Origin of the sequence: Microcoleus sp. A6-C6 (assembly GCF_036705955.1) — a bacterium.
Lineage (GTDB): Bacteria > Cyanobacteriota > Cyanobacteriia > Cyanobacteriales > Microcoleaceae > Microcoleus.
In genome coordinates, this window is sequence record NZ_JAUBVR010000023.1 from 1 (window position 1) to 57,671 (window position 57,671).

Sequence of the window (57,671 nt, forward strand, 5' to 3'; positions counted from 1 at the left end):
TAATTGCAGGAATTTACAATTATGACCTGTATTTATCATTACAACAGGCGAGCATTTGATATTTTCGCAGGAGGTCTAATGTCAAAGCTGTTTGGGTTTGTCCGGTACCGACTGCGATAAATACCAAGCCCATGTAAGAGCTAACTATATAGGATAGCGTGCGCTTGATGTCGATTTGGGCGATCGCAATTAAGGAAGCACCCACCGCCGTTGCAGCGCCTACAATAATAGTTGTCTTCAGCCCCACGGGCGACAAAGCGATGACCGGCTGCAATTTAATCAAAATCCAAGCGCCGGTTTCCACAACTACCGTGTTTCGCAAAATCGTTGCCGGCAAGGGGCCTTCCATCGCCTCATCCAGCCACAGGTGCAGGGGAAACTGAGCGCATTTGCCCATCGGGCCGGCAATCAAAGTTAAACTCAACAGCGTCGCCACTGTGGGGTCGATGTTTGCAGTCTTAGCCCAAACTGCCAACTCGTCAAAATTCCAAGTTCCCGCCAGCGGCAGAATTGCGACTACTCCCATCAACAGAAATAAGTCTCCCACGCGCTTAGTCAAGAAAGCATCGCGGGCTCCTGTCACCACCAAAGACTGATTGAACCACAGCCCGATTAGCAGGTAAGTTCCCAGAGTCAGGACTTCCAGAATCATGTAGCTGAAAAACAGAGAGTTGGACAAAACCAAGCCACACATCCCCGCTTCAAACAGCCCCATCAGGGAAAAGAACCTCGCCCAGCCCCAGTCCATTTCCATGTAACCGATTGAATAAATCTGCGCCAGAAGGTTTAGTCCGGTGATCAAAACTGTCGCCCCGACGGTGACAGCAGAGATGTCTAAAGGAATGGTTAAGTCTAAACCTGCTACGTTCAGCCAGGGAATGAACTGGTGTTGCGCCGGTTGGTTCCAGATTGCTGTGAGGGCGATGACGCCGTGGGCGAAAGCGAAGAAAGTTAAGATGGCGTTGACGTAACCGGAGGGTCTAGGCCCCGTGCGGCGAGTTATTGCTGGGAACCACAGTATCGAGAGAAATGCGCCGATGAGTGGATAGCAAGGTATAAACCAAACGGTCTGGAGTAGGATTTGAGCCATTGGCATTACCTGTAATTGTTACAAAAATTTAACAATCTGAGAATAATCTCGATCGTCAGAAGTAAAGATTTTTTGGGGTGACTGCGAGTTTCCTGTCCTTTTGAAACCGGGAGCTTCAAAATAGACTTATTAATTTTATATTAAGGATTGCCTGAAATTTTCATATTCGCTGATTCAGCATACTTATATACAGATAAACTCTACTTATATGATGCCAAGATTCAGACGGCGGTTGAAACCTGGTTTACACAAACGATGTTTGCCTCTGCATACCCAAGAGGACAACAGAGGTCTTCAACCCGCTTTCTAGTGGGTACAAGCCTGTACAGGCGCGGTTTATACCCCCCTGTCTGGTTCTAAGGATTAAAGCTGCTCAATGTCCCGTGCTGCTAAAGGCAGTGTGGCTTGTCGCTGTCCGATCGCCCTTGCTCTCACATTCAAAAGACCGATCGGTGTATGTAACAAATCTACCAGATCGAGTTTGCAGATCATAATTTTAGCCGCAGCAATCGGTAATTCCTTTAACAACCACCTAGCCAGCCGATACAAATATTCTCCTGTTGTGAATTCTCGCATCAAATCGACGCCGTGGAGTTCGTGCAAATATTGATTCGACTCGCCGTAGCGATACCATTGACTGTGCAACTGTTTCAGTGTACTGCGGTGGCGGTGTCGGGCGATCGCATTTTCGGCAAAATACATTTTATAGGATGTTTCCCGCAAAATCCGCCAGCACAAATCCGCATCGCCACCACTCGTAAGGTACGGGCGAAATAAACCGACTCGTGCTAAAATCTGCCTGCGTACAGCTAAGTTTGCCGTTTGACCGTAGGGACAAAAAGGGTGAGCGAGAGTATGTTTTTGAGATAAAGTATTGTCGCGGGCTGCGTGTTTTTCTAAGACAGTGTTACCGGGAAGGGCGAGGATTTCACCGCAGGTAATTCCTATTTCTAAGTCAGCGAATGGTTTAACTAAATTTTCCAACCATTGAGTTTCGGGGCGACAGTCTGCATCGGTAAAGGCGATGATTTCGCCTTTTGAGGCGCGAATCCCTTGATTGCGGGCGGCGTAGGAACTTTGAATCTTATTTTCGCTGAGATTGCGAATGGTGATTTGATTATTACTTCCCTTCTTACTTCCCCCCCTTAGCAAGGGGGGGACTGAGGGGGGGTTAGATGCTGCTGCTTGAAGGATGGTGGAAGTGCGATCGCGACTTTTGTTGTCTACTAAGAGATATTCTACACTGTGTGGCGGGTAAGTTTGCGATCGCAGACACTCGATTAACTCCGGCAAATCCATCTCGCCATTATAAACAGGTATCACCACCGAAACAATCGGTAAAAACTGCTCATTGTTCATTAATCCTCTCTACTGATTTTTGAGTCAATCAGAACTAAAGTCACTACTACGAAAAACCTCCGCAAATCGGACACGGCAATGCCGTCTCTCTACAGATGCTCGCGTACAATCCATGTATAAACCTATTTTTCAGAATTGGTATTACCTTGAATTTTTGTGGAACAGGCATCTTGCCTGTTTTTTGGAGTCTGAAGTTGTTGTGGAACAGGCATCTTGCCTGTTTTTTGAGTCTAAAACGGGCAAGATGCCCGTTCCACAACTGCATTGAGTTCTTGTGGAACGGGCATCTTATTTGTTTTTTAACATGGTAGAAAACATCAGCTACATATGCTGTCAAGTTTATTAATAATCCGGTTTTAACTGTTACCAGTCAACATCAGAATCATCAACACTAACACCCCGTTAGTTAAATAAAAGATACCAACCACCTGAGTTTCCAACCAGCCGCAGAGTTCTAGATGATGGTGAAGTGGAGCCATTCTTAACAGACGCTTGCCGATGCCATCAGGGCCTTTTGTAGCTTTGTAATAACCTACTTGAGCAATTACTGACACCGTTTCAATCAAGAAAATCCCACTGATTATTAATAATATCCAAAGGCTATTTGTTAATAAAGCTACCGCACCCAAAGCACCGCCCAAAGCCAAAGCACCTGTATCGCCCATAAACACTCGCGCTGGATTGCGGTTGTGAGTTAAGAAGCCGAGACAACTGCCGCTAATGCAGGCGCAAAAAATCATTAATTCTGGCGAAGTTGAGGCTACAGATGCGCCTAATCCCAAAAGTGCGATCGCCCCCAAGCCTCCCATCAACCCGTCAACACCGTCGGTAAGATTAGTAGCATTGCTTTCAGCAACTAACACAAAACCCGCCAGCGGCCAAAACATAAAACCCAAAGGTAATACCCAACCGAAAGGCAAAGCAATGTTCGTAGAAATACTTGGATTGTGTAAAATCAGCCACAAACAAAATATAGCTGCAAAACCTACTTGCAAAGCCAATTTCATCCGAGGTGAAATACCTTTATTCGACTTGCGGCGGAGGATTTGCCAGTCGTCAATCCAGCCGATGAAACCGTAAGCTAAAGTTAAAGCCGATACAGCAACAACATCTGAGTTAAATCTAGACCAGAGTAAAGCGACTGCGACTCCCGCAGGCACAAAAAAAACTCCGCCCATTGTTGGAGTTCCAGCTTTTTTCAAGTGGGCTTGGGGGCCGTCTTCGCGAATTATTTGTCCTGCTTTTAGTTCCTGGAGTAAAGGCACGACTATATAGCCCAAACCCGATGCAACTAAAGCACAAACAGCTATTGGCAGAAATAGCGATGCAGGCGAATTCAAAAATCTACCTGCTGATACATCTAAACCGATCGCTGCAATACAGAGCCCTAAACTCAGCAGGAGGAATAAATTCCTGCCCGTAAGCTTGAAAGGCATAGTAAAAGGGATTTTCTCATCCAAAAAGTTATCCATAACACTCCTCAACACACACACCATTGGAGAATAAGCAATTGATAATTGGGGAATAGGGTGCGATACAGGAGATGGCGAAATTTGTTAGTTTTTCTTCCCTGTTTCCGATTGATTCCTTGACCCGCAAAAAACTGGTACAAGCCCTAGACTTCATTAGTGGTCGATTTTCCCCAATTTTTAGACTCAATTTCGGTTTCCCGGATTTAATGTTGCAAGTGAATCTAAAATTTCAAATCGACTGACTATTTGACGAGTTATTCGTCCCCTGCACCTGCATCATCTTCTGCTTCTTCTTCTAAATCATCATAAGGACTGTCGTCAACTGCCATTAATTCAGAAATTTCTTCTTCGTGCAGATAGTCGGGTTCTTGGACATCCCTTGCTAAGAGGCGATTGTTAGATTCCAACCAGTCTAAAAGAGAAGATTGCTGCTTTAATGGAATTACATCCGCAGGCAAGTGACGAGGAATTTGGCGCAGAGATGGGTTATACATGATTCTCGGTTTCTAAAGACAAAGATGCGATCGAGTAGAACTAATGTTGTGCCGACTGACTGCTCCTTCGATAGAACACTTGCAAATCCGGCATTTAGCAGAGCTAAGGAATTATACCACAGACACTCTTTGGTTCCGGATCGGATAGGATGGCTTACTGATTCGGGCGATGCCCCAATCATGGGCCTAAGGATAACATTAAAATCCGATCTTGCCAATCCCTCTTTAGCCGTAAGTATTGTAATCTGAGACGATCGTCTTTTAAAGTATCACGGGACACCGGGCCAGCCAGCGGTTGAGCCAAAACAGTCTCCTGGCTGTGCGTCAAAGCCTGATAGCGAATACGCTCTACCTTCTTCTTCTTCAGCCAACTCTCAAACAATAAATCTCAGAATGGATACAACGGCGGCGGTTTTATACAACAAAGAGGGTTACGACACCGGAGGGAAAAAACTTCTAGGGCGTCATTCAGCCGGAGAAGGATTTCTCAAAAGCTTAGTCCAACACGGAACCGCTGACTCTCTCTACTGTTGCGCAGACAGCGAAGCAACTTTTAAGGAGTTTTGTTCGCGCATCCAACCTTGGCTGCAACAACCGCGGAAAGTCCGCTGGATTTCGACGGATCGACCAGATTTGCTATCTCAACCAGGTACAGTCTATCGACCCGATCCCGCCCTGGCAGATCTGGTTTGGGGGCGCAGATTTGTCGATCAGCGGGCTTACAGCGTTTGCGGTGTTACCCACACGATCGCAACTAAGTATGTCATGGAATCGATCGGCAATTTGATCACTGCACCAGTTCAGCCTTGGGACGCCCTAATCTGCACATCTAACGCCGTGAAAACAGCCGTAGAAGGAGTTATGACCGAGTGGTCTGAGTATTTAGCGCAGCGCAACGGCGGTAAACCGGAAATTTTGGTCAAATTGCCCGTTATTCCCCTAGGAGTGGATTGCAGCGCGTTTCCGCAGGGTGCAGAAGCAGTCGAGGTGGGCGATCGGCAACGGCAAGAACTCGGCATTTCTCCCGGCGATATAGTCGTGTTATTTGTCGGCCGATTGACGTTTTCTGCCAAAGCCCATCCGGTACCAATGTACATCGCCCTGGAACGCGCCGCCCAGCAGACAAAGGCGAAAATCCACTTAATTCAAGCCGGTTGGATCGAAGATCCGAGAGAAGAACCCGACTTTAAAAATAGCGCCCAAATATTTTGTCCGTCCGTAAATGCTATTTTTCTAGACGGCAGAAATCTAGAAATTAGAGTTAATATTTGGTCGGCTGCTGACATTTTTATTTCGCTTTCCGACAACATTCAAGAAACCTTCGGACTAACGCCAATTGAAGCAATGGCAAACGGACTACCAGCCATAGTTTCAGATTGGAATGGATACAAAGAATCAGTACGCCACGAAATCGACGGTTTCCGCATTCCCACACTCATCCCGCCGCCGGAAGCTTGTTTAGATTTAGCGCTAAATTATCACGACGGTAGCTTAAATTGGCCGACTTACATGGGTCACACTTCCCTCGCCACAGCCGTTGATATTGATGCCTGCACCCGCGCTTTGTGCCAATTAATTGACAACCCGGAATTGAGAAAGCGCATGGGGGAAAATGCGAGACAAAGGGCGAGGAAGATTTATGATTGGAAAGTCGTAATTGCAGCTTACGAACAGTTGTGGCGGGAATTAGCAGAAATTCGTGGTTCTGCACCAGAGTCAGCACCTGTAAAAGCCGGAAAACCGCCTTATCCGCTGGGCGACGATCCGTTTCGGGTGTTGGGTCATTATGCGACTAGAACTTTAACCAATGATATGATGCTGAGTCTGGGTGCGATCGCCACACCAGAACTTTTGAGAGAGTTGCAAACAATTTGGTTTACCAGTTTTGGTCAAGACAGAAGAATACCTGTTAAAATTCAGATAGAGATGCTGGATAAAATTAAGCAACAGGGTGCTGTCAGCGCGGCGGAACTTCTCAGGTGTTACGCCACAAATGAGCGAGAATCAGCATACCTATATCGGACGATGCTCTATCTTGTGAAATTTGGTATCTTAGTTATTGGTAATGGGTAATTCAGTTGACAGTTGACAGTTGACAGTTGACAGTAATTTAGAATGAGTAATCGAGCATTGTTCATACTAAATCCAATAATACTCGGCGGTTGAAACCGCGACTATACAAACGATGTCCGCCTCCGCGGACTGAAGATTAGAGTAAATTTAGGGTACGCGCTGGGCCCACAAAAGCCCAATCATAAACGTGGGCAAAAAAACGATTTATTTAGTCGCTGTGCATAAGTCATGGACTACTAACTAATGACTAATGACTAATGACTACTGACTACTGACTACTGACTACTGACTCTTAAAAAACTATGCTTAAAAAATCAGGACTATTAGAGATAATTGCTGGTAAGAATCGCGGTTTGCTAGCCACTGCAACCGACAAACAGGCGATCTTAAGTGCGATCGCCCAATTGGAAGATTACAACCCCACGTCTCGCCCCGTCGAAGCCGCAGAGCTTTTAGATGGCGATTGGCGGTTATTGTACACCAGCAGCCGCGCCCTGCTGAATATTGACAGTTTTCCGCTGTTAAAACTGGGTCAAATTTATCAATCCATCCGCGTCAAAGAATCAAAAATTTATAACATTGCCGAAGTTTACGGATTGCCTTATTTGGAAGGAATTGTCAGCGTAGCTGCGAGATTTGAGGCGACCTCAGAACGGCGAGTGCAGGTAAAATTTGAGCGATCGATTTTGGGTTTAACAAGGTTGATAGGCTATGAATCTCCGGCAAAATATATCGATGAGATTGAGTCAGGTAAAAAGTTTGCTGCTGTAGATTTCAAGCTGGATACTCGCGAACAGCAGGGATGGCTGGATATTACTTATTTGGATGGCGATTTGCGAATCGGGCGCGGGAATGAAGGAAGTGTTTTTGTGTTGACAAAAGAGTGATTTTGTGATGTTTGATTAAGTGCGATTTTTTACGAAAAAGTTGCAAGCAAACTAAGATTATCCAGGGAGGGATACAATCATGACATCAACAATCTGAGAAACAATGGGTAAAATTACTACAACGCTGACAATCGCGAATCATGCCGATCAAATTCGCTGTGAAGATGGTGCGATTATGGCTGAGCAAATACGTTCAATTACCATCAAAAATGTGCTAGTGGATACTGGGGCGACTACTTGATGCCTGCTGCAAGATGCGATGTCGATCGGATGCTGACGGCCACTTGCTGTGTCTCTCAACTCATGCCTCAAGCTTCGCTGCTGGTAGTCTTTGACTTGCAACCAGACTAAAAATAGCGGCTTTCCCCCCGCGATCGCCCCTCTAAAAGTAGAGGCTTTCCCCACAGGCGGCAAAGCTATCCCGAACAGAAATCGCCCCTCTCAAATTGGAAAGCTATATTAATTTGAGATTCAACTACAAACTCAAAACTAGGCTCTACGGGTTTTCATTGTTTAGCTAAAATCAGATAAGCTAGTATAAAACTATCCTCAATTTGTTGGTGAATTATGACTGTGACAACTGCAAAATTCATCCTTCCTGAAGCGGGCAAAATTCCACAATGGCAAGCCGCAACGTGGGAAGATTATGTAGTGGCTTGCGAAAATCCGTCTTTAGCAGAAGCCAGGATTTTTTTTCATGAAGGATATATTTGGATAAATATGGGTAATGAAGGGCCTCAACACGCCAGATTTAACGATCTATTTACTATCATATTTTTTGTGTGGTTTACCACCAAAATAGGACAAACTTTTGATTCTCTCAGCGGTTGTGTAATTGAGAAACCTCAAGTGGGTTCAGGTGCACCAGATAAAGTTTTATACATCGGCGGAGATTTCCCGCAGTGGCAAAAAGGAGAACCGCGCCGAATTAATCTCAATCAATGGCGAGTTCCCGATTTAGTGGGGGAGATTTCTGATACTACTTTGACGAGCGATTTGGATGAAAAAAAGCGCTTGTATGCTGCATTAGGAATTCCTGAGTATTGGGTAATAGATATTAAGGGTGTGAGAGTATTGGCATTTCGATTGATCGAGAATGGAAAGTATCAGGAATGTGATTTTTCGGTAGCACTTGAGGGATTACCAATTGCTTTGCTGTCCGAGACTTTGAAGCTTTTGGTTGAAGGAAATGGCACGGCGGCGATGTGGTTTGCTCAACAAATTGGGTATTTGTAGGTAGGTGGGGAAAGTGCGAATTTTAACTCTAACTTTGCTATGATTAGGAAGAAGCCATCTTTGCAGGGAATTAAAATATGGTATTACCCACAATTACTGAAGATACAATTTCCCTCGCAGCAGGAGACGAACTCATTCTGCGATTTAGAACTTGGCAAGATTACGAGGCATTGCTAGCTCGTCGAGGGGATAAGGCTGGATTGAGAATTCGCTACAGCAGCAAAACCCAAGAAATTAGAATTATGTCACCATTGCCCAAACATGGTAAGAATGCAGATATACTGGCAGATTTGGTCAAAGCTTTGCTGCGACATGAATGCAGAGATTGGCAATCTTTTACGCCAATTACGTTGAAGCGGATTAACCAACAGGGAATCGAACCAGATTACTGTTTTTATATCGACAATCGGGAGCAAATATTAGGAAAAGAGCGCATTGATTTAGAAACAGATCCACCCCCAGATTTAGGGATTGAAATTGATCTGATTTGCACGACAAAACCAGATGATTATCAAGCGATCGCACCTTTGGAACTATGGGTTTACCGTCAAAGTCAATTATCGATCTATCAATTCGAGTCGCAGCAGTACCGTGAGTCTCAAACGAGTCGGTGGTTTCCCGGTTACGATCTTAAAACCTTAATTCCTCAATATTGCGATCGCGCTTGGCAGATTGGTTCTAGTGTGGCGCTGCGAGAGTTTGAAGAGGTATTGCGATCGCTATAATCCGTAGGGAATTGCTCGTTCATGTTTACTCTTCAGTCCGCGAAGGCGGACTTTGTTTGTATAGTCGCGGTTTCAACCGCCGACTCCTATGCTTTTCATAATTTGCACAACTTTTCATAATTTGCACAACAAAACTTTACCAAAAAACCAACAACATCACACAAAAAAAATGCTCCGACTATCCCAAACCCAACTCAAAATTCTCGAAGAATGCCCCCGCAAATTCCAGCATAGCTACCTAGAACTACTGGCCACCACCGCCTCCCCAGAGCACAAAGAAAAACTCACATGGGGCAGCCACTTTCACCTATTGATGCAGCAGCGAGAACTCGGACTCCCCATTGAATTCATCACCCAACAAGACCCAGAATTAGGACGCTGTGTGGCAGCATTGATCAACACTGCCCCCGAACTTTTCACGAATTCCGAAAATAGCGATCGCATTTTCCGCCAAGCCGAACACCCGCGCATCCTAATTTTTCAAGACTACCTATTCACCGTGATCTACGACTTATTAATCGCCGAACCAAACACAGCCCAAATTCTCGACTGGAAAACCTATCCGCGCCCTCAAAAATCTAAATGGATAGCCGAAAGTTGGCAAACTCGCCTCTATTTATATGTTTTAGTAGAAACCAGCGACTATTCCCCCGAACAAGTTTCTATGACATACTGTTTCGTACAATTACAAGGAGAAGAACCGCCGCAAAAACTTACATTTTCTTACAACCAAACAGAACACGATCGCACAAAACAAGATTTAAGCCAAATATTGCAGCATCTAACCGACTGGCGACAGCCTTATTCCGAAGGCGGCGAATTCTTCCCCCAAGTACAAATTAGTTCCAATCTCTGCGATTCCTGTCAATTCGCCACTCGCTGTAACCGCACCCAAGACAGCAAAGCTTCCTCACTAAATATTTCCATAGAAACTCCCGTAAATTGGCTGCCAAATCTTGCTATAATCGATGAAATATCTATTTAACTAAAAATTTTACTATCCAAACTCTTTGGATCGTCGCTGGGTGGGGGCGGGTTTATAGATATTGTCGATTTGAATTAAAGATTGTTGGTGAACCCGCCCCTACAGGAATTTATGAAATAACCTATGACAGAATTACTTCAAAACTGGCAAAATCAACCCTTACCCCAACCCCCAGATTGGCTAATCCAAGCTGTCAGAAATCACGCGCCAGAACTTCCGGGAAACTATGCGGCTGCACTTCTCTGGTATAGAGGAATTCAAAACCCCGAAGAAATACCAGGTTTCTTAAATCCCAAACTTTACCAGCCAGCAAGTCCCTTTGAATTCGGACTAGAAATGAATTGGGCGATGACACGAATTCAGCAAGCAAGAAACAATAACGAAAAAATCGCAATTTGGGGAGACTTTGATGCTGATGGCATTACCTCAACCTCTGTTCTGTGGGATGGATTGGGAGAGTTTTTTGCTCAAAATGACCAATTAACTTATTACATTCCTAACCGATTAACTGAATCTCACGGACTTAATATTTCAGGAATAGATGCATTAGCAAAATCTGGAATTAGCTTAATTATTACTTGTGATACAGGCAGTACAAACATCGCCGAAATCGAATATGCCACTAGATTAAACATCGATACAATTATCACTGATCATCATACATTACCAGACGATCGCCCGCCAGCGACAGCAATCATCAATCCCCGCTACTTTGATCCCAACCACCAACTGTTTAACTTGTCGGGCGTTGCGGTAGCTTACAAATTAATCGAAGCACTATATCACACATTGCCGGATATTCCGCAGCGCCCGCTTACGGATTTATTGGAGTTAGTGGCGATCGGCTTAATTGCCGATTTAGTCCAACTTACAGGAGACTGTCGCTACTTAGCACAACTCGGCATCGAACAACTGCAAAAACAAATTGCAAATCCCACTCGTCCGGGAGTTGCTAAATTACTCGAACTATGCAAACGAGCGGGCGATCGCCCAACCGACATTTCCTTCGGCCTCGGCCCCCGAATCAACGCCGTCAGCCGCATCCAAGGCGACGCCAGCTTCTGCGTAGAACTCCTCACCAGCCGCGACAAAAAACGCTGCGAAGAACTAGCAAATTTAACCGAAATTGCCAACACCAGACGCAAATCTTTGCAAAAAGATGTGGCTAAAGATGCAGCCCAAAAATTAGCTAAACTCGACATCTCAACCACCAGCGTGATTGTCCTCAGTGACCCACAATGGCCCGTAGGAGTATTAGGATTAGTTGCGGGACAAATCGCCCAAGAATACGGCCGCCCGGTAATTTTATTCTGCACAGAAGGTAGCGAAGAAATCAAAGAAAGTCTTCCTGACACTCAGCTTATCGATTCTTTCAACCCCGATTCGCAAAAACTTTCCCAATCTAAAATTCCAAATCCCAAATCTAAAATCGCCCGCGGTTCTGCCCGTTCAGCAAATCAAATCGACCTTTATAAATTAGTCAAAGATCAAGCACATTTATTGGATAGATTCGGCGGTCATCCCTTCGCCGCCGGATTGAGTCTCCCTGTTGAAAATATTCCTTTATTTACCGATGCTGTAAATCAGCAACTGCGACAACAATACAGCATAGATAGTTTAACAGCCGCCCCTGTTCAAGCCGACTTAAAAATTACTGTCGCCGAATTAGGCAAACAGTTATTTCAAGAGTTAAAATTGCTCGAACCCTGTGGAATGGGCAACCCCGCACCTAAATTGCTGATTGAAAACTGCTGGTTTAAGAATATCTACAATAGGAATATTAAAGATTCACAAGGAAAAGAAGTAAAGTATATCAAAACTTCTTTTGAAATTTGGGATGAATCTAGCGATCAAGGATTTTCAGGCATTTGGTGGGGACACTATCGAGACGAAGTTCCCGAAGGGCGGTGCGATGCCACTGTTGAACTCGATTTTAATACTTATACATCGGACTATGAAGTGCGGTTGATATCAGTGCATTCCCGCACGGAAGAGGGCAAAATTAATTCCCCAACTAAAATAGATTGGATCTTAGACTGGCGTAATAGAAATAATGATCAAGAGTTGTTAGCGGTTAGCACAAACTTGGAATCTCAAATTTCAGCGGACAATCTAGCTGACAATTCAGGAATGCTCGATCGCGAAAACTCAATTATCCTTAAAGAATGCCCCGCAAGCTGGGACGAATTGCGCGTCTGGTTTCGGCAAGCACAGCAGAAGCAACAAAAACTGGCGATCGCCTATACATTACCGCCATTCGTAGCCCCGCAGCAAATCTGCCAACAGCTAATCGGCATCGCCAAATACCTCAGCCGCACCAACAAACCCGTCACCAGACAGCAACTCCGCCAAAAACTCGCCATCAGCGACACTTCCCTGCAACTAGGGTTTACCACATTAAAACATCTCGGTTTCAAAGTCAATTATCGCGATCGAGCTTTTCACATCACCAGACAACCCGAAACCAGAGAAATCGGAGATCATATCTCCAAAACCTTATTCTCTAGCCCCTCAACCCAATTCTCAGAGCAAAATTCCCCCATCGCCGCCCGTTATGCAGCGCAATTCCTAGCAGCAGTCTCTGAAGAACAATTCCGCAGGAAATATTTTTGTGAAGTACCCATTTCTACCATTGTGTCGATCGCGCGAGAGACCATTTTTCAAGAAGATTATACAGAAAATCCCTTTTAATTGATATCTGCCACAATGATGAAAAACAGGCAAGATGCCTGTTCCACTCATCAAATAACTTTTTTGTCAGGCGAACACGCGAAATCTTAGATGGAGAAGGCTTTCAAACTTTACTGGATTTAAATTGTATATTTCAATCCTCTATTCTCATTCTCCCATTCTCCATTCTCCCCCTCTCCCTCTCTCCCTCGCAGGGCTAATTCCTGACAGGGACGCAACATCTCAGTTGTAAGAAATATCTTAGTTCTCAATTCATCGATAAAATAAGGTATATGGCAATGGGAGTTATCCGTTGCGAGTCACGCCCAAAACTCATAACCTATAACTCACAGCCCAAAACCCAAAACTGCCGAACCCTCAAACTCGATCGCACATCTCCAATATAAAACCCCTATGCTCCTCTGTCCCCGCTGCCAATTTGAAAATCCCGACCCAAACAAGTTTTGTCAACAATGCGGAAATTCCCTAATTTACAAACCTTGCCACGAATGCGGTACCGAAGTCGCTGTTAGCGCCGCATTATGTCAGAATTGCGGAGTCACAACAGGTCAAGTGTGGCGGGCAGTAATCTGCGGTCGATCGAACTTTCCAGTAGTCCAGCTAGACCAGTCAACCATACCATCAGCCGAGATTACACAAAAAACCGACAATTTTTCAGCAACCGCATCGGCCCAAAACCCTCCCAAACCAATCAAAGACGCCATTAAAACAGAAATCACCGCCGATTCTCAACAGGCCGATGCCGCCGAATGCAGCAGCCCAGAAATTGACATTGTGGTTGGCGTAGGGGCGATCGCGCCAGAATCATTTCAAACAGACCAAAAAATCTCTACTACAGCGCCAGAGCGCGAAATAACCCCATCTGACAACAATTTCACAACCGCACCACAGCCTGAAGCAAGGCAGGAACCAACAGACAGCCCCGACGACGCATCTCCCCAATCCCCAGAAATCCCCGTCTCCAATGCCGAATATTTAATTTCTTCCCAGCCAGCAGGAGCTTATTTAGACAGCCAGCAGCGCTACCAACTCCTAGAAACCCTGCCCGCAAGAAAACCCTCAGACACAGTAGCAGTAACAGTATTGGACTGTCAGCCGCTGCAAATGTCACCCCTCAAAGCAATGCTAGCAGCCAAAGGAGCCAGCGTCGCCCAACGCACATCCCCTTACACCGCAGCCATCAAACCCGGAGAAAATGCCACCAATTCTGCTTTAGCAGAGCTTTGCCAAGGCATAGCTGAACCTTATCTAGCACTCCGGTGGCAATTTTCTCACAACCTGCCAGTCATTCACGATAGCTGGTCAGACAACGAACAGGCAGTGCTGCTGCTAGAAGATTGTTCGCAATGGCCACTGCTGGTAGAACGGTGGAGTCAACCCGAAACTTCCACCCAGCAAATCTTATACTGGCTGCACGAAATGACAGAACTCTGGGCAGCCCTAGAACCCTGGCGCTGCCGGCAAAGCTTGTTGGAACTGACAAATTTGCGAGTCAACCCCGACTCTTCCTTTTCTTTGGCCTCTTTACGAATGCAGCGTCTGTATCCAGAACCCGCCGGCTCAAACCTGCAACTGGTAGATTTGGGGCAACTGTGGCAGGTGATATTTAACCATTCCGATCGCACTCAGTTTGGCGCATTGCTCGAACTATTGCAACAAATGTATAGAGGCGAGATTAGCACAATAGAAGAATTGCGATCGCGCCTAGAAACCGTTCCCCTCGAACTTCAACCCGCACCTCCACCAACCTTAACCCCCACCCGTTTCCAAAATCACATCCCCGACAACTCGCCCCCCGAAGTTGTTGGCGAAGTCTTAACCCAGCCCATGCCAGTCCAGATTTACTGCTTAGAAGATGCAGGCCTCACCGATGTCGGCCGCACCCGCGACCACAACGAAGACTTCTTCAGCATCTGGACTCAGATTAACAAACTCGAAACCTCCTTCGGTCGAATCTTTCAAACCAAAGGGCTTTACATTCTTTGCGACGGCATGGGCGGACACGACAGCGGAGAAGTAGCCAGCCAACTAGCCGCTGAGACCCTCAGAGAATTCTTTCAAACCAGTTGGCAAAATCAACTCCCCCAGGCCGACACCATCCGCGAAGGAGTCCTACTAGCCAACAAAGCCATCTTTGAAATCAATCAAAAGGACGGCCGTTCCGGCAGCGCCCGCATGGGTACAACCCTAGTCGTAGTCTTAGTTCAAGACACCAAATTCGCCGTGGCCCACGTCGGCGACAGCCGCCTCTACCGACTCCGCAAGGGACAGACACTAGAAAAAATCACCTCAGACCACGAAGTAGGGCAACGCGAAATTAAGCGCGGGGTTGACGCGGAAACTGCTTATTCTCGTCCCGACGCCTATCAACTAACTCAAGCCCTCGGCCCGCGAGACGGTAATTTTCTCAAGCCTGACGTGCAGTTTTTAGACTTGTGCGAAGATACTTTATTGATTTTGGCATCCGACGGTCTGACAGATAATGATTTGTTGGAAACTCACTGGCGGAACACTCTCGAACCTCTGTTCAATCCCCAAGCTAATCTCGACCAGGGAGTTGCTGAGTTGATTGAACTGGCTAACAAACGCAACGGTCACGACAATATCACGGCAATTATCATTCGGGCGCAGGTAGGCCCATTTCGATTTTAAATTTTGGCTGCTGTCAACGGTTCCAAAGCAGCGCCCTGGCCGGCTAGGTTAAAACTGTAATTGTTGGGGGTTCGGGAACAGCAACGGCCTTTTCCGGGCAAGGCTTGACTTTCTGTCCTGTTACCGAGAAAAATGGGTTTAAAGCCTCCTCCTTTGAGGGGGAAATAAAACAAAATTATTCATTGTTTCAATTTTCTTCCTTTTAGCCAGAGGTAACAGTTAACTGTCAACCCTTCGACATATCCATCATCAAAAACTTGTGGCGCTGGCGGTAACAAGCAACCAATGCCAAAAAAACGAGTTTGTGATTGTGAGTCTGACCATCTCTCGATCGGGACTTAAACGCAGCAATGATTCGAGCTCTAATTCCCGTTATCGGTGAGTTTGGCTCGTCAAGGATACGCCGTCCTGAATTCCCGCCTGTAAACTAGAAGCAACCGACTCCCTAGAAAGAAGCAGGAAATAAGTTTCAAATCTGTCCTTGATATCAGTCTTGTCCACGTTATATAAATCTTACCGGGCAGAATTAATCCTATGAATCGAAAATGCTGCTGACTCTTTTAGATCCAGAAAAACAGACCCCCCTGCAACAGTGGAGTTTCGAGAGCGAGTCCATTGTCCGCATCGGCCGCTCTCCTGAAAATCACGTTGTGATCCCCAATGCTCTTGTGTCGCGTGAACACCTGGAATTGCAAAGACTTAAAAGCGGCACCGACAGTCAGTGGTATTTAGTCAATTCGGGGACAAATGGCACTTTTGTTAACGGTATTCTCATGTCTCAGGGTTGGATAGCCGACGGTGCCCTGATCCAGTTGGCGCGGGGCGGCCCAACTCTGCATTTCCAAGCTGTCACGATTGAACTCGGCGGCAAAATTGAAGCGATCCCTACCTTCAGCCCCGCGATGCCACGGTGTACCCACGCGGGAAATCCGCCGGGGAATTTATTCTGCATCCACTGTGGTGAACCGATTAAAGTCGATCGCACAATCCGCCACTACCAAGTGCTGCGAACTTTGGGCCAAGGCGGTATGGGGACAACGACTTTAGCCTGGGATCGAGAAAAAGCCAAAGCTCAACAACCCGGAAGTTCCCCCGCAGCTTCTTTGGTAGTCCTTAAGGAAATGAACGCTGACATGGCTCAAATAGTCAAAGCTCAAGAACTGTTTGAACGTGAAGCTAAGACCCTCAAAGCGCTGCACCATCCGGGAATTCCTCAGTTTTTCGACTTTTTTGTCGAAGGGGGGAAAAAATATTTGGTAATGGAAATGCTTCACGGCGAGGATTTAGAAAAACGCATCTACAACCGCGGCCCTGTTGCTCCCAAACAGGCGATCGAGTGGATGATCCAAACCTGTGAAATTTTGGACTACATTCACTCTCAAAAACCCCCGATCGTCCACCGGGATATTAAACCTGCTAATTTGCTAGTGAGGCACCGCGACAATGGCATTACAGTGCTGGATTTTGGCGCCGTTAAAGAAATCGGCACTCCTCCGGGCACTCGCATCGGCGTGGAAGGCTACACCGCACCAGAACAAGACCGGGGACAGCCTCTCCCTCAGTCGGATTTATATGCGATCGGGCCTACTTTGATTTTTTTGCTGACGGCGGAAAGCCCTCAAAAGTTTTACGGAAAAATCCCTAGAGGTTACGGGTTTAAGCTCGAAAATATTCCGACGATCGCCCCGAAGTTGCGGGAGGTCATTTTGCGAACCACAGCAGCTAAGCCTGGCGATCGTTTTCAAACTGCTCAACAATTAGCTAGAGCTTTAGCAGCTTGCCTCTAAAAGAAGTCATTAGTCATTGGTCATTAGTCATTAGTTAGGAGTCCTGCCGTCAACCGAACGACCGGCTTTCGGGCAAGCTGTTATCTGTCAACCGAACGACGGAGCTCACGGCAAGCTGTCAACCGTCAACTGTCAACCGTCAACTGTCAACTGTCAACTGTTATTCCTCGTCCCAAGCTTCTACAGCTATCAACTCGCTAACGGGGTCTTGCATAGAAAAATCAAACTCTAGGAGTTGCTGTTTCCAGTAAGGCCATTCGTCCCCATAAAGCAGAGCGATTTTCCAAATACTGTCTGTCGGCTTGATAATGTCAGACGTGACGAGAGAATGCACCTGACGCTGGAACTTAACCATCGGCTGTATAACCTGCTGGCTCATAATACCTCTTAAATTGTTTAAATCTTGTGTAATTACCACTTCCCAGCGCACACTTTTTACCGCAGTTTCGCCAAGAACCGTCTAGCCAAGATACGTGTAGATTTTTGTCGGGAAGCTACATATTCAACTTGTATCTTAACACAGTTCATTTTGACAAGGGCCTATAAGCAAGACTGAAGAGTCAAGACCGACTTCAAAGAATTAATCATCTTTTAAATGTCGCGCTATATGCTGTCGATCAGCAGTGGGAGGTTTGCCGCTTCGATTATTTCCACATGATAGCAGATGCAACGGCTGCGATCGGCTTTTTTTGACAAGGCTTAGTTGGCGACAAACTGCAATTACTGGTCTTTCGCTGTTACAGCCTAATTTCCGCTTTCGGGCGAGTAAACCCCACCTGTTGCCACTTTGACGCTAGCTGGTCTGTGAGAGTGGCGTTTGAGCTAGATAAACTCATTATAGCTGCTCTACCAAACTTGGTTAAACTTGATCTTTGTTTCACCATTCAACTAGAAGTAATTCCCGAAGGTCTGCTTCCTGTCTCAATCAGCAGGAGTCGGCTCCTACTTGTTCACAGGCGTAGATTCGAGTGGAGCAACACCCTATGCGTTGCCCGCTTATAACTATTGCTTTTGAAGCTTTTAGCTATTGTTCAACCATTATTTTCAACCAATTTAACGAATCGTGGTATTCCGTTCGACCTTTTTGCAGGCTGGTCAGTTCTGAATTGACTGCGGTTTACTTTTTGAAAATATTTTAAGCCTTGGTTCCCGGCATTATGTTTAAGCTAGCAGATAATTACCAACCTGTCAATACCCTCGTTATCGATAGCTATGATTGACACTCAAGCGGGTTAAAACCACGCTCGATTCTTAATTCAGCGACTGACCTTTAAGCGTTACGTCATGAAAGGCAATACTCAGACCTTTTAACCGTAGAATCCTACCAATTAACGAGCCTGATTCGCAGCCACCCGTCTTGGGTTTATCTCCAAAAGCATACTAGGATATTGACAAGAAGAGTTTGGGTATGCCCTACCCTACTTAACAAAAAGGAAATTATTTTGTTTACTGGATTCAGGACTGTTTTGTTTAGTCCCCGACTGTTTATAGAGTTATCGTCGCTCTTTGTCCCCTGGTTTATGCCTAAAAGTGTGTCTTAGTTTATGTTTCACTTCGGGCAAAGGAGTTTAACCTTGACTATTATAGTGTAACACAATTAATGAAATTTCCCGTAGTTTTAGGAATAAATTTAAGAAAAATTGAAGGGGACTGAAGTCCCTCGCCTCGCTTTCATCGAGCGGACTAAAGTCACGCTCGCTTTCCGCATTCCGCTATCTTCTTTGTAACTTTAGTCAAGTATTGGGCGATGTAGTCAAACTCTAGTGACTGCAAAGGTGGTCAAAAATTGTTGGATACTGTTGATCGGAATCCCCGCGACTGTCGATCGAACATTCTAGCTGGCCCACGCAGGCGCGCGCAAATTCCAAACCCATCGTCCTGATGCACTAAATCTCAAATCTCAAATCTAAAATTGTATGACTTGGACAAGGCGACACATTCTCACTCTAGCTGATTTTACCTCCGACGAATACGACACGGTGCTGCAAACTGCCGCCAGTTTTCGGGAAGTGCTCGGCCGCCGCACCAAGAAAGTGCCGGCTTTGCAGGGTCAAGTAGTCGCGAATTTGTTTTTTGAACCTTCTACCCGGACTCGCAACAGTTTTGAGTTGGCGGCGAAGCGACTGTCGGCCGATACCCTGAATTTTACACCGGGAAGTTCTTCTCTGACCAAGGGGGAGACTATTCTGGATACCGCTAAGACTTATCTGGCGATGGGAACGGATTTGATGGTAATCCGGCACGAACAAGCTGGAGTTCCCAGTACAATTGCTTCGGAAATGGATAGATTGGGTTCGAGAGTCAGCGTTCTGAATGCTGGAGACGGTCAGCACGAACACCCGTCGCAAGGTTTGCTAGACTTATTTACTATTTGTTCTTTGTTAGATGCCGAACGTCCACGCCTAGAACTTTTAGCGGGCAAAAAAATTGCTGTGGTGGGGGATATTTTGCATTCGCGGGTGGCGAGGTCGAATATTTGGAGTCTCACGGCTTCCGGGGCTGAGGTTCATTTGGCCGGGCCGCCGACTTTGCTGCCGCTGTTGTTTGCTGAGTGTGGCGATGGTAGGGAAGGTAAGTTATTTTTGCACTGGCAGCTTGAACCTGCTTTGGCTGATGCTGATTTTGTGATGACTTTGCGGCTACAAAAGGAACGGATGAGCCAGCATTTGCTGCCGAGTTTACGAGAGTATCATGCTTTGTATGGGGTGACGCGCGATCGGCTGAAACTCTGCAAACCGGATGTAAAGGTTTTGCACCCAGGCCCGGTCAACCGCGGCGTGGAAATTAGCTCAGATTTGATGGACGATCCCCAATTTAGCTTGATTTCTCAGCAAGTTACCAGCGGCGTGGCGGTGCGGATGGCTTTACTGTATCTGATCGGCGGCGGTAAAGTTTAGCTTGTGGGCTGTTAGTGATTAATTTCGGAGCTTTGATGATTCTCAGGAGCGATCGCCTCTTTAAAATATAATCGTTACCCGGGCCGAGCGGGTAACGATTAAAATTCTTTCTAGAAAATGTAAATTACTCTAGTTAAGAATTAGTTGATCCAGGCAGTAGAAACCCAGCCGCCGCCTTTTAGTTGGGCCCAGCCGCGTCTGTAACGACCTGTCAATCCTACGTTATCTCCATTGTATAACTTGCCGATGACACGAGCGCAGCCATTGGGGCGGTGGCGGATATTCAGACGGCCGCCATTGGTGGCAACTTCGCCGTAGCTGTTATGGCCGTGATGACCGCCGCCGCAGCGCTTGTAGTGGCAACTTGCCTGCGCTTCGCCACTGACACTCAGAACAGACAGGGCTACTGCCAGACCTGCAACGCCTATTACGGCAGATTTAGGAATTTTAAATTCCAGTTGGAGCTCGGACTCGGGAGATTCATAAGCAACAAAAGAGTGGCTCAATGCTAGTGCTTCCATAGTTTCCTCGTGATTATGATTAACGTTTTTTGGTGCAGACTCAGTTGATACTCCCCATGCCTAAAGGCGAAGGGATTCTTGAGGAATCCGAATCTGGATTTTCAAAGGCGCTATCAAATCGCCCCTACCCACTCAGTTTAGATTTCTCCAAACATTGTGTATACGTTGTTGTTTTTTTGACGCTTTCAGACCATCGCTAGCCAACAGATATGGTACGCTCTACAACCTGCCATTATTTGCCTTTTAACTATTCCGAATCTTCTTGCGTCGGATATGTCAGTTGCCGGAATTTTTCCGTACTAGGATGTTTCAACACGTAGATGGTTTCTCCTACTTGCTTTGGTGACTTTAACACAACTATTTCGATTATTGTGTAAAGAAATATTCAAGGCGTTGAAACCGCAGCCTACTTTTCCCCGTGTCGGTAGCCCCGGGTTTGCGTCTTGTTCTTTGGTCAGAACAGGCACAAGAGGTTGTTACCGTTTTCCTTTTGCCGAGTATCGGCCAATTCGGCTGAACTCTGCACAGATACATGATGTCATCTAAGTAGCTTTCTGGATCAAAAAATAAATAAAGTTTACATTCTCTGCTGAAAATTTGGATTACGCCGATCGCGATCAGGGTAGAATTCAACTTAACGGTTTCATTCAAAAGGGAGCGCAGTCATTGCTTGGGGTTTGAGATTGCTTGCAGCGAGTTGGGCATGATACTACTGATTTTGGTGTGCTTACTGATTGAGTTGCTACAGCCCGATCGACTATTCGATCGCACAAGTCTCCTACTTAGTCATCTTCCAGCACTGTCTTAATTTTGTTCATGGGAGACATATCTTACCTGATCGCAGTGTTACAACGGTTCGGGGCAATCGACATCTCGCTAAAGATTGACTTTGATGTATCCCTGATCAGGATGCAAGATCGATCGCTCGCGACTTGATTTGTGTCAAGATCGATCGAGTACGACCGCACCATTTCTTTCGCAATGAACTATAGCGCTGCACTTTCGATCGGCACAATTCCTGAACGCAATACTCAAGACAGTTTTGCCATTACCTTAGCCCCTTTGTCTGTGGAGGAAATCTACACTTTGGCAGATGACGCGGCCAACGGAGCCGTGGTAATGATGAGCGGTACTGTCCGCAACCAAACTGACGGTCAAGCTGTAGTTTCCCTAGAATATCAAGCCTACGAACCGATGGCCGTGCGAGTATTCCAGCAAATCGCTACAGAAATCCGCCGCCAGTGGGTCGATATCAATCGGGTCGTGATTCACCACCGCGTCGGACACTTGCAGGTGGGGGAAATTAGCGTAGTGGTGGCTGTGGGCTGTCCCCACCGGGGCGAAGCCTTTGCAGCTTGCCAGTACGCAATAGATACGCTCAAACACAATGTACCGATTTGGAAAAAGGAACATTGGGCCGACGGTTCAAGCAGTTGGGTTAGTATTGGAGCGTGCGAAGTTGTTGGGCATTAGTCAGAAGCCGATCGCAGTTTCCGAGTCCAGGAACCAATCGCGATCGGGCTGCGTCAAACACAATGGAATGTTCGATGAGCCAATTCCACCCATGAGCGAATTTATTTCCCTGTCCTGGTCTGCGGTTGTGGCGACCGTTCAAAGAGTGCAATTGCCAGCCGAAAAACTCTCTAATTATGACTTGGTGTTGCGGTGTCAGGAAGGAAATAGACCTGAAAGCGCTGCTTTTTCAGAACTGTTAAAGCGGTATCAGTCGCACGTAGACAGGGTTCTATATCACTTGGCCCCTGACTGGCAAGACCGAGCAGACTTGGCTCAGGAAGTCTGGATTCGAGTCTATCGGAATATTAACCGCTTGCAAGAGCCTGTTAAATTTCGGGGCTGGTTGAGCCGCATCGCGACTAATTTGTTTTACGATGAGTTGCGGAAGCGCAAGCGAGTTCGCACTCCGTTGTCGCTGGACGTACCCCGTGCTCTGGAAGATGGGGAGATTGATTGGGAAATTGCGGCCGACAGTCCGGGGCCTGATGAAGATTTGACGACTAGGGAATTTTACGACGAGTTGCGATCGGCAATCGCCGATTTGCCGGAAGTTTTCCGCACGACTATTGTTTTGAGAGAAATTGAAGGTTTAGCCTATGAGGAAATAGCGGAAATAACCGGAGTTTCTCTGGGAACGGTCAAGTCGAGAATTGCTAGAGCTCGCCAAAGATTGCAGTTGCAATTGCAAAAATATCTCGACGGTCATTAACAAGAATGATTCCCGATGCGTGGTGGCGGAAGATTTGATGAAATTTGCTGTGACATCAAAAATTCTATTTTACAATATAAATAAGCAGTAAATCATCCTAATAGCGAGCGCGTGCTTCCCCAATTAGAGCAAGTGGTGTGAAATATGAATTACAAATTTGAATCGGATAAAAATCAGAATCAGCAAGGTATCGGGGATTCACTCGCCCAAAATCAAGCTAACAACAATTATCCCCAGGGGACTGTGACTACTATGATGCGCGATCGCTTTGAATTGCTGAGTGCCTACATCGACGGCGAAGTTACGGCGGCGGAACGTCGGCAAGTTGAGGAATGGCTGACAAATGACCCCACTACGAAGCGTTTGTACTCGCGACTGATGATGATGCAGCAGGGCTTTCAGTCAATGCCGGTGTCTGCTGCGGAACAATCTGCACAGGAGTTGGCGGCGAAGGTTTTGCAGCGGGTGGAACGCAAGACGAAACGGACTTGGGTTTTGGGTGGAGGTGCGATCGCAGCTTTGTTGATTGCGGCGGTGTCTGGTGTCGCTGGCGGCCGCCAATTGTTTGCTCCTCAGTTTGCTGCATCGCCTGTTCCTGCTGAATCTGATGGTTTGATTGTGGCTTTGAATGAGCCTGTGATGGAGATTGTTAATCCCAATGATTTGATGCTTGGGGTGAATGCACCGGTGATGGATATTCCGAAAGTTGGTGTAGCAAGCCCTCACAAGTCATTGCCAAAGGCGCAGTAGCATTTATTTCTGTTTTGAGCAGTAACCGAAAATCAGAATACCGGGCTGTTATAGAACCCATTTGAGATCTATTCCAGACTGATTACCAGAACTAGGTTTCAGCAGAATTCTAGATTTAGGCTAGAATGGTTCCCCTGTAAGGATTTTACAAAAGATGTCAAATGGGTTCTATAAGAGCCCATCCCACAAAAAGTTTTTTCTCTGGTGGGATGGGTTCTTATAGCCCGTCCGAAAATTTGATTAAAAAGACTTTTGCAAAAACTCTAATTTGACATACTCCCCGCCGTAGAACGGACGGGGATTTGGTTCATCGCAACTTGCGACCATTGTCGTCTTACTGTCGCTCCCCGTCCGTTTAAAGTCTCCCCATGCCCTTCAGGGCGACTACAATCAAAGAATTTGATTGTTGAAGTTATTAGAACACAAGTTTTGGGAAAGCCGTCGTAGAACGACGGGGCTTTAAACCCAATTTTTTGGTAATAAAATCAGTATTTCCTCCTTACCAGGAAGAGCCTGGTAACGCAGATCTGGAGGAAGAGCCTCTTTTCCCCTCGGCACTTCTGGGAGAGGAATTTGGATCAGAGGTGTTTAAGTTATTAAATTTTCATTCCTTAATTCTTGCTAGTCCCTCCTCAGAGGCTTTGAGGCTGGTCATTATATAATTTACTTATTTATTTGTCAATGTCAGTTTTCGATCAGTTTAGCGATCGCAAACTAAGTTTGTCAAAACGTGAGCAACCAAGACAAAATGATAAGGACAACAACGGGATCATCTCTCTGGAGTGTAAAAAGCTTTTTCACAGAGGGCAAGTGTCCCGCACAGCACAGGCTATAGCTCCGAGGGCCATCTCATTTTTTGTAGGAGCCTTGTGGCAAGAGTGGTTGCCCTGGATAGGAGAGGGTCGGCACGGGGCACGATCTTACAAAATCATGATTTTCCTGAGAATGAAATAGCCCTGCTATAGATCCCAGATGGGTTTTATATCTCTAGCGAGATCTGGCGATCGCACGGAGTGTGAAATAATGCCACTCCCTTTTTAGGTAAAAAAGTACACATTAAAATGACAAAGGATAGCACAATGAAAAATAACTTTGATGAAATCCCATCAGGCGGAATAGGTATAAAAGTCATTGGCAAAATTGCCGATGAGCTAAGCTATACCCGCACTTTTGACAGCCGAAACTGTCTGTTAATTGTGAAAAAATATCAGCCCAAACCCAGCACTGAAACTTATTTTTTTAAGCAGCAAATAGATGTTTTAAAAAGCTTGAATTTTCTGCAAAAGCAACGAGATAGCCAATCAGATCAGCCACTTAAAAAAATCAGCTTAAAAGTAAATTCTGATATCAAGGCTGTGGCTCAAGTCTTAGAGTGGGTCGATGCAGTTTTTGAGAATCTACCTATTCCCGAAACAGTTTTTTGCGAATTTAAGCTCGTCAGCATCGAAGGGTTCACAAATGCTGTTCGCCATGCTCATAAAGATCTGCCATTGGCAACTCCAATTGATCTGGAAATAACAATTTTTCCATCACACCTAGAAATAAAAATTTGGGATTATGGTAAACCCTTTGATTTGAAATCTAAGTTGCAAGAAGACTTGGCAGAAACAAGTCCATTTGCTTGGGACGAGCTGGAATTTACGCTTCACTAAAACATGGCTTTACCACGGGTGGTAACAAACCGATTTTTTCAAGAGAATCCTTCGCTATAATTGCCGATTGTTTGAAAAATCCGGTTTCTTTGGTCTATATGTAAGGTCTGAATTGACACTAGGAAAAAATAGTTTTGCCATGACTACTAATACTGCTGCTAAAAATCTAGTTGTGGATGACCCACCACCGATCCGCAATCTAGTTCATCGCTTTTTAAACCAGAGATATCAAGTAGATTCGGCAGCAGATGGCGACACAGCTTTAGCCGTATTTGAGGGATTCAAGCCGATGGTAGTAATTCTCGATTGGAATTTTCCTAATACTACTGGCTATCACCTTTGTCGGGAAATGCAGCGCCGTACTAATGTTTTTGTGGTCATCCTAAGCAGTCGTACAGACGAAGCTGATAAAATTAAAGTCCTCTCCGCAGGTGCTGATGATTATATCTGCAAACCATTTGGTCTGGCGCAATTGGCAATTCGGATCGAAGTTGTGTTGAGACGCATAAGGTGTGTGACTCCATCTCGTATGGTATTCGATCGATTTGCGATCGATCCAGCGAGTCTGAAAGTAACATTGAACGACAAAATTATCAAATTAACAGCGTTGTAATTTAATATTTTGTATTTTTTGGCAAATCATTCTGGTCAAGCTTGGAGTCGCCAACAGCTAATCGAAAAAATCTGGGGTTGGAACTGCAACGACACAGGAGAAGAGAAAATTGTTAGCGTACATATCGGTCAGATTCGCAAGAAAATGATTGAAGTTGATGCTACAGGATCGCAGTTTATTAAAACTATTCGGGGTTTCGGTTACAGGTTCGATTCGCCCTCGCGCACGACAATGGCACTTTAGTAAGCTCATGGGCATTAACGACTTATTTTGTGAAAAACCGATTTTCCCACGTCCCATCGGGCAGCCAGATGCCTCCGAGAGAACGAACGCGATCGGGTAACATAAAGTATGTCCAAGCCGTGCCTAAGGGTTTGAGTTGTCGATCGCAAATTTCCACTTCTTCCCGCTGATATTCGTTTTGTGCAGGTTCCCGCAGCGGATCGTAGTCTTCCAGTCGGTCTAAATCGTCCAAAATAGCGGAATTTGCAAAACAGAGGAGAAAACCGCAGACGATGCCCTCTCCGGCCACCATCGCAGGATAGCCGATCGGCAGTGCAAAAAGTTGGCCACGGGCGATCGCAGGCAAAGCATCCACAACCTTTCCCTCGCAGTAGCGCCGGTAGTTGCACTCCCTCGGTTTGAGAGTGCCGTAGACAAAGACTTTCATCGAGTAGGGCCTAACCGCTAGTTTTTGCTAACATAGATGGCTAAGCTAATAGTTTAAGTCTCGCGGGCGATCGCGACCGCAATCTTGATAAATTTCGTTGTTTACCCTTCCTTATAATTCATGACTCTAGCAGTTAGTTTTATGGCTTTTGGACTTCGGCCTTTGTACTTGAGCTCTTTTTTGCCCGACTTGCCCCTGGACGGCTTGTTTTCGACTCAAGGGATTATGGTGATGCTGCTGGCCGCCTATGCGGGGGCGATGTGGATGTTTCTCACCAGTGCTCCCAAAGTACACACGGTGATGGTATCGGATCTCGGACAAGCCAGGGAGTTCTATGAAGGTATGCTAAACCTCCCCGTTGCAGAAGTGCCACTGCATTACTACTACAATTACGAGCAAACCTTGGGGACAACTGGTATCGATCCCCTGTATTTGTCGCCGAATGTCGGCAGGGGAACGAGCTCTCAAACGATGGGGAGTCCCGAGGGTTTGTGGTATCAGTTGATGAAAAATACCCAACTCCACATTATTAGCGGGGCTGGTGTAGGGGAAAAAAATCGCGAACGTCACGTTTGTTTCGATCGCGATTGTTTGGATCAGCTATTGATGAGGGTACAAACTCGCGGTATTAGTTATAAAATTCGCCGAGAAAAGCCGCTTAATTTTTTGGTCAAGGATTATGACGGCCGCGTGATTGAAATGGCTGAGGTTAGTAATTAGTTTGATTCGGCGGTTGAGACTCAGTTGAGACTCGGCGGTTGAAACCGCGACTATACAAACGATGTCCGCCTCCGCGGACTGAATAAAAAAACGTAATTTTAACCGTCTGTATTCAACCCGCGGAGGCGGGTTTTGTCTGTGTCGTCGCGGTTTCAACCGCCCGGTCTTCTTCAACCCGCGGAGGCGGGTTTTGTCTGTGTCGCCGCGGTTTCAACCGCCCGGTCTTCTTCAACCCGCGGAGGCGGGTTTTGTCTGTGTCGCCGCGGTTTCCAACCGCCCGGTATTCTGGATTTCTAGTTTCTCAATTAATCTTGGCTTCAACGCTGGATTTTTCCGAGGCTACTTTAACCTCTGAAATCGCCTTGCGACTAAAGATTTGGAAATACAAAGAAACAAAGAATTCTTTAACTGGAAAAACGATCAAAGTTAAAGGATTAATTGTGACGATGATATTGCGGACATCGGCTTTAGCTTGTTTGACAATTTGCTGCGCTACCCAGTCTGGAGACATAATGCCGATCGGGTTTAGATTGCTTTTAAACGGCCCTAAAATCAGTTTGCGAACGATACAGGGCGCATCCAGCCGTCGCAGGGTGACTAAATCTCCCAGAGCACGTTTGCTGAGTTCGTACAGGGGACTGACAGCGGGAATCACTTCTGCTTCGGAAGTATTGATCCAGACTTCTTTACAAGCGATGTTTTCGTTAGTTCGGACTGTTAAGAAAAAGAGTTCCATCAGTCGCCACGCCGAAAAAGTGTTAATTTCGTATGAATTTGCGATCGCCTCTCCGGTTCTTTCTCCCTGTACGTTGATCCCGTGATTGATGACGAGAATATCGATTTTTTCTAACAATTGAGCTAAATCTGCCTCTTGGCCAGCGTGCCAAATTACAGTTTTTACAGGCAAAATCTCGCCGCCTACATTCAAAGTAATTTTCTCATTTCCAGAGGAGAGGGCGATAACTTTTGCACCAGCTTTGTGCAGGTGTTTGAGAAGCAAACGCCCTAAAGTTCCCGATGCACCGGTGACGGCTACAGTTTTGCCTTTAAGAGAAAGTGCTGTTCCCATAAGTTTATCTATTAAGGTGAAAGTACCGCAATAGTAAGCATTTTGATTGTCAAAGTGATGCCGCCAATGATAAGGTTTATTAACGAACCAGTTGCCGGGGATAGTCTGGAATTCTCCCGGTTGGTGGGTGATGTCGGTTAATTCGTCTGCACCTTTAATGCCACACGCGCGGGCGATCGCGCTCAACAAAAAGCCTAAAGTATAAATACAACCGGCTGCTGCGCCCCAGTGATATGCCGGCAGCCAAAAATACGCTAAAACCCACAGCAACAAGCCTAAAACCAACATCGCCGCAGCTTCTGGCACATCGTGACGCCAGTGTGCTTGCTTGTAAATTGTCTCGCTGACAGCGGTCAAATTCGGGCGGAAAACGCGGTGATGCCAATTGTGCAGCTTTTGCAAAGGCGGCACATAATGAGACGCGACGTGATAAAAGTCTCGGATGATTTCTGCCCAGCAGACAGAAGCTATTCCCACAGCGCCGACTATCCAGTAATTTACCATACTCACAGAAGTTACAAATTTAAGATATTATATCATGTTATGTCATAAAAAAGGTTTGTAGTGAGGACTTTAGTCCTCTGATTGATGCGGACTAAAGTCCTCACTACAAACCTTCTTGATTGTGGTGGTTTTCTTGGAATATGATATGAAATATTGTCATTTTTTAATAATAAATGAAAATGATTTTTCTTGCTAGTCGGGTAATTGACTCAGCCGTTTTAAAATCTGCAAAACGCGGTACAACTCATTGCCAGGATTGGAAATAACAAATTCAGCAGAGCGGGCATACTGGGGAGTTTCCCCTCTGACTAACTTGACAAAACTAAAGTTAGCACCTGTGGAAATCATGCCAAAAGTAGGAGTTTCGGGATCGGGATCTGCGAGCATATATGTCAGGAGTTGGGCAAGTGCTTCGTCAGTTGAAAACGAAAGTTGTTTGGATTCAATTACTGTCACCCACAAGTTTGCTTTCATAATTAGGATATCTATCCTGCCTTCGATGATTCTGCCTTCGTCTTCTTCTTGAATCGCGATCGATTTTTCGGCTTTGACTTGAAAAGGAGACTCATACAGACCGGCAATAAACAAAATGGGGCTGATGATTGTTAGCTTGACTGCATTTTCCAATACAGGCGGGGTGTCTACCAAGTTGAAGTATATGTCTTGAACGCGATCGAGCAATTCTTTCTCGAAATCAGTTACTTCCGGCAAGTTTTCTTGCCATTCTGGGAAGAAATCAGCTTGACGAACTCGCTGCAATCCGAAGTTATCGATTAAATAGCGGAGGTTGATGTCTCTTGCTTGTAGTTTTTGCATTATGATTATTAATAAGGGCTTTTATGGCTATTAATAAGTTTAGCATAATTTTGATTTTTAACCGCAGATGAACGCAGATGAAATGCAGATGAAATGCAGATAAAGGAGATTTGGCTGAGATGTCTGTTTATGGGGATTTTTGTTCGCCATTTTGCTGTTTTTGGGCTGCTTGCATTTGCAGCAATTGCGGCACGGTGACAAAACGGTATCCCTGCTGTTTGAGTTTGGGAATAATTGCCGACACGGCCTCGATTGTTTGCTGGCGATCGCCCCCGCCGTCGTGCAACAATACGATCGCCCCCGATGTCGCTTGAGACAGCACACTGCGGGTTATAGCAGCCGCCGGAGGTTGCAAATAGTCTTTAGGGTCGATCGACCACATGACAACTACATAATTTGTCTTTTTGGCATAATCTGCAAAACCGTTACTTAAACGGCCGCCTGGAGGACGAAATAACAAACTTTTTGCCCCACTCGATCGATAAATGTGCACCCCAGTATTATCTATTTCATCCGATGCTGTTTTCTCAGTAACATTATGATAAAAGTGATGCCATGTATGATTGCCGATCGCATTTCCCGCTTTTACTACTCGCTTCGCAATTTCAGGATTTTCTCGCAAATTTGCACCCAAACAAAAAAATGTAGCTACCACATTATGTTTCTGCAAAACTGCTAATATTTTCAAAGTTTCCGCAGTTGGCCCATCGTCAAATGTCAGCGCGATAACTTTTGAGTTGCTGATACTTGCTTTATAAACAATCTGGCTGCGAAATTGCGTCGGCGGTGCGAATATTAAAGGTTTATCGGCGGGTTTCGGAGTCGGAGTGGTGGCGGGAGAAGGCTGTATTTGGGGTTTTGGCGGTTTCAGGAGGTTTGGCGGGAAATTGTCTAAAGGGGGGATTTGGGCGAGGGAATTGGAATTACCAGTTTGTCGATTTTCTGAAAATAGCAAAATTAGGGCGATCATTACGATCAATATAATACTTTGAATCGCTAATTTTTTAGTAAATTTCGTATTCATTAACTGTAATATTTTCTGTTAACGATATAACGATAGCTTACAACTTTGCCTAAAATTAGATAAAATTCAAGATAGCAACGCATAACAACAGGAGAAAAGCCATGATTGCTCCGGCAAATCTCAGCCGCATCACGATTCCCCCTCTGGAAAATGGCGATTTGCTCAGCCGTGCAGAATTCGAGCGGCGCTATACAGCCATGCCCGCACTCAAAAAAGCAGAATTGATTGAAGGAATTGTTTATATGGCTTCACCCTTACGCTTTGAACCCCACACCGAGCCCCATGCTCGTCTCATTACTTGTCTTGGCTTCTATGTTGCTTTTACCGCGCATACTCGGATCGGCGATAATCCTACCGTGCGTCTCGATTTAGATAACGAGCCTCAACCCGATGCTGTACTGCTAATTGATTCCCGACATGGGGGTCAAACTTTTCTTAGCGATGATGGCTATATTGAAGGTGCACCCGAATTTGTTGCCGAAATTTCTGCAAGTACCGCGACGATCGATCTGCGGGACAAAAAACGAGTTTACCGCCGCAATGGAGTCAAAGAATATCTCGTTTGGCAAGTCATGAATCGCCGGATCGATTGGTTTTCCTTGCAGGAAGAAGAATATATATCTCTACTCCCCGATGCTGAAGGAATTATCCGCAGCCGAGTTTTTCCGGGGTTGTGGCTGGCAGTCTCAGCACTCTTGGACGGGGATATGCCAAGTGCGATCGCCACTCTTCAAGCCGGATTAAACAGTGACGCACATCAAGAGTTTGTCCAACAGTTACCCACCAGCCAAAATCCAGTTTTGTAGAGACGCAATTCGCGCAGTCGCTATAAATAATTACGCTAAAAGCGACAAGTCTGCCGCGCCCTTTCATCCTCCGGTTCTTGCCACCCCCAAGAAAAATGACTCACCGCATTAATTTGTGGCGTTGCCGATCGAATTGCCTGCATTTGAATCTCCAAAGACGGCCGATTTTTCACGGACTTTCCCCAATCTCCGGCAATGGCAGGAATAATTTTTGCTCCCGGAGGCGCTAAACTCACTACCCGCTCCACCTGTGGCACAATACAGCTTACATCCCCGCAATTTCCGTAAGACATCGCGTGGAATTCTACAGCAGCCGGAAAGCTGTCCCAGGGCTGCAATCTCGAATCATATCCCCCTTGATTTATCTTTTTATTTGCATCAGGGAAAAATACCGCTCCTACAGGAATTCCCAAGCTTTGAGCTGGCCGAGTTGCTACCCCAAAAAAATCTAAAATTCCTTGAACTGCGTGAGCAACGCTCAGTTGCCAGAGGTCTTTTTGCAGAATGCCGGTGTCGGGAAGCGGCGGTTTTGGTGTCGGTTTTGGTGCAGGAGTTGCAGCGTTTGGCGATTTTGTGGCGGGAGTTTGTGAAGCTACTTTTGATGCGGCATTCTGTGTTCGAGAAGCGGGAGTTGCTACTGGAACGGATTGCGGAATTCGCCCCTGCCAAAGAGGTTCTCGCTCATTCGGATACTGTTTGACTACTGCTTGAACGTCATTAGTATTGATAAATCCTTTAGTCAAATATCGCTGAATTAAATCTCGCCCTTGCTGATTGTTAGCCCGCTGTAAAAGCATTTGCTGCGATGCTGGGCCGTAAATCCACAAGTCTTGAACTTTGGTAGCAACTGAAGCCGGCCCGAAGCCCCGTAGATAGCGAATGTAGTCGAATAACATTCCTTGTGGCTTGCGCTTGACTATTTGATTTACTAATAAAGTATAGTCTTGCCTCGCTTGCGGACTGTAGGGGTCGATAAAGGCTTGATTGCCCGGAACTTCTCCGAAATCATCGTTAATTGTTGCGTCTTTAATTATTGTTAAACTTGTCTGGTTTTTGCCGTTTAATGCGAGGTTTTGCTGTCTGTCGGGACGCTGAGAATAGGTATAGCCAAAGTTCATGGTAAACAACCAGGTGTATACTTTTAAACCTCGCTGTTTGCCTTTGGCGATCGCCTTTTCCAACAAATCATATTTCTCGTAGCCACGATTTCTGACAACAGAAGGCCAAACAGTCGGATTATCTGCTGCTGGGAGTAGCACTTGACCATCGTAAAACACTTCGACGTAGACTTGATTGTAGCCTTTATTGACAATTTTGTCTAATACGCGATCGATTTCTCCGGGCCTGACATCGCAGGGATACAAACGCAGCCAAACTGCTTGGGTTTGGGGCCAAGTTTTTTGGCGGCATTCTGCTATTTCCCGCGCGTGTTTGTTCAAAACGGCAAAATATGCCTGCTGGGATTCTGATTTTCCTGACAGCGCGGCGCGGCGCAAGTCTTCTTTTTGATTTACGTCTTCTTTGGATAATTGACAATAGGCTGATGTTTGGGCAAAGGCTGCTTGATTTTCGATAAATGGCAAAACAAGCTGGCTGATTAAGCTACTGGTTAAAACAGCAGTTACCGCACTTAAAAAGCGTCGCTGGTGTTGAAAGTTCGCGATGCGAGTTGGTGCAATTTTCATGGGATAGTTGAATCGGGTTTTCTAGTTTAAATTGGCTGGCGATCGCTGAATTGGCGATCGCCCAGACGCACATCTACAAATTTTCTACTTTTTTTCGGTTGACCTAGTTATGGCACAAGTCGATCGCACAATGCAAATTATGTCTGGCGGCAATTTAGATTCTGTGCGATAAAATAACGATAAGACTCGGCGGTTGAAACCGCTGCTATACAAACGATGTCCGCCTTCCCGGACTAAACAGTAAAAAAGTAAAAAACCCTGATTTCGGATCATATCCAGTTCAATTTTTCAGTATTTTCTCACTAAATGCAGTAAAAAAAGCGCCTGGGTAAAGTGGGCGCTAAAAGCAGTTGATATTTCTAGTAAAAATTGTTAACACTCAACTGTTAAGGATGCAAAGATAAATTTTTATAATTTATCTTTTATCCCTAAATTTTGAGATTAAGATCCTCTGGTGAGAGCAGATTCTACCTGCTGAAATTCTAACTCAAGACGCTTTTTCAACTTTTCAGGAACGGGACGGTTTGGATAGGAACTATAATGTCCTGCTAAAGAGTTTAAGGCCGTCCGCATTGTCGTGAAAGATGTCAGCTTGGTAAGAGCGGGATCGCGGCGGTATGCTGCGAAAAAATCATTGATACTGGTGCGAGCAGCGGCTTGAGCGGCTGCTTTTTCCGGCGCGCCATCTGGCAAAGTGAGCGCTGTTCTCAAGCTGTTGACTAATGCTAATGTGTCTGTGCTATAGTCTCCACTCAGAGTAGCGGGAACATTCGTACAGCCCGCTACGCCGATGACAACAACTAATACGAGGGCTAACAGACGGGAAATGTAATGCTTCATAAGGCTTAGAAAAATGGAAGTGAAAGCGACAATCAAAATTAACCTTTATCCTATCTCGAATTCAGCTAATAATGTCAAATTTTTATTATTTCTGCATCAATACCATGAAACAGAAACTTTGTCAATCTAAAATTTAAAATCTAAACTTGATTGATTTGTCCTGAAGCGACGGAGAGAATTTGGGTTTGCCGCAGCCACTGACTGTCAAAAGCCCCTAGGTGAGTGGTAGTAATTAGAGTTTGAAATCGCTCTTGAATTGTTTCTAAAAGTTGATTTTGGCGGCTTAGATCGAGTTCTGCAAGTACGTCGTCGAGCAATAGTAAAGGTGCTTCGCCGACGACTTCTTCAATAAGCTGCAATTCGGCTAATTTTAATGCTAATACGAGAGTTCGCTGCTGGCCTTGGGAGGCGTATTGACGCGCTGGCGTGTTGTTAATTGTAAATGTAATGTCGTCGCGGTGCGGGCCTACTAAGGTGGTTCCTTGAAAATGTTCTGCGATCGCCCTTTGTTGAATTTTATCTAAAAATGCTTGCCGTACTCCTTCAAGATTGTCTTTACCGATCAATTCCGAACTGACTTCTATATTAGCATCGTATTTGACATCTAAAACTTCTGTAGAACCGCTAATTGAACCGTGCCAATTGCGAGCTAGCGGCATTAAACGCTCCAAAATTCGATCGCGCCTGCGGATCACGCGAGCCCCCGCTGTCGCCAACTGCGCATCCCACAAGGCTAATTCTGAACTGGGAATCGGGGATTGGGCATTGGGCATTGGGCATTGGGCATTGGGCATTGGGAATTCTGCGATATTTTGGTCTTCGGGAGTTTCAGATCCGATAAATCGCATTTTGTCAAAGCTTTGGGAAAATTCGGCTTTCTTGACTTCTCTAGAACGTTTTAACAGAGCGTTTCGCTGGCGCAAAATTTGGTTGTACTGCTGCAAAATGTGAGCATAAATCGGTTCTAATTGGATGACTAGCCGATCGATCCAATTGCGCCTTCCTTCGGGCCCGCCGCGCACTAAGTCCAAATCCAAACAGGAAAATTGTACTACATTGATGACGCTCAAAAAGTCTAAATGGCGGCGCAGGGGTTCGCCGTTGAGTTTCAGGCTGCGGCGCGCTCCCGATCGCAAAGTTAAAGATAAGTCGATCGCTCCGGTTTGACGTTCTAGTGTAGCATCTATTTGGGCGATCGGCTTTGATTCCAGTATTAAATCGCGATCGCGCGATACTCTGTGGCTTTTTAATGTCGAAAGCAACTCTACTGCTTCTAACAAGTTAGATTTTCCTTGAGCGTTATTTCCTACTAAAATGGTTTTGGGAGCGTCAAACGCTACTTTTTGATCGTAGTAGTTCCGAAACTGCCGTAGGTGCAGTGTTTTCAAATACATAATATTGCGAAGAAGGAAGAAGGAAGAGGGAAGAAGAAAGAGGGAAGAAGGGTGCGAATTGCGTACCTTATCGGTTTGTAAATGATAATTGGTAATCAGATGTTTGATCGTTCGGACTTTAGTCTTCTGAAAAATGCGGACTAAAGTCCGAACGATCGCACCAACAAACCTTTTGTAATTAGGACTTTAGTCCTCTGAGGAATGCGGACTAAAGTCCTCACTACAAACCAAATATCGGCTGAGAACACTATTTGCGAGCTTTGTACAAGCGCACGAACAGTTTTTCCATTTCGATCCAGACAAACATCAGGGCGCTGAAACCGAAGCAAACCAGTAACTCAAAGGGCGACAAATAGTGAGTGCCGAAAAATGCTCTCAACGGCGGAACGTAAATCAGCATTAATTGCAAAGCAGTAGTCACAATCACGGCTCCCCAAACAAAAATATTAGTGCGGGGGTCTAACTCGATCGTTAGCTGGGTGTTAGAGCGAATGGCGATCGCATGACCCATTTGCGCTAAACACAGTGTTGTAAACACCATTGTTTTCCAAGCCTCTGGATTCCCGTGTCCCGGAGCGTGAGTATATCCGTAAGCCCAGGACATCATCGTGATCGTCAAAATTGCAAAAATAATCCCGATCCGAATGATGTAAGAACCCAAACCCCGCGCAAAAATACTTTCTCGCGGACTGAAAGGAGGCTTTTTCATCACGTTTGGTTCCCCCGGTTCCACGGCCAAGGCCAAAGCGGGAACGCCGTCAGTTACTAAGTTCATCCACAAAATTTGTAGCGGCGTTAGCGGCACTCCTCCCAAACCAATTAAAGGTGCGGCCGCAATTGTCAAAACTTCGCCGATGTTGCTACCCAAAATGTACTTAATAAAGCGCCTAATGTTGGTATAAACTACTCGCCCTTCTTCGGCGGCGGCGACAATTGTTGCGAAGTTGTCGTCTAGCAGCACCATATCGCTAGCTTCTTTGCTGACATCGGTGCCGGTAATTCCCATTGCGATGCCGATATCGGCTTGTTTCAGGGCGGGCGCGTCGTTAACTCCGTCGCCTGTCATCGCGACAAATTTGCCCCAACTTTGCAAAGCTTGGACAATTCGCAATTTGTGTTCCGGGGACACGCGGGCGTAAACGCTAACGTGCTCGACTTGTTGTTTGAGTTCTTCTTGGCTGAGTTTTTCTAATTCTTGACCGGTGAGAACTCGATCGCCCTCTTTAGCAATACCTAAATTGTGGGCGATCGCTTTTGCCGTCAACTGGTGGTCTCCTGTAATCATCACTACCCGAATCCCTGCATCGCGGCACTTCACCACGGCTTCCCGCACTTCCGGGCGCGGCGCGTCCAGCATACTGACGAGTCCTAGCCAAATCATGTCTTGTTCGCTGGTTTCCTCAGAACCTTCGGAGGGCAGGTTTTCCCAGATTTTGTACCCAAATCCGAGGACTCGCAAACCTGCGCTTGCCATGTTGTTGTTTTCGACGAGGATGCGATCGCGCATTTCCTGGTTTAAAGGTTGTATTCGATCGCCAACTATAATGCTTTGGCAGCGCTCCAAAGTCAACTCTGGAGAACCTTTGGTAAACATCAAATATTTCTGCTGCTGTCCGTTTTCGCAGGGAAATCCCGAATGTGGAGATCGGCCGGGGACTTCGCAAATCACGCTCATCCGCTTGCGTTCGGAAGAAAAAGGAAATTCCGCCGTGCGTTGCAGCAATTGACACTGTTTTTCCTTATAAATGCCTGCTTTTCCCGCTAAAGACAGCAGAGCTCCCTCTGTGGGGTCGCCCAAAATCTTCCATTCTTGCTGTTCGTGCTGCAATACTGCGTCGTTGCAAACCGCACAGGCAATTAATAAAGATTCGAGTTCTGGATATTCTTCTAAATTATTAATTGGGGCGGAGGTATGGCGATCGGTGAAATCTCCGATCGGGGCATAGCCGTCCCCTCCGATGGCGACAGTGCAGTCGCCCGTAGACACTAGCTGAACTACCATTTTATTTTGGGTCAGAGTGCCTGTTTTGTCGGAACAAATTGTTGTCACCGAACCCAACGTTTCTACGGCTGGCAGTTTGCGAATCAGGGCGTTGCGCTTCACCATCCGCCTAGTTCCGAGTGCCAAAGTGACTGTCACGACTGCTGCGAGTCCTTCGGGCACTACAGCAACTGCCATGCTGAGAGAAACTTCTAACAAATCTTCAAATCTGCTGGTATCTAACCCGATACCGCCGTTGTTGAAGGTAATCATGCCGCCGATGACGACAACTACGACTAAGCCGAGGGCACCGGAGACTAGAACGTTTCCCAACTGGCTCATCCGCTGTTGCAGGGGAGTCGGTTCGGTTTCTACTGACTGAAGCATGGCGGCAATTTTGCCAATTTCAGTTTGCATTCCGGTGTTGGTGACGATCGCCTTGGCGCGTCCCTGAACCACTTCTGTGGCCTGAAAAATTAGGTTTAGCCGATCGCCCAAGGAAGCATCTTCGGGAAGTTCTAGATGAGCTTGCTTTGTAGCTGCGATCGCTTCTCCCGTCAAAGCAGATTCTCTGACTTGTAGGTTGTTCGATTCGATCAAGCGTCCGTCTGCTGCGATTTTTACCCCAGCCTCCAACAGCATCACGTCTCCGGGTACGAGTTCTTTGGCTGCTATTTCTGAAGTTTTGCCGTCTCGCAGGACTCTGACTAGGGGCGAAGCGAGGTTTTTGAGGGCTGCGAGGGCTTTTTCGGCACTTTGTTCTTGGAAATAGCCGAGAATGCCGTTGAGTATGACGATCGCAAAAATGGCGATCGCATCTTTGGGAAAAGTATTCGACTTGATGTCTAAGAATCCAGAAATCACGGCGACAAACATCAGCATTATCAACATGATGTTGGTGAACTGATCGACAAATATCGACCAAGCACTGCGGCCTCCTGTTTCTTCTAGTTCGTTGGGGCCGTATTGCTGCAAGCGTTCTGACACCTGTTGGCTGCTCAAGCCAGTATCTTTGTTGCTGTTTAGCTGCTGGAGGGTTTTGTCAATTCCTACGGTGTGCCAAGAAGAGGGAGAATTTAAAGAAGACATAAATTACGATCGAGCATGGGGCATAAAGGTGGTTGCGGCCGGACAGTTACAGCCGATCGATACTGCATAGGTATTGGTTCGAGATAAGAAGCAGGAAGCTAGACACTTCTCTATCTCTGGTCTATCTCTGGCTCTCTCGATCTGTTGGTAGATTTACCGCTGATATCACTCATCCACCTTAACTAAAAATTAGCAATTCTTTCAGCTTTTACCCAAGCGCCAACCGCTGAGTTTTGTCGTTAAATGCCGATCTGGACGGCAAAAGCTGTGGCTGTGGCGATCGACAATGGCAATCTCTGGGATTTTAACCACCCAATTCTGAGTGCATCTTGGATTGGGCATTTTTTTGGCTTTTTTCCCTATTCCCCGCCTTATTTTCGCAAAACTTTAATTTTCTTAACTTGTCTTAATAATAGGCTTTTTTGGGGCAAAGCGCACAATGGCGATCGGGATGCGGGACAATTTTGTGCTGCTCCACGGTAAAAACCAGGGGGATTAAACCAAACTCAGGGTTTCGGGCGACAACCCCGCATCTATCGTAGGGAGTAGATTGACCCGCGATCGCTTGCCCCCCATTTACCTTTTCAGAGAGATAAGCTCCTGTAATAATTTGTAATAAACAAACGCGGGCGAGCATTGTATAAAGGTTATCAGAGGGTTGAAACGACAGGCGAAAGTTAACAAAAACACTGATTAACAAGGTTTGTCGCATCTCATAAAAGGTGTAAAATTTTCTAAGGTTTCTTAAACGTCCGTTGCAATGTCACAATAGTGCAGGTAGCGGAAAGGGAGAAATCGATCGGAGCAGCAGATTAGCTGGCATCAAATTTCAACCCTTACAGGCACTCGTAGCCTGAACAAATTTAACTTAACGGTTTTATACCGCAACCAAACTCAATTAACTCAAGTAGGAGAGTTCTTTCATGTTTGACGCATTTACAAAAGTGGTTTCCCAATCTGACGCTCGCGGCGAATTCCTCGCCCAGGGCCAACTAGATGCTCTCAGCAGCATGGTTTCAGACGCTAACAAGCGGATTGACGCAGTAAACCGCATCACCGGTAACGCATCCAGCATCGTAGCCAATGCAGCTCGCACCCTGTTCGCCGAACAGCCTCAACTGATCGCTCCTGGTGGCAATGCGTACACCAACCGCCGCATGGCAGCTTGCTTGCGCGATATGGAAATCATCTTGCGCTACGTGACCTATGCAACTTTTGCAGGCGACGCCAGCGTTTTGGATGACCGCTGTTTGAACGGTCTGCGTGAAACCTACCAAGCTCTGGGAGTTCCAGGTGGTTCGGTTGCAGCCGGCGTGCAAAAAATGAAGGAAGCAGCGATCGCACTTGCTAACGACCCCAACGGCATTACCCGTGGTGATTGCAGCTCGCTGATGTCCGAAATCGGCAGCTACTTCGACCGCGCAGCTAATGCAGTCGGCTAAAAATAGCCAAGCGAACATTTCTTGTAAAGAAGCGAGCATCGCATTTTTGCAAACAATCATTTTTGTACAAAAACAACACAACATTAGGGAGAAACCAGAACAATGAAAACCCCTTTGACTGAAGCAGTAACAGCAGCCGATTCTCAAGGCCGTTTCCTGAGCAGCACTGAACTGCAAGTCGCATTCGGACGTTTCCGCCAAGCAGCAGCAGGTTTGGAAGCAGCCAAGGCTTTGACCGCCAAGTCTCAGCAGTTGATTGACGGTGCAGCTCAAGCTGTGTACAACAAATTTCCGTACACCCAACAAATGCAAGGCCCGAACTACGCTTCTACCCCAACCGGTAAAGCCAAGTGCTCTCGCGACATCGGCTACTACCTCCGCATGGTCACCTACTGCTTAGTTGCAGGCGGTACAGGCCCAATGGACGAGTACCTGATTGCAGGTGTTGACGAAATCAACCGGACATTTGAATTGTCTCCTAGCTGGTACGTTGAAGCTCTCAAGTACATCAAAGGCAACCACGGTCTGAGTGGCGATGCTGCAACTGAAGCGAATTCCTACCTCGACTACGCAATCAACGCTCTGAGCTAGATTTGCGTGATGCCCGGAAATGTAAGCTGCTGCTAGCTTGAGTGTTAGCGGTTGTATACAATTCCGGGCATCTGCGATCTTAGCCGAGTTTTCCAAATACTTTTTTAAGCAGTTGTTAGTTTTTAAAGCAAAAAAGGGAGAAGCAAAGATGGCGGGATTAGGTGCAGCAGAACGGTTGGGAATAAAAGCATTTGAAGAAGCCGGACAAGTAGAACTGCGCCCCCACTGGACGCAAGACGATGCGAAAGCAGTAATTCGCGCTGCTTACAGCCAAGTTTTCGGCAACGAGTATTTAATGTCGAGCGAACGACTCACCAGTGCCGAATCTTTACTGGTGCAAGGACAGATTTCAGTTAAAGATTTTGTGCGAGCAATTGCACATTCCGAAACTTATCGGAAAAAGTTTTTTTACCCCAACTCGCAAACGCGGTTAATCGAGCTTAATTACAAACATTTGTTAGGCCGCGCTCCTTACGACGAGTCGGAAATTGCCTTCCACGTTGATTTGTACAATGCAGAAGGTTACGAAGCTGAAATCAATTCTTACATTGACTCAGTAGAGTATCAAGAGAATTTTGGCGAGAGTGTAGTGCCTTACTATCGGGGTTTCGCGACTCAAAGAGGTCAAAAAACCGTCGGTTTTAACCGGATGTTTCAATTGTACCGGGGTTATGCCAACAGCGATCGCGCCCAAAACCAAAAGCAAGGGCGACTAACCTGGGAAGTTGCCAGAAATACGGCTTCGCCCATCTCCACCCCCTCCACCGGAAAAGCCCTTGGTGGCACTTCCGGCGGCACTCGCGACCAACTCTACCGAGTCACCGCAATGCAAGGTTCGGCTAAGTTTTCGCCCCAAGTACGACGCACTACTACCGAATATCTCGTGCCTTACGAGCAACTTTCGAGCCGCTTGCAGCAAATCAACAAACGTGGCGGCAAAGTGGTAAGTATTACCACAGCTTAAAGTTTGTAAAGACGTTTAAAAAAACGTCTTTAGCAAATTAGGACTAATTGATGTGTATGGGTAAGGTGCGCTTCGGCGTACCCTACTTTCAGATATCTTCGCCTTAGTCCTAAAAAAATCAGGAGCAACAAAGCTTTAAATTTTTGTTATTAATTTAGGAGAAAATTTGTGGCGATTACGACAGCAGCGTCCAGACTGGGAACATCCGCATTGAGCGATGCGCCGAAGGTAGAATTACGTCCGAACTACACCAAAGACGACGTTGAAACAGTGATTCGTGCGGTTTACCGTCAGGTGCTGGGCAACGACTATTTGATGAAATCCGAGCGCCTGATAAGTGCTGAATCTCTCCTGCGAGACGGCAGTTTAACGGTGCGAGAATTTGTGCGTGCAGTGGCAAAATCGGAACTGTACAAAACCAAGTTTTTCTACAGCAGCTTCCAAACTCGGGCGATCGAACTAAACTACAAACACTTGCTCGGTCGGGCTATTTACGACGAATCTGAAGTAATTTATCACTTAGATTTGTACCAAACAGAAGGCTACAACGCTGATATTGATTCTTACATAGATTCAGTAGAGTATCAAGAAAACTTCGGCGAGAGTATCGTCCCTTACTACCGGGGCTTTAACACGCAGATTGGTCAAAAAACCGTTGGTTTTACCCGGATGTTCCGCCTGTATCGTGGCTATGCAAACAGCGATACCTCTCAACTAGAAGGCAATAACTCCCGCTTAGCAGTTGAACTCGGCACCAACAGCGCTACGACTGTAGTTGGGCCTTCTGGTGGTAACGAAGGTTGGGCATACCGGTCTTCGACACAAAACGTAACTCCCAGCAGCGGTTTCGGCGGCGCGGCAGCTTACGGTAAAGAAGGGCGGCTTTTCCGCGTGGAAGTGTCGGGCATTCGCACGGGTGGCTATCCCAGGGTGCGCCACAGCAGCAAGGCGTTTATCGTACCTGTTGAGGATTTGTCCTCGCAAATGCAGAAATTTCAACGCCTGGGCGGAAAAATCGCGAGCATTACTCCAATTTAGTTGTTAGTCATCAGTCATTAGCAATTAGTCATTAGTCATAGGTCATTAGTCATTAGTAAAATTGCTAGGGATTAATGGCCATTGGCTAATTATGCTTTCCGTAAGGTGCGTAGTGCGCACCCTACATAATTAGGTTCGGTGTAAATACTGAACTAAAGACTAATTACTACTGACTAAGGACTACTGACTACTAACCAATTACCAATTACCAAGAAGCTTATGTTTGGTCAAATTGTAGCTGGAAAAAGTGGCAATACAGCTTCCGCCGGTCGCTGTTTTCGTTATGAAGTGGCGGGCTTGCGCAAAAGCGATGATACAGAAAATATCGATTATTCGATTCGATCGAGCGCGAGTACATTTATCACCGTACCGTACAATCGGATGAATCAAGAAATGCAGCGGATTACTCGCATGGGCGGTACAATTGTCAGCATTAAGCCGCTAAGTGCGATCGCAGAATCATCACCTGAATCATCCCATGAATCATCGGGTGATAACTAATAGTTGAAAATTTCCCCAACCCGCGCAGGCGGGTTTTGTCTGTGTAGAAGCGATTACAATCGCCGAGTTTCCCCAACCCCTCTCAGCTCGGGTTTTGTCTGTGTAGAAACGATTTCAATCGCCGAGTTTCACCAACCCCTCTCAGCTCGGGTTTTGTGTGTATAGTCGCGATTACAATCGCCGAGTTTTCCTAATAACTAAAAACTATGAATTATGACGAATCCGACTCACCGCCGGCAGGTGTAGCTGAGGGCGAGTCTTTAACAGTGGAACAGGCGATCACAAATTTGCACTCCCCAGACTACAGTCTCCGGTATTACGCTGCTTGGTGGGTAGGCCGATTTCGAGTCAAGGAACCGGCGGCGCTCGCAGCTTTGATTGCAGCCTTACAAGAAGAATCAGAACAAACAAAAATAGGCGATTATTCCCTATTGCGAAATGCGGCGCGGGCGCTGGGAAAATTGGGCGATAAACAAGCCTTACCAGCGCTGACTCACTGTTTGGAATGCGCCGATTATTACGTGCGGGAAGCGGCGGCTCAAGCTCTCGAAATGCTGGGCGATCGCGATTCCATTCTACCGCTGATGAAACTCTTAGATGGAGGCGTGGCTGGGGCCGTGCGAGTGGCTGGCAAATCGCACCTTGTGCAGCCTTACGACTCGGTAATTGAAGCTTTGGGCACGCTGCGAGCGACAGAAGCTATACCGCTAATTGCACCTTTTTTAGAGCATTCTGTGGAGCGGGTGCAGTACGCTGCGGCGCGGGCGATGTATCAGTTGACTGGCGATCGCATTTACGGAGATCGATTGATAACGGCTTTGAATGGGGATAATTTGCAGTTGCGGCGATCGGCTTTGATGGACTTGGGGGCGATCGGCTATTTGCCGTCAGCGCCAGCTATTGCTGAAACTTTAGCAGAAAATAGCATGAAATTGATCGCCCTGAAAGGAGTTTTGGAGCATCACCTAAATCAACAAGAATCTCTATCTTTGTCCGATGAAGCTATCCAAGTTATGAACTTAATGGATAGTTTACTTTGACAAAAATTAGTTCGCAACTGCAATAGGATTGCTTTAGCACATTTCAGGACACAGCAGTGATGTGTCCCTACCGTATAGCTAAATACGGTTCACTTAAGATTGTCCGAAGAGAGGAACGAAGCAATCGCAGTATCTATTTTTCATGGTTTTTTATCGCCTGGATCGTCTTAAATAAACCGTATTGCCGTAGATATGTATTTCAGGCAATTGAGAACTATTTGAGCGGTTTTAGCCTGGTGAATCTGGGACGGATGGTTTGATGGAATGAGGGAGGAGGCTTTCGGCAATAATTTTCCTAAAATTTCAGTAAAAATACTGAGATTAGTAGCTTGATTTGGTAAAAGAACTCGTGTTAAAATCACCTTACCATCTGGAGCGCTCCCCAGTTAAAAAAGTTTTGGTTTAGAAAATAGCGATCGCGGAATGCTGGGAGATGGTTGTGTAGGGGCTAGAAGTATAAATCGGGGGATTCACTATGAGCAACGATCCTTTTGAAGTCCAGGTGCAACATTTTGCCACGCTTAAGTCCAAGTATCAAACAACAAAATATGAAGATTCATCTCCCTCTAGTCTTCTGTATCTCATTCTGCAAAAAGCTGATTTAGAAATTGAAATTACCGACTTCGAGTGGAATTGGTTACTAAACCAAGAGCTTTTGGAAACAATAGAAGCTATCGAAAAAGAGCCACTACATAAGGCTGAAGAACGAATAAAACTAGATGCTAAATTTTCTCAACTCAAGTCTAAGTTCAAAGTAACCAGACATCCCGATTTACGGCTATCCAGTTCTTTGTATCCTATCCTTTGGAAACTTGACTCTGAAAATCACCTAACTGACTTAGAAGTTAAATATCTGCAAGAAGAGGGGCTTACTAAAACAGTTGCTATCGCTAAAGAGATGGCGCGATTTGCTGCACTCAAGGCTAAGTACCGAGCAACTGAATACCCAGATTGTTCACTTGATAGCCCCTTGTATCAAATTCTCAAGCAACTGAATGCACGAGAAATATTAAGTGATGTAGAGGCTAACTGGCTGTTCAATAACCAACTGGTTGATACTCTAGAAATTTTTTGGCAACAAAAAGCTGTACGGGAAGCTGAGTTTGCCCAACTCAAGGATAAATACAAAGCTAGTGAATACGCAGAAACATCTGTCTCTAATCCACTCTATCAAATATTGAATAACCTGGATGCAGATATACAGTTGAGCGAGTCAGAACTTAACTGGCTGGAAGAGAATCAACTGAGCGAAACGCTTAACATTGTTTTGGAGATTGAACAAACACGGCACTTTGCTGAACTGAAAGTTAAGTATAAAGCTACTACTTGTGAGGATTCATCTCTCTCTAGCCATCTTTATAAAGTTCTCAAAAAAATTGATTTAGACAATCCGCTAGGTGAGCAGGATATTAACTTTCTGAAAAAGCGTAAACTGACTGAGACAATTACTCTTGCGCTTGACAAATTTGCTGCTAGTCTCAAGTCCAAAATTCAATTTGGAGAGCCGTTGAGTGAGGCTGATTTTGATTGGGTGAAACAGAATGGACGTGATGATGTAATTACTTTTGCTATTGAAAACTATGTTGTTGATCTGAAATTAAAAATCCAATGGGGAGAGCATTTAAGTGAGGCTGATATTGATTGGCTGAAACAGAATGGACGTGAAGACGTAATTACCTTTGCCCAAGAGAAGGAATTTGCGGCTCTCAAGGTCAAGTATCGGATTATAGATCATAATTTCCCCTTCGATCCGTTTTACGCAATCATGGTAAAATTGGAGAGAGAAGAGCGTCTAGATCCTGTGTTAGTTGTTCAGTTAATACAACAGAAACTTTTAGCTAGTCATGGAAAGATTGCTATGGCCTACCACAGGCTTGAAGCGCTTTTCTACGATCGCGAATATGAGCGCACTGGAGATAAATGGAACTTGCCCAACGCCAGCAGTCATTGGCGCAAGGCAGATGAACCAGAAAGTGCATTGAAGGTGACAGAAAATCTGGACTTCGACCAAATCAAAGAAAATAAGCTCAAGTCAGCTTTGTTAACAACGAGGGGCGGTGCTTTCCGAGATATTCATAAACTAGATGATGCTGAAAAGTGCGCGCTAAAAGCTATTGAGTACCAGCCTCAGAGTCATCATCCTTACACTTTGATGGGAGCTATTTGTTTTGAGCGGGGTCAATTTTTAGAGGGCGAGCGTTGGTTTAAGGATGCAATTAAACGCGGTGCTGAATCAGAAGATATAGATTCCGAACTCAAGCGGGTTGTCAAAAATGCTAAGGATGAGAAGCGTCGGGAAGTTGTGGAATATCTGCTGACAAAAAATCCGCAGCGCTATGCTTGGGCTAAGGCTTATAGGAAGCGCGAAGGCGGTGAGGATGCACGGCGCAAGAATTCCTAGCGCAGGTATGGAGTCGAGTTTTTTGCGGATTCGACTCTTTAACCAAGATTGTCCTATTTCGACTATGGTAAGCTTCAATACGGTTTATTTAAGACAGTCCGATCGGCAAAACGATGTGAAAAACAGACACTGCGATTGCTTCGCTCAGACGCTCGCAATGACAAAAAACATTAACCCAAGCGTATTGGGGTAAGCTTTCCAAGTTGATCGTCGCGCCTCACCGACGCTGCAAAAAGTTCGTTAGCGAAGCCCTCGAAGAGGATCGCGCGATCGAGCCAACCTACAATGACAATGATCACGGTACAGCTTACAAATCAATGGCATTAGAACTAATTCGCGCAGTCGAACAAGCAGATTCTTCCGAAGGCTTGTTAAATACTGTCAAAGCACTGGCGGCGGCTGAGTCAAAAGAAGCAATTCCTACCTTAATTACAGTCCTCGGCTACAACAACCCAGGCGCCGCTGTGGCCGCCGTTGACGGACTGATTCAACTCGGAGAACCCGCCGTGCTGCCGCTGCTAGAACAGCTTGACGGCTACAATTACGGAGCGAGGGCTTGGGCTGTTCGGGCTTTGGCGGGAATTGGCGACCCCAGAGGTTTAGAGATTTTGCTGGATGCTGCGGCGAATGACTTTGCTTTGAGCGTGCGGCGGGCGGCGGCTAGGGGTTTGGGGACGATTTGCTGGGAACTTATGCCCGCAGAACAAATTGCAGATGCTCAAATTCGCGCAGTAAAAACCCTGCTGCAAGCGTCCCAAGACCCGGAATGGGTGGTTCGCTACGCAGCAGCGGGGGCTTTGCAAGCTTTGGCGGTTGCTGCGACTGTTCAACCGGATTGGTTAACCGAAGTTTTGGCCCAACTTGAGGAAATAGCCCAAAGCGATGAAACTTTAGCAGTTAGAGCTCGCGCAGTGCTTGCTAAGGAAAAATTGTCACCTGGCTAGGGTTTGGGCGATCATCTCTTCCAATTCCCCTTGACTGAGAGTGGTTAATATAAAGACTTCTTGTACGGTTTTGCCCTGTCTGGCAATGATTTTAAATCCCCCGCGGATGGGTACTGACACTCTTAATGTCATGCGGGGGATGTGTCCTTTAACTTTGTTAATGACGCCTGGGGTAACGGTGTGAATGCCCATTTTGAGGGTGAGGCGTTCTAAAATTGGTATCAAACCCGGAAGGTGGGTGGAGTGATTCCAAACTAGGCGGCCTTTGGGTTGTGGGTTCATTACTTTTTAACCAAATTCAACATACCCAGTCTAAGCCACCCTCTGGCCGAACCAATTTGAAATTCCCTCAAGTTATGTATCAATAACCTTGCTGTACGTGTCATTGAGAGCAAAGCGACGCAATCTCAAACCGAGGTTTTTGATTCCGGGCGCGCAAGCTGAGATTTTCTTTACCAGAATTGTCCTGTACTTTTTGATGTTTTGGGTTGGTAAATGTCGGTTTTTCTAGTTGAGTTGCGATCGCCCGGAACATTTCTTTGGCGCTGCAAGGTTTCTGGAGGTAGCCATCGGCTTTGAGTTGCTGGGCTTTTTCCATTTCCGAACCTGTCATAAAAATAAACGGAATGCTGGCGGTTGCCTGGTACGATCGCAAAATCGCAAAAACTTCCAAACCGTTGAGTTCCGGCATCATCACATCCGACAAGATTAAATCGGGAATTTGGGCGGTCGCTAACTGGATACCGACTTGTCCGTTTTCCGCGCCTATAGCTTCAAAACCGTGCAATTGCAGGAGTTCTATAACGGTTGCTCGGATAAAGTTATTATCTTCAATTACTAATATTTTTGGCATTTATTTTAGTTGCTTCTCTACTTTATTTGTCTTTATACCTGATAATTTTGGCAGGTAAACTTTGTAAACTCAATAGGGTTATTGCAAAGAACCGCTGTTTTCGGGCCGCTTTTTATGGAAAGTGCGATCGCAGACACCGACAAGAATAGTATTAATCGACAGTCAGTGTTGATCACAAACCTCAACAATCTGACGCTTTTTAGTACAGTGTCGCATCTCATAAAAGAGTAGTTATATACACCAATCAAAATCTGCCAATCATGGCTTCGGTTCATACACTTTATCTGTCTAGAGCTTGCTGTACGATCGCCTAAGCGTTAAGCTATCTGCAAGACTTTGAAGATACATAGATCTTCCAATGGCATTTAGGCCCAGTTACTTCAAAGCTGAGTACAAAATTAATTGAATATGCGGACACTACTTTTAAATACTCTCGATAACGTTCAAAGTTTCCGCTTGGGTTACTTGTTCCGTAACTGGCGTGGCGATTTGACAGGTGGACTAACAGCGGCAGTCGTAGCACTGCCCTTGGCGCTGGCTTTTGCAGTGGCGAGTGGAGTGGAACCGCAAGCCGGACTCTACACCGCAATTGTGGCGGGGATTGTAGCGGCAATCTTTGGTGGTTCACCCGTTCAGATTACCGGCCCTACTGGGGCAATGGCAGTCGTTCTAGTGGGAATTGTCGCCAAGTACGGCCTCGAAAAGGTTTGGATTGCTGGGGTAATGGCCGGGATTATCCAGGTGGCCTTGGGGATTGCCAAACTCGGACGGCTGGTGAAGTTTATTCCCTATCCGGTGACGGCGGGCTTTACTAATGGCATCGCCGTCATTATTTTTTGCGGTCAACTTAATAATTTCTTTGGCTTGCAATTGACACGCAGCGAACATTTTTTACCGGGATTGTGGGAAAGTGTGACCCATATACAGGGTGTAAATTCGGCGTCGGTGGGGTTGGCAATGGTTGTAATTACCACACAACTGCTTTGGCCTCGGATTAATACTACGATACCGGGTTCTATGGTGGGGTTAGTCCTAGCGACTGCTATAGCGTCGTTTTTTCACCTCCACGTCCCCACCATCGGCTCGATACCCCAATCGTTACCGGTGCCGCAAGGTATTCCCCACTGGACTGATTTTGGTCTGCTGCGAGAGTTAATTAATCCTGCCTTGGCACTGGCTGCATTGGGGAGTATTGAGTCGTTGCTGTCGGCGGTGGTGGCTGATGGTATGACTGTCAGCGAGAAACACAATAGTGACAGGGAACTCATCGGTCAAGGGTTGGCGAATATCATAGTGCCGTTTTTTGGGGGAATTCCGGCGACGGGGGCGATCGCTCGTACTGCTGTCAATGTCCGTGCTGGTGGCCAAACTCGACTTTCTGGCGTGATTCACGGCCTTGCTTTAGCGATTATTGTCTTGACTTTAGCTCCCCTCGCGGCACAAATTCCCCTAGCGGCCTTGGCTGGCATTCTGATGGTGGTTAGCCTGCGGATGATTGAGTGGGAAGCGATCGGCTTGCTGATGCGTGCCACATACTCCGACTTTGGTGTGATGATTCTTACCTGGCTAGTCACCATCTGCTTTGACTTAGTTCTAGCCGTAGAAGTCGGATTAATTTCAGCGGGTGCTTTGTTCATCAAGCGGATGAGCGAGTTGAGCCTGGCCAAAATTCCCGAAACCGAAGTTTTTCCTCCCGGTGTTCCCCTGGAGTTAAGCAAACAAATTGCTGTTTATCGGGTAGATGGGCCTGTATTTTTTGGTGCCGCCGAACGGTTTGTAACCTTCCTGCGGGATGAACCAGAAGTGAAGTTTCTGATTTTGCGGCTGCGGTTTGTACCGAATATGGACACCACTGGGTTAGTCGCCCTCGAAGACATCTACCAGGATCTGAAACGCCACGATTGCCGCTTAATTCTCACGGGTTTGCAGCCGGAAGTTCAACAACTCCTAGAGCGATCGGGAATCTTGGAAAAAATTGGGTTGTCAAATTGTTTTGAAACGACGACGGAAGCAATTTTTTCCATCACTCCTGCGATCGAAAAATTCGCTCAACCTGTAGCTATAACGTCTGAACAAAAAGAGTTGGTGGCCCCAAAAGAAGATTGATCAAGTTTATTTAATAGAGATTCCAGCCGCCTGACTCAAAAAGTTTCTATTTGAGTCGGGCGGCTACTTACAATAATGCCTCATAAATCCGCCGCTTGGGTTAAGCGAGACTAAAAACTGTGCAGTTCACAAAATTACGGCGATCGGGTAAAATATAACTTGGTGTATAGCGATTTCTTCAGGAACAGGATATGTCAGAATTTTTAGACTTTCTCAGACATCAGTTTGCCTACGTTGCTATTGGCGAATTTAAACCAGGAAAATTCAAAGAAGCAGAAGAACTTTTTGAAAAAGCCGTTGCAACTTATGCCACAGGTTTTAAGGGCGCATACCTGCTGCAATTGCCCAATACAGACAAAGGTATTGCCATCATTTTTTGGGAAAGCGTAGAAGAGATGGCCGCCAATCAAAGCGAAGCTTATCAAGAAATATTGAAGCATATGACACCTTTGTTCGCAAAAATTCCCGACACAGATGTTTATGAAATCGTCAGTGAAATTAAGCCGAAAAGTTAATGATTAACAATTCTGCAACCTGCGCGTCATTCCCATTCCCATCGGTGTCTTTCGCCCGACTCCGCTGTAAAGGGCAAAATCTGCTAAAGCATTAATTTGCTTGATAGCAACCGGATCAAGATCTCCCATAATTCGGTAAGTAATATCGCCGACGCAGCCAATAAATTTACTGCGGGAATCCGTACTAACTTCTGTGCGGATATCGAAGAAACTAGGGAAAATAGCTTCTATAAAAGTAGGTTCGATCGCCCTATTGCTGTACTTGTTCCAACGATTTGCCAAACTGCCAAAAATACTCTCTCTAGTTGGCATCGCACTATCGTAAACGCCTTGCCGAAAATTAGTAGGAGTGAAAAAACTAAACGCAATTTGGCGCTCAGTGTCGGAAGCGCGATCGAACAATTCGGCGTAACTGCAAAAATTCACCCAAGGCTGGTTTGATTGCGGTTCGCTCAAAATATTGGTAATGTACAAATCTGTAGGGCCCAGATGCCAAGGGCGGTCAAAATTCAGTTGTTGCCAAAGTTCAGTTAGGCGATCGAACAAACCGTCATCCAGCAGAGAAATTCGCCACCAAATCGCTGTATTTTCACGAATTGCTTGCTTTTGTTCCCACTGTATTGCCGGAAAAATTGGGCGCGTCGCCGCAGGCAAAACTCTCTTTTGTGTCAGCGCAGTGCTGCTTTTTGCCACCTCTTTTCTGCTTACTTGGAAAAAGCTTAAAGTGAAAGCTTTTTCATTCGATTGGTCATGCAGGTACGCGCTCAAATCGCTGTCTACAGCACTCACAAGGTTGAGAAATAAGGCATGAAGATGCCGTCCCGTTAAAAATTGGGATGGGATTGGTGCAACGGGTAGCAGGTTTAAAACGAGGGTGTGGGGCATTTTTAAATTATATATTTTGTCTGTATATCTGTTAGGTTACTATTAATATTACAGTTAATTTGCAGTCAGGTAAGGTGCGCAATGCGCACCCTACGGATTTGTGCGCATTGCGCACCCTACGTTTAGGTTGTGAATTTTTAGGCGATCGCAATTTCGGACGACAAATAAACGTCTTGAATGGCGTGGAACAATTTTACACCTTCTTCAAAGGGACGCTGAAAAGTTTTGCGGCCGGAAATTAAGCCGCAGCCGCCAGCGCGTTTGTTGATTACTGCGGTGCGAATGGCTTCGGCAAAATCGTTTTTTCCCGAAGCACCGCCGGAGTTGATTAAACCCATTCTTCCCGCATAACAGTTGAGCACTTGATAGCGTGTTAGATCGATCGGGTGATCCGTTGTCAATTCCGAATACACCAGGCTGTCGGTTTTGCCGTAACTCTCGCCGCTGGCTTGAGCGACTGCTGCGTAGCCGTTGTTGCATTCGGGCAATTTTTGCTTAATAATGTCAGCTTGAATTGTCACCCCCAAGTGATTTGCTTGACCTGTTAAATCCGCTGCTAAGTGATAATCTTTGTCTTGCTTGAAGATATCGTTGCGGAGATAGCACCACAGAATTGTTGCCATTCCGTATTCGTGAGCGTGGGCAAAAGCTTGACTAACTTCTTGGATTTGCCGCGTCGATTCCGGCGAACCAAAATAAATTGTGGCTCCGACTGCAACGGCTCCCAAATTCCAAGCTTGTTCGACTGATGCAAACATTATTTGGTCGTATTGATTGGGATAAGTCAGCAATTCGTTGTGATTGAGCTTGACAATGAAAGGGATTTTGTGCGCGTATTTGCGAGATACGCTTCCCAAAACTCCCAGGGTTGTCGCAACGGCGTTGCATCCTGCGGAGATTGCTAGTCTGATGATGTTTTCGCTGTCAAAATAGATGGGATTTGGTGCAAAAGAAGCGCCCGCCGAGTGCTCGATTCCTTGGTCTACTGGTAGGATCGATAAATAGCCAGTATTTGCCAAGCGTCCGCTAGAATAAAGTTGCTGGAGCGATCGCAAAACTTGAGGAGAGCGATCGGTTTGGGCGAAAATGCGATCGACCCAATCCGGGCCTGGCAGGTGCAACAAATCTTTAGAAACTTTTGCTTGATGGGTGAGCAAGTCTTCGGCTTCGTCGCCCAGCAAAGATGCGATCGCACTGGGAACTGATACTCTAGCTGTCATGCAGATTTCCCCCTGAATTTCAATTGCAGGCTGATGATTGCAGACATTAGCCTTGCTGATATTCTAGCAAACAATTCATATTTTCGATCCGGCAATTATCAGCCAAGTTTTTAATAAGATTAGAGACAACAGCAGCGGGACGCGCTACTCTAGAATAAGCTGGCAGTTCCGCAGCAGCGAAAACACCAGCGATCGCCGATCGACACACAACTCCGCCATCACAATGTCACACACTTACTTTGATTCTGAAAACAGCCACAAATCCTTCGAGATGCCCGGTGCCAGACCCCACTACAACCCCGATCGCCCCGGACAAGTAGAGCATATTTTCCTCGATTTAGTGCTAGATATTCCCAAACAAAGCTTTCGCGGCACTTGCAGCATCCGCATCAATCCAGTCCGCAGCGGTATTGACAAATTAACCTTAGATGCTGTTAACCTGGACATTAAATCAGTAAAAGTCGGCGAAACTAAGCAAGATTTCGACAGCGACGGCGAAGTGCTGCAAATTCAACTGCACGAACCAACGGTAGCATACGAACCAATTACAATCGCGATCGCATACTCGGTCGAAAAACCCCAGCGCGGCCTCTATTTTGTCGGCCCAGACAAACACTATCCAGACAAACCAACACAAGTTTGGACTCAAGGCGAAGACGAAGATTCTCGCTTCTGGTTTCCCTGCTTCGACTATCCCGGACAACTCGCTACTTCGGAAATTCGAGTGCAAGTTCCGAGACAACTATTTGCTATTTCTAACGGCGAATTAGTTAGCACAAAAAATGACGGCGACGATAAAATTTATCACTGGTCGCAAACCCAGGTACACCCAACTTATTTAATGACCTTAGCCGTCGGAGATTTTGCCGAAATCAAAGACGAATGGAACGGCAAACCAGTTAATTATTACGTTGAAAAAGGCCGCGAAGCCGACGGTAAGCGCAGCATGGGCAAAACGCCCCAAATGATTGAATTTTTCTCTGAAGCATTTGGATATCCTTACCCTTTTCCTAAATATGCTCAAGTCTGCGTCGATGATTTCATCTTCGGCGGCATGGAAAATACTTCGACAACTTTGCTAACAGATAGGTGCTTGTTAGATGAACGCGCCAGCCTTGACAATCGCGCTACAGAAAGCTTGGTAGCCCACGAATTGGCTCACCAATGGTTCGGTGATTTAGTAGTAATTAAACACTGGTCTCATGCTTGGATCAAGGAAGGCATGGCTTCCTATTGTGAGGTGCTGTGGACTAACAAAGAATACGGCAAAGAAGATGCGGCTTATTATATGTTAGGTGAAGCCCGCAATTATTTAGCTGAAGACAGTTCTCGCTACCGCCGCCCAATTGTCACTCACGTTTACCGCGAAGCGATCGAATTGTACGATCGCCATTTGTACGAAAAAGGCGCTTGCGTGTATCACATGATTCACGCCGAGTTAGGCGACGAACTATTTTACAAAGCAATTCACACTTTTGTGCGGGATAACGCTCACCAAACTGTAGAAACGATCGATTTGCTAAGGGCGATCGAAAAGGCGACTGGTCGCAATCTAATGTTTTTGTTCGATCAGTACGTTTATCGCGGCGGTCATCCAGATTACAAAATTGCTTATTCCTGGGATGGCGACAACAAATTAGCCAAAGTGACTGTCACACAAACTCAGATCAAAGATAGCAAAAAGGACAACGGTAATAACAAAGATGTCTTTGATCTAAAAATTCCCATCGGCTTCGGTTATAAGCCGGAAAAAGATGCAGACGAGCGAAGTGCTGCTAATATAAAAACTTTCACGGTTCGAGTGCACGAACGCGAGCAAAGTTTCTATTTTCCGCTAGAAGAGAAGCCCGCATTTATCAGTTTTGATGTGGGCAATAAATACTTAAAAACCGTTGTTTTAGAGTATGGAGTTGCCGAATTAAAAGCTCAGTTACAGTTTGACCCTGACCCGGTGTCCCGGATTTATGCAGCCAAAGCTTTGGCGAAGAAGGGAGGACTGGAAGCTGTGAAAGCGCTGTCAGAAGTTCTCAAAAAAGATCGGTTTTGGGCTGTGCGGGCTGAAGTGGCTACTCAGTTAGTTGAAATTAAACTCGACCAAGCTTTTGATGGTTTAGCAAGTGGTTTGAAAGATAAAGATGCTAGGGTTCGCCGCGCTGTGGTGAATGCGCTGGGCCAAATCAAGACTCACGAAACTTATAAGGCGCTGAGGTCGATCGTCGAAAAAGGCGACGACAGCTATTATGTAGAAGCGGCCGCAGCTAGTGCTATGGGTTCGATCGCAGGGGCGAATCCCGACGAAAAACCGACGGACGAACAGGTACTCAAAGAGTTAAAATTGGTTTTGAAAGAGCGTCAGGGCTGGAATGAGGTTGTGCGATCGGGTGCTATTGCCGGTTTGGCACAAATGAAAACTTCTGAAGATGCGCTGAATCTAATTTTGAAATATACAGCTATCGGTACTCCGCAAGCTTTGCGCTTGGCTGCAATTCGCTCTTTGGGGACAATTTCAACAGGTCAAACTAAGCTTAATTTAGAACGGATTTTGCACCGATTGGCAGAATTATCTAAAGAGACGTTTTTCTTGACTCAAGTATCTGTAGTGGTGGCTTTAGGACAGATGGAAACTCGCAAAGCCATTCGGATTTTGCGTTCTTTAGCTGACCAAACTCCCGACGGCCGCGTCCGTATGATGGCTGATGAAGCTGTGCAAAGAGTGCAGAAAAATGCTGGTTCTGATGCAGCGGTGAAGCAGTTGCGGGAGGAGTTAGACCAGGTGAAGAAGGAGAATCAAGATTTGAGGAGTCGGATGGAAAATCTGGAGGCTAAGGCGAAGAAAGATTAGAGGGAAAACCGCATACCGGCGCAGATAGAGGCATATTTGGGCGATCGGCTTTTATCTGCTTGTCGGTAGAGGATGGCGCGCGGTTATTATTATTATAATAATATTATTGTTCCGTGGGAGTGCAGGGAAATTTCCTATTTTCGACAGACAGGAAAAGCCAAATATGTTTATTATCCACTTTATTGCTGTCTCAACTTGGGAAGTGTCTAAAATTAGGATGCTTTTTTTATTTTTTAGTTGTAAACCCTTCATGAGGTTACAGCAGCTTTTGCAGCCAGAAATATTGCAGAAATCATGAGTATAAAAATCGCTTTACTGGTTGATCAATCGGGGGTAATTCCCTATCGCATTCAAGACGGAGAAATTGAAGTAATGCTGATTACTTCTTCGGCTAGCAAGCGCTGGGTGATTCCCAAAGGATTAATTGAACCTGACATGACTCCCCAAGATTCGGCCGCCAAGGAAGCTTGGGAAGAAGCAGGCTTGTTGGGTAAAGTGTTCCCGGATTTGCTGGGTACTTACGAGTATCAAAAGTCCGGCTACACTTGTCAGGTAGAAGTATTTTTAATGCAAGTGCAAGCAGTTCTAGAAATTTGGCCGGAAGCTAGCAAGAGAAAGCGGCAGTGGGTAAGTATTCCTAAAGCAATTAAGCGGGTTAATGAACCGGAACTCAAACTCATTTTGGGGGATTTGCCGCATCGGTTCTGGTGAAGAGTCATGGGTAAGGGCAGGTTTACCAATACTTTGGTTTTCAACCATAAATTCGGGTGAACTCGCTAAAAGAACAACATGACTGAAGACTATATGCTGTAAAATTCTGGAGATGCGATCGCCCGGAGCCATCTCCTCAGATGACCAACCTTAACCCGATTAAAATTCTCTCCCTGAATGACCTGCGCGATAACAAGCCAGAACGTCCAGGCTGGTCACTCACCTTCGGAGCCATCTGTGCAGATGCAGCCGCCGTTTGCCTCGACCATGCAGGACACTCTATCCCTGTGACGCTGAAAATCGAGGGGATTCAACCCTGTGAAATCCAAATTCAATGGGATGCGATCGATGATACTATCCGTCGGTTCAACGCCGATCGGGAAGTGGCCACTGAATATGGAGCCTACGGTATCGCGGCGCTCATCATGCCTCACCTCACTGGACTCACCATCATCGAACGTTCTGTCAAAGGTAAAGGCTTAGGTTTTGACTTTTGGCTTGGTTCGCTCGAAGATCCAGGCACGCTATTTCAGCGCAAAGCCCGCTTAGAAGTATCTGGGATTCGTAAAGGTTCTGACAGCATTATTCAAGCCAGAGTTAACATAAAATTAGAACAAATCCGCCCTTCAGATAACGTAGCTCCTGGCTATGTATCTGTAATTGAGTTCGGTACTCCCAAAGCACGGATCGTCAAAAAATGCAGACCGTAGAAGCCCTTCACCACGAAGCAATGGAACTGGTCGATCGAGCCGTTCTCGCCCGTCAGTGCGGTGATATCGACCAAGTGACTGCACTCACCAGAGCCGCCTTTGCGAAAGAACGGGCGGCAGCGGATTTAGTAGCAAACGAATGGGATTTTGAGCCTACTCGTTCTATACTGCATCGGAGCGCCGCCGTACTTGCCATTGAGTG

General features: G+C 46.1%; 51 protein-coding genes and 1 pseudogene (1 of these 52 running past the window's edge). 32 read left to right on the forward strand and 20 right to left on the reverse strand.

Annotated elements, in window-relative coordinates:
- Positions 1-76: 76 nt before the first annotated feature.
- From QUB52_RS11790 to QUB52_RS11805, 4 genes and pseudogenes are all read right to left on the reverse strand, one after another.
- Positions 77-1,090: pseudogene (locus QUB52_RS11790) on the reverse strand (proton-conducting transporter transmembrane domain-containing protein); the annotation flags it as partial.
- Between the two features lie 363 nt (positions 1,091-1,453).
- Positions 1,454-2,449 carry a glycosyltransferase gene (locus QUB52_RS11795; protein ID WP_332973051.1) on the reverse strand — a complete coding sequence of 332 codons (996 nt, stop codon included), beginning with the start codon at positions 2,447-2,449 and terminating at the stop codon, positions 1,454-1,456.
- Positions 2,450-2,805: 356 nt separating this feature from the next.
- Positions 2,806-3,921: a phospho-N-acetylmuramoyl-pentapeptide-transferase gene (gene mraY, locus QUB52_RS11800; protein WP_265240087.1), complete on the reverse strand. Its 1,116-nt coding sequence runs from the start codon at positions 3,919-3,921 to the stop codon at positions 2,806-2,808.
- A 254-nt stretch (positions 3,922-4,175) separates the two neighbouring features.
- Positions 4,176-4,415, reverse strand: coding sequence for a DUF3134 domain-containing protein (locus tag QUB52_RS11805; protein ID WP_265240088.1), 240 nt, complete (start codon positions 4,413-4,415; stop codon positions 4,176-4,178).
- A 393-nt stretch (positions 4,416-4,808) separates the two neighbouring features.
- On the opposite strand from QUB52_RS11805, the gene QUB52_RS11810 reads away from it, so the two are divergent.
- The 9 genes from QUB52_RS11810 (at position 4,809) to QUB52_RS11850 (ending at position 17,451) form a co-directional block, all read left to right on the forward strand.
- A complete protein-coding gene (locus tag QUB52_RS11810) occupies positions 4,809-6,488 on the forward strand; it encodes a glycosyltransferase family 4 protein (RefSeq protein ID WP_332969808.1) in 1,680 nt (559 codons plus the stop codon).
- 302 nt (positions 6,489-6,790) lie between these two features.
- The gene (locus QUB52_RS11815) at positions 6,791-7,375 is read left to right on the forward strand and encodes a PAP/fibrillin family protein (protein WP_332969807.1); all 585 of its coding nucleotides are present in this window, start codon (positions 6,791-6,793) and stop codon (positions 7,373-7,375) included.
- A gap of 103 nt (positions 7,376-7,478) precedes the next feature.
- Positions 7,479-7,616, forward strand: coding sequence for a hypothetical protein (locus tag QUB52_RS11820; RefSeq protein WP_332973052.1), 138 nt, complete (start codon positions 7,479-7,481; stop codon positions 7,614-7,616).
- Positions 7,617-7,942: 326 nt separating this feature from the next.
- Positions 7,943-8,611 carry a Uma2 family endonuclease gene (locus QUB52_RS11825; protein ID WP_332973053.1) on the forward strand — a complete coding sequence of 223 codons (669 nt, stop codon included), beginning with the start codon at positions 7,943-7,945 and terminating at the stop codon, positions 8,609-8,611.
- 77 nt (positions 8,612-8,688) lie between these two features.
- Complete coding sequence (locus QUB52_RS11830) at positions 8,689-9,336, forward strand: Uma2 family endonuclease (protein WP_332973054.1); 648 nt, start codon at positions 8,689-8,691, stop codon at positions 9,334-9,336.
- A 169-nt stretch (positions 9,337-9,505) separates the two neighbouring features.
- Positions 9,506-10,321, forward strand: coding sequence for a PD-(D/E)XK nuclease family protein (locus tag QUB52_RS11835; RefSeq protein WP_332973055.1), 816 nt, complete (start codon positions 9,506-9,508; stop codon positions 10,319-10,321).
- A gap of 123 nt (positions 10,322-10,444) precedes the next feature.
- On the forward strand, positions 10,445-13,012 hold the full coding sequence (locus QUB52_RS11840) for a single-stranded-DNA-specific exonuclease RecJ (protein ID WP_332973056.1): 2,568 nt from the start codon (positions 10,445-10,447) through the stop codon (positions 13,010-13,012).
- A 393-nt stretch (positions 13,013-13,405) separates the two neighbouring features.
- Complete coding sequence (locus tag QUB52_RS11845; RefSeq protein ID WP_332973057.1) at positions 13,406-15,664, forward strand: serine/threonine phosphatase; 2,259 nt, start codon at positions 13,406-13,408, stop codon at positions 15,662-15,664.
- 545 nt (positions 15,665-16,209) lie between these two features.
- Positions 16,210-17,451: a protein kinase domain-containing protein gene (locus QUB52_RS11850; RefSeq protein ID WP_332973058.1), complete on the forward strand. Its 1,242-nt coding sequence runs from the start codon at positions 16,210-16,212 to the stop codon at positions 17,449-17,451.
- A gap of 160 nt (positions 17,452-17,611) precedes the next feature.
- Here the strand turns inward: QUB52_RS11850 and QUB52_RS11855 are convergent, their stop codons facing one another.
- Positions 17,612-17,830, reverse strand: a complete 219-nt coding sequence (locus QUB52_RS11855; protein WP_006631282.1) for a DUF4327 family protein — start codon at positions 17,828-17,830, stop codon at positions 17,612-17,614.
- A 1,537-nt stretch (positions 17,831-19,367) separates the two neighbouring features.
- Here QUB52_RS11855 and QUB52_RS11860 point away from each other — a divergent pair.
- Positions 19,368-20,348: an aspartate carbamoyltransferase catalytic subunit gene (locus tag QUB52_RS11860; RefSeq protein ID WP_265239868.1), complete on the forward strand. Its 981-nt coding sequence runs from the start codon at positions 19,368-19,370 to the stop codon at positions 20,346-20,348.
- Positions 20,349-20,488: 140 nt separating this feature from the next.
- Here QUB52_RS11860 and QUB52_RS11865 read toward each other — a convergent pair whose 3' ends face one another.
- Positions 20,489-20,869, reverse strand: coding sequence for an SH3 domain-containing protein (locus QUB52_RS11865; RefSeq protein WP_332973059.1), 381 nt, complete (start codon positions 20,867-20,869; stop codon positions 20,489-20,491).
- Positions 20,870-21,850: 981 nt separating this feature from the next.
- On the opposite strand from QUB52_RS11865, the gene QUB52_RS11870 reads away from it, so the two are divergent.
- The 6 genes from QUB52_RS11870 to QUB52_RS11895 all read left to right on the forward strand — a co-directional run bounded on the left by QUB52_RS11870 (position 21,851) and on the right by QUB52_RS11895 (position 26,351).
- Complete coding sequence (locus QUB52_RS11870) at positions 21,851-22,342, forward strand: molybdenum cofactor biosynthesis protein MoaE (protein WP_265239883.1); 492 nt, start codon at positions 21,851-21,853, stop codon at positions 22,340-22,342.
- 91 nt (positions 22,343-22,433) lie between these two features.
- A complete protein-coding gene (locus QUB52_RS11875) occupies positions 22,434-23,093 on the forward strand; it encodes a sigma-70 family RNA polymerase sigma factor (protein WP_265239882.1) in 660 nt (219 codons plus the stop codon).
- Between the two features lie 144 nt (positions 23,094-23,237).
- A complete protein-coding gene (locus QUB52_RS11880; RefSeq protein WP_332973060.1) occupies positions 23,238-23,843 on the forward strand; it encodes an anti-sigma factor family protein in 606 nt (201 codons plus the stop codon).
- 1,061 nt (positions 23,844-24,904) lie between these two features.
- Positions 24,905-25,495: an ATP-binding protein gene (locus QUB52_RS11885; protein WP_332973061.1), complete on the forward strand. Its 591-nt coding sequence runs from the start codon at positions 24,905-24,907 to the stop codon at positions 25,493-25,495.
- Between the two features lie 139 nt (positions 25,496-25,634).
- Positions 25,635-26,108 carry a response regulator transcription factor gene (locus QUB52_RS11890; RefSeq protein ID WP_332973062.1) on the forward strand — a complete coding sequence of 158 codons (474 nt, stop codon included), beginning with the start codon at positions 25,635-25,637 and terminating at the stop codon, positions 26,106-26,108.
- 9 nt (positions 26,109-26,117) lie between these two features.
- Complete coding sequence (locus QUB52_RS11895) at positions 26,118-26,351, forward strand: winged helix-turn-helix domain-containing protein (protein ID WP_332973064.1); 234 nt, start codon at positions 26,118-26,120, stop codon at positions 26,349-26,351.
- 22 nt (positions 26,352-26,373) lie between these two features.
- Here QUB52_RS11895 and QUB52_RS11900 read toward each other — a convergent pair whose 3' ends face one another.
- Entirely contained in the window at positions 26,374-26,778 is a 405-nt protein-coding gene (locus tag QUB52_RS11900) for a gamma-glutamylcyclotransferase family protein (protein WP_265239864.1), read from the reverse strand.
- 120 nt (positions 26,779-26,898) lie between these two features.
- On the opposite strand from QUB52_RS11900, the gene QUB52_RS11905 reads away from it, so the two are divergent.
- The gene (locus QUB52_RS11905) at positions 26,899-27,498 is read left to right on the forward strand and encodes a glyoxalase-like domain protein (protein WP_332969797.1); all 600 of its coding nucleotides are present in this window, start codon (positions 26,899-26,901) and stop codon (positions 27,496-27,498) included.
- Positions 27,499-27,799: 301 nt separating this feature from the next.
- Here the strand turns inward: QUB52_RS11905 and QUB52_RS11910 are convergent, their stop codons facing one another.
- The 3 genes from QUB52_RS11910 to QUB52_RS11920 form a co-directional block, all read right to left on the reverse strand.
- Complete coding sequence (locus tag QUB52_RS11910; protein WP_265239862.1) at positions 27,800-29,071, reverse strand: bifunctional sterol desaturase/short chain dehydrogenase; 1,272 nt, start codon at positions 29,069-29,071, stop codon at positions 27,800-27,802.
- Positions 29,072-29,263: 192 nt separating this feature from the next.
- Positions 29,264-29,887, reverse strand: a complete 624-nt coding sequence (locus tag QUB52_RS11915) for a restriction endonuclease subunit R (RefSeq protein ID WP_265239861.1) — start codon at positions 29,885-29,887, stop codon at positions 29,264-29,266.
- Positions 29,888-30,014: 127 nt separating this feature from the next.
- Positions 30,015-30,911 carry a polysaccharide deacetylase family protein gene (locus QUB52_RS11920; protein ID WP_332973065.1) on the reverse strand — a complete coding sequence of 299 codons (897 nt, stop codon included), beginning with the start codon at positions 30,909-30,911 and terminating at the stop codon, positions 30,015-30,017.
- Between the two features lie 101 nt (positions 30,912-31,012).
- Between QUB52_RS11920 and QUB52_RS11925 the strand changes: the two genes are divergently transcribed.
- A complete protein-coding gene (locus QUB52_RS11925) occupies positions 31,013-31,717 on the forward strand; it encodes a Uma2 family endonuclease (RefSeq protein WP_332973066.1) in 705 nt (234 codons plus the stop codon).
- 35 nt (positions 31,718-31,752) lie between these two features.
- On the opposite strand, the gene QUB52_RS11930 is transcribed toward QUB52_RS11925, so the two are convergent.
- The 6 genes from QUB52_RS11930 to QUB52_RS11955 all read right to left on the reverse strand — a co-directional run bounded on the left by QUB52_RS11930 (position 31,753) and on the right by QUB52_RS11955 (position 39,406).
- Positions 31,753-33,402, reverse strand: coding sequence for a family 10 glycosylhydrolase (locus QUB52_RS11930; RefSeq protein WP_332973067.1), 1,650 nt, complete (start codon positions 33,400-33,402; stop codon positions 31,753-31,755).
- A gap of 441 nt (positions 33,403-33,843) precedes the next feature.
- A complete protein-coding gene (gene psb27 / locus QUB52_RS11935; RefSeq protein WP_332973068.1) occupies positions 33,844-34,242 on the reverse strand; it encodes a photosystem II protein Psb27 in 399 nt (132 codons plus the stop codon).
- A 140-nt stretch (positions 34,243-34,382) separates the two neighbouring features.
- A complete protein-coding gene (locus tag QUB52_RS11940) occupies positions 34,383-35,636 on the reverse strand; it encodes a DNA replication/repair protein RecF (protein ID WP_332970283.1) in 1,254 nt (417 codons plus the stop codon).
- Between the two features lie 247 nt (positions 35,637-35,883).
- Positions 35,884-38,706 carry a cation-translocating P-type ATPase gene (locus QUB52_RS11945; protein ID WP_265239854.1) on the reverse strand — a complete coding sequence of 941 codons (2,823 nt, stop codon included), beginning with the start codon at positions 38,704-38,706 and terminating at the stop codon, positions 35,884-35,886.
- Between the two features lie 201 nt (positions 38,707-38,907).
- Positions 38,908-39,048 (reverse strand): hypothetical protein, encoded by a 141-nt coding sequence (locus QUB52_RS11950; protein ID WP_265239853.1) that lies wholly within the window; start codon positions 39,046-39,048, stop codon positions 38,908-38,910.
- Positions 39,049-39,112: 64 nt separating this feature from the next.
- The gene (locus QUB52_RS11955; protein WP_265239851.1) at positions 39,113-39,406 is read right to left on the reverse strand and encodes a hypothetical protein; all 294 of its coding nucleotides are present in this window, start codon (positions 39,404-39,406) and stop codon (positions 39,113-39,115) included.
- Positions 39,407-39,629: 223 nt separating this feature from the next.
- On the opposite strand from QUB52_RS11955, the gene QUB52_RS11960 reads away from it, so the two are divergent.
- The 8 genes from QUB52_RS11960 (at position 39,630) to QUB52_RS11995 (ending at position 47,627) form a co-directional block, all read left to right on the forward strand.
- Positions 39,630-40,148, forward strand: a complete 519-nt coding sequence (locus QUB52_RS11960) for a phycocyanin subunit beta (protein WP_265239850.1) — start codon at positions 39,630-39,632, stop codon at positions 40,146-40,148.
- Positions 40,149-40,250: 102 nt separating this feature from the next.
- The gene (gene cpcA, locus QUB52_RS11965; protein ID WP_265239849.1) at positions 40,251-40,739 is read left to right on the forward strand and encodes a phycocyanin subunit alpha; all 489 of its coding nucleotides are present in this window, start codon (positions 40,251-40,253) and stop codon (positions 40,737-40,739) included.
- A gap of 148 nt (positions 40,740-40,887) precedes the next feature.
- Positions 40,888-41,703 carry a phycobilisome linker polypeptide gene (locus QUB52_RS11970; protein WP_265239848.1) on the forward strand — a complete coding sequence of 272 codons (816 nt, stop codon included), beginning with the start codon at positions 40,888-40,890 and terminating at the stop codon, positions 41,701-41,703.
- A gap of 168 nt (positions 41,704-41,871) precedes the next feature.
- Entirely contained in the window at positions 41,872-42,741 is an 870-nt protein-coding gene (locus tag QUB52_RS11975; protein ID WP_332973069.1) for a phycobilisome linker polypeptide, read from the forward strand.
- Positions 42,742-42,960: 219 nt separating this feature from the next.
- A complete protein-coding gene (locus QUB52_RS11980) occupies positions 42,961-43,242 on the forward strand; it encodes a phycobilisome linker polypeptide (protein ID WP_332973070.1) in 282 nt (93 codons plus the stop codon).
- 206 nt (positions 43,243-43,448) lie between these two features.
- Positions 43,449-44,282, forward strand: a complete 834-nt coding sequence (locus tag QUB52_RS11985; RefSeq protein WP_332973071.1) for a HEAT repeat domain-containing protein — start codon at positions 43,449-43,451, stop codon at positions 44,280-44,282.
- 475 nt (positions 44,283-44,757) lie between these two features.
- Complete coding sequence (locus tag QUB52_RS11990) at positions 44,758-46,683, forward strand: hypothetical protein (protein WP_332973072.1); 1,926 nt, start codon at positions 44,758-44,760, stop codon at positions 46,681-46,683.
- A 317-nt stretch (positions 46,684-47,000) separates the two neighbouring features.
- Positions 47,001-47,627, forward strand: a complete 627-nt coding sequence (locus QUB52_RS11995; RefSeq protein ID WP_332973082.1) for a HEAT repeat domain-containing protein — start codon at positions 47,001-47,003, stop codon at positions 47,625-47,627.
- On the opposite strand, the gene QUB52_RS12000 is transcribed toward QUB52_RS11995, so the two are convergent.
- Positions 47,616-47,909 (reverse strand): DUF2103 domain-containing protein, encoded by a 294-nt coding sequence (locus tag QUB52_RS12000; RefSeq protein ID WP_265239843.1) that lies wholly within the window; start codon positions 47,907-47,909, stop codon positions 47,616-47,618. The two genes, QUB52_RS11995 and QUB52_RS12000, sit on opposite strands and share 12 nt — an antisense overlap.
- A gap of 100 nt (positions 47,910-48,009) precedes the next feature.
- Positions 48,010-48,480, reverse strand: coding sequence for a response regulator (locus tag QUB52_RS12005; RefSeq protein ID WP_265239842.1), 471 nt, complete (start codon positions 48,478-48,480; stop codon positions 48,010-48,012).
- A 408-nt stretch (positions 48,481-48,888) separates the two neighbouring features.
- On the opposite strand from QUB52_RS12005, the gene QUB52_RS12010 reads away from it, so the two are divergent.
- The gene (locus tag QUB52_RS12010; RefSeq protein ID WP_265239841.1) at positions 48,889-50,586 is read left to right on the forward strand and encodes a SulP family inorganic anion transporter; all 1,698 of its coding nucleotides are present in this window, start codon (positions 48,889-48,891) and stop codon (positions 50,584-50,586) included.
- Positions 50,587-50,777: 191 nt separating this feature from the next.
- Positions 50,778-51,101: an antibiotic biosynthesis monooxygenase gene (locus tag QUB52_RS12015; RefSeq protein ID WP_265239840.1), complete on the forward strand. Its 324-nt coding sequence runs from the start codon at positions 50,778-50,780 to the stop codon at positions 51,099-51,101.
- 3 nt (positions 51,102-51,104) lie between these two features.
- Here the strand turns inward: QUB52_RS12015 and cas6 are convergent, their stop codons facing one another.
- Together cas6 and QUB52_RS12025 are read right to left on the reverse strand one after the other, a co-directional pair.
- Positions 51,105-51,986, reverse strand: coding sequence for a CRISPR-associated endoribonuclease Cas6 (gene cas6, locus QUB52_RS12020; protein ID WP_265239839.1), 882 nt, complete (start codon positions 51,984-51,986; stop codon positions 51,105-51,107).
- A gap of 137 nt (positions 51,987-52,123) precedes the next feature.
- On the reverse strand, positions 52,124-53,206 hold the full coding sequence (locus tag QUB52_RS12025; RefSeq protein ID WP_265239838.1) for a class I fructose-bisphosphate aldolase: 1,083 nt from the start codon (positions 53,204-53,206) through the stop codon (positions 52,124-52,126).
- Positions 53,207-53,429: 223 nt separating this feature from the next.
- Here QUB52_RS12025 and QUB52_RS12030 point away from each other — a divergent pair, with 223 nt between their 5' ends.
- The 4 genes from QUB52_RS12030 to QUB52_RS12045 all read left to right on the forward strand — a co-directional run.
- Entirely contained in the window at positions 53,430-56,048 is a 2,619-nt protein-coding gene (locus QUB52_RS12030) for a M1 family metallopeptidase (RefSeq protein ID WP_332973073.1), read from the forward strand.
- A gap of 294 nt (positions 56,049-56,342) precedes the next feature.
- Positions 56,343-56,759 (forward strand): NUDIX hydrolase, encoded by a 417-nt coding sequence (locus QUB52_RS12035; protein ID WP_265239836.1) that lies wholly within the window; start codon positions 56,343-56,345, stop codon positions 56,757-56,759.
- A gap of 140 nt (positions 56,760-56,899) precedes the next feature.
- The gene (locus QUB52_RS12040; protein WP_265239835.1) at positions 56,900-57,469 is read left to right on the forward strand and encodes a hypothetical protein; all 570 of its coding nucleotides are present in this window, start codon (positions 56,900-56,902) and stop codon (positions 57,467-57,469) included.
- A protein-coding gene (locus QUB52_RS12045) for a hypothetical protein (protein WP_265239834.1) crosses the window boundary here: on the forward strand, positions 57,457-57,671 show its 5' portion. Its footprint extends 133 nt past the window's final position; 215 of the gene's 348 nt are visible here — the first part of the coding sequence; the start codon lies at positions 57,457-57,459; its stop codon lies beyond the right edge, outside the window. Before QUB52_RS12040 ends, QUB52_RS12045 begins: the two co-directional genes overlap by 13 nt.

What these genes read in the sequence shown, in the direction of transcription:
- QUB52_RS11795 (WP_332973051.1), bottom strand. Translation starts at nt 2,449, where the DNA reads ATGAACAATGAGCAGTTTTTACCGATTGTTTCGGTGGTGATACCTGTT.
- mraY (WP_265240087.1), bottom strand. Translation starts at nt 3,921, where the DNA reads ATGGATAACTTTTTGGATGAGAAAATCCCTTTTACTATGCCTTTCAAG.
- QUB52_RS11805 (WP_265240088.1), bottom strand. Translation starts at nt 4,415, where the DNA reads ATGTATAACCCATCTCTGCGCCAAATTCCTCGTCACTTGCCTGCGGAT.
- QUB52_RS11810 (WP_332969808.1), top strand. Translation starts at nt 4,809, where the DNA reads ATGGATACAACGGCGGCGGTTTTATACAACAAAGAGGGTTACGACACC.
- QUB52_RS11815 (WP_332969807.1), top strand. Translation starts at nt 6,791, where the DNA reads ATGCTTAAAAAATCAGGACTATTAGAGATAATTGCTGGTAAGAATCGC.
- QUB52_RS11820 (WP_332973052.1), top strand. Translation starts at nt 7,479, where the DNA reads ATGGGTAAAATTACTACAACGCTGACAATCGCGAATCATGCCGATCAA.
- QUB52_RS11825 (WP_332973053.1), top strand. Translation starts at nt 7,943, where the DNA reads ATGACTGTGACAACTGCAAAATTCATCCTTCCTGAAGCGGGCAAAATT.
- QUB52_RS11830 (WP_332973054.1), top strand. Translation starts at nt 8,689, where the DNA reads ATGGTATTACCCACAATTACTGAAGATACAATTTCCCTCGCAGCAGGA.
- QUB52_RS11835 (WP_332973055.1), top strand. Translation starts at nt 9,506, where the DNA reads ATGCTCCGACTATCCCAAACCCAACTCAAAATTCTCGAAGAATGCCCC.
- QUB52_RS11840 (WP_332973056.1), top strand. Translation starts at nt 10,445, where the DNA reads ATGACAGAATTACTTCAAAACTGGCAAAATCAACCCTTACCCCAACCC.
- QUB52_RS11845 (WP_332973057.1), top strand. Translation starts at nt 13,406, where the DNA reads ATGCTCCTCTGTCCCCGCTGCCAATTTGAAAATCCCGACCCAAACAAG.
- QUB52_RS11850 (WP_332973058.1), top strand. Translation starts at nt 16,210, where the DNA reads ATGCTGCTGACTCTTTTAGATCCAGAAAAACAGACCCCCCTGCAACAG.
- QUB52_RS11855 (WP_006631282.1), bottom strand. Translation starts at nt 17,830, where the DNA reads ATGAGCCAGCAGGTTATACAGCCGATGGTTAAGTTCCAGCGTCAGGTG.
- QUB52_RS11860 (WP_265239868.1), top strand. Translation starts at nt 19,368, where the DNA reads ATGACTTGGACAAGGCGACACATTCTCACTCTAGCTGATTTTACCTCC.
- QUB52_RS11865 (WP_332973059.1), bottom strand. Translation starts at nt 20,869, where the DNA reads ATGGAAGCACTAGCATTGAGCCACTCTTTTGTTGCTTATGAATCTCCC.
- QUB52_RS11870 (WP_265239883.1), top strand. Translation starts at nt 21,851, where the DNA reads ATGAACTATAGCGCTGCACTTTCGATCGGCACAATTCCTGAACGCAAT.
- QUB52_RS11875 (WP_265239882.1), top strand. Translation starts at nt 22,434, where the DNA reads ATGAGCGAATTTATTTCCCTGTCCTGGTCTGCGGTTGTGGCGACCGTT.
- QUB52_RS11880 (WP_332973060.1), top strand. Translation starts at nt 23,238, where the DNA reads ATGAATTACAAATTTGAATCGGATAAAAATCAGAATCAGCAAGGTATC.
- QUB52_RS11885 (WP_332973061.1), top strand. Translation starts at nt 24,905, where the DNA reads ATGACAAAGGATAGCACAATGAAAAATAACTTTGATGAAATCCCATCA.
- QUB52_RS11890 (WP_332973062.1), top strand. Translation starts at nt 25,635, where the DNA reads ATGACTACTAATACTGCTGCTAAAAATCTAGTTGTGGATGACCCACCA.
- QUB52_RS11900 (WP_265239864.1), bottom strand. Translation starts at nt 26,778, where the DNA reads ATGAAAGTCTTTGTCTACGGCACTCTCAAACCGAGGGAGTGCAACTAC.
- QUB52_RS11905 (WP_332969797.1), top strand. Translation starts at nt 26,899, where the DNA reads ATGACTCTAGCAGTTAGTTTTATGGCTTTTGGACTTCGGCCTTTGTAC.
- QUB52_RS11910 (WP_265239862.1), bottom strand. Translation starts at nt 29,071, where the DNA reads ATGGTAAATTACTGGATAGTCGGCGCTGTGGGAATAGCTTCTGTCTGC.
- QUB52_RS11915 (WP_265239861.1), bottom strand. Translation starts at nt 29,887, where the DNA reads ATGCAAAAACTACAAGCAAGAGACATCAACCTCCGCTATTTAATCGAT.
- QUB52_RS11920 (WP_332973065.1), bottom strand. Translation starts at nt 30,911, where the DNA reads ATGAATACGAAATTTACTAAAAAATTAGCGATTCAAAGTATTATATTG.
- QUB52_RS11925 (WP_332973066.1), top strand. Translation starts at nt 31,013, where the DNA reads ATGATTGCTCCGGCAAATCTCAGCCGCATCACGATTCCCCCTCTGGAA.
- QUB52_RS11930 (WP_332973067.1), bottom strand. Translation starts at nt 33,402, where the DNA reads ATGAAAATTGCACCAACTCGCATCGCGAACTTTCAACACCAGCGACGC.
- psb27 (WP_332973068.1), bottom strand. Translation starts at nt 34,242, where the DNA reads ATGAAGCATTACATTTCCCGTCTGTTAGCCCTCGTATTAGTTGTTGTC.
- QUB52_RS11940 (WP_332970283.1), bottom strand. Translation starts at nt 35,636, where the DNA reads ATGTATTTGAAAACACTGCACCTACGGCAGTTTCGGAACTACTACGAT.
- QUB52_RS11945 (WP_265239854.1), bottom strand. Translation starts at nt 38,706, where the DNA reads ATGTCTTCTTTAAATTCTCCCTCTTCTTGGCACACCGTAGGAATTGAC.
- QUB52_RS11950 (WP_265239853.1), bottom strand. Translation starts at nt 39,048, where the DNA reads ATGCCCAATCCAAGATGCACTCAGAATTGGGTGGTTAAAATCCCAGAG.
- QUB52_RS11960 (WP_265239850.1), top strand. Translation starts at nt 39,630, where the DNA reads ATGTTTGACGCATTTACAAAAGTGGTTTCCCAATCTGACGCTCGCGGC.
- cpcA (WP_265239849.1), top strand. Translation starts at nt 40,251, where the DNA reads ATGAAAACCCCTTTGACTGAAGCAGTAACAGCAGCCGATTCTCAAGGC.
- QUB52_RS11970 (WP_265239848.1), top strand. Translation starts at nt 40,888, where the DNA reads ATGGCGGGATTAGGTGCAGCAGAACGGTTGGGAATAAAAGCATTTGAA.
- QUB52_RS11980 (WP_332973070.1), top strand. Translation starts at nt 42,961, where the DNA reads ATGTTTGGTCAAATTGTAGCTGGAAAAAGTGGCAATACAGCTTCCGCC.
- QUB52_RS11985 (WP_332973071.1), top strand. Translation starts at nt 43,449, where the DNA reads ATGAATTATGACGAATCCGACTCACCGCCGGCAGGTGTAGCTGAGGGC.
- QUB52_RS11990 (WP_332973072.1), top strand. Translation starts at nt 44,758, where the DNA reads ATGAGCAACGATCCTTTTGAAGTCCAGGTGCAACATTTTGCCACGCTT.
- QUB52_RS11995 (WP_332973082.1), top strand. Translation starts at nt 47,001, where the DNA reads ATGGCATTAGAACTAATTCGCGCAGTCGAACAAGCAGATTCTTCCGAA.
- QUB52_RS12000 (WP_265239843.1), bottom strand. Translation starts at nt 47,909, where the DNA reads ATGAACCCACAACCCAAAGGCCGCCTAGTTTGGAATCACTCCACCCAC.
- QUB52_RS12005 (WP_265239842.1), bottom strand. Translation starts at nt 48,480, where the DNA reads ATGCCAAAAATATTAGTAATTGAAGATAATAACTTTATCCGAGCAACC.
- QUB52_RS12010 (WP_265239841.1), top strand. Translation starts at nt 48,889, where the DNA reads ATGCGGACACTACTTTTAAATACTCTCGATAACGTTCAAAGTTTCCGC.
- QUB52_RS12015 (WP_265239840.1), top strand. Translation starts at nt 50,778, where the DNA reads ATGTCAGAATTTTTAGACTTTCTCAGACATCAGTTTGCCTACGTTGCT.
- cas6 (WP_265239839.1), bottom strand. Translation starts at nt 51,986, where the DNA reads ATGCCCCACACCCTCGTTTTAAACCTGCTACCCGTTGCACCAATCCCA.
- QUB52_RS12025 (WP_265239838.1), bottom strand. Translation starts at nt 53,206, where the DNA reads ATGACAGCTAGAGTATCAGTTCCCAGTGCGATCGCATCTTTGCTGGGC.
- QUB52_RS12030 (WP_332973073.1), top strand. Translation starts at nt 53,430, where the DNA reads ATGTCACACACTTACTTTGATTCTGAAAACAGCCACAAATCCTTCGAG.
- QUB52_RS12035 (WP_265239836.1), top strand. Translation starts at nt 56,343, where the DNA reads ATGAGTATAAAAATCGCTTTACTGGTTGATCAATCGGGGGTAATTCCC.
- QUB52_RS12040 (WP_265239835.1), top strand. Translation starts at nt 56,900, where the DNA reads ATGACCAACCTTAACCCGATTAAAATTCTCTCCCTGAATGACCTGCGC.